This window comes from Ruegeria sp. MALMAid1280, from assembly GCF_049195285.1.
Taxonomy (GTDB): domain Bacteria; phylum Pseudomonadota; class Alphaproteobacteria; order Rhodobacterales; family Rhodobacteraceae; genus Ruegeria.
In genome coordinates this window covers 56,453-112,828 of sequence record NZ_JBMIRT010000036.1, presented here as the reverse complement: position 1 = coordinate 112,828, position 56,376 = coordinate 56,453, and the positions used below count along the sequence as shown (strand labels likewise).

Annotated in this window: 53 protein-coding genes and 2 tRNA genes (2 of these 55 only partly in view); 22 read left to right on the top strand and 33 right to left on the bottom strand. The window is 59.6% G+C overall.

Translation table 11 applies throughout. From position 1 onward, the window contains the following. Positions 1-397: the 3' portion of a hypothetical protein gene (locus tag ACOQFT_RS03435; RefSeq protein WP_421596661.1), read on the top strand. Its footprint begins 545 nt before the window's first position; only the last 397 of its 942 coding nucleotides appear in the window; its start codon lies off the left edge, out of view; it ends in the stop codon at positions 395-397. Between the two features lie 501 nt (positions 398-898). On the opposite strand, the gene ACOQFT_RS03430 is transcribed toward ACOQFT_RS03435, so the two are convergent. After that, positions 899-2,077: a hypothetical protein gene (locus ACOQFT_RS03430; protein WP_421596660.1), complete on the bottom strand. Its 1,179-nt coding sequence runs from the start codon at positions 2,075-2,077 to the stop codon at positions 899-901. 212 nt (positions 2,078-2,289) lie between these two features. Between ACOQFT_RS03430 and ACOQFT_RS03425 the strand changes: the two genes are divergently transcribed. Continuing rightward, entirely contained in the window at positions 2,290-2,469 is a 180-nt protein-coding gene (locus ACOQFT_RS03425; RefSeq protein ID WP_421596659.1) for a hypothetical protein, read from the top strand. Between the two features lie 350 nt (positions 2,470-2,819). Here the strand turns inward: ACOQFT_RS03425 and ACOQFT_RS03420 are convergent, their stop codons facing one another. The 4 genes from ACOQFT_RS03420 to ACOQFT_RS03405 all read right to left on the bottom strand — a co-directional run bounded on the left by ACOQFT_RS03420 (position 2,820) and on the right by ACOQFT_RS03405 (position 6,543). Then, complete coding sequence (locus ACOQFT_RS03420) at positions 2,820-3,881, bottom strand: polysaccharide pyruvyl transferase family protein (protein ID WP_421596658.1); 1,062 nt, start codon at positions 3,879-3,881, stop codon at positions 2,820-2,822. A 99-nt stretch (positions 3,882-3,980) separates the two neighbouring features. Next, on the bottom strand, positions 3,981-4,613 hold the full coding sequence (locus ACOQFT_RS03415; protein WP_421596657.1) for an SET domain-containing protein: 633 nt from the start codon (positions 4,611-4,613) through the stop codon (positions 3,981-3,983). Positions 4,614-4,684: 71 nt separating this feature from the next. After that, positions 4,685-5,872 carry a hypothetical protein gene (locus ACOQFT_RS03410; protein ID WP_421596656.1) on the bottom strand — a complete coding sequence of 396 codons (1,188 nt, stop codon included), beginning with the start codon at positions 5,870-5,872 and terminating at the stop codon, positions 4,685-4,687. 74 nt (positions 5,873-5,946) lie between these two features. After that, positions 5,947-6,543, bottom strand: a complete 597-nt coding sequence (locus ACOQFT_RS03405) for an SET domain-containing protein (RefSeq protein ID WP_421596655.1) — start codon at positions 6,541-6,543, stop codon at positions 5,947-5,949. 336 nt (positions 6,544-6,879) lie between these two features. Between ACOQFT_RS03405 and ACOQFT_RS03400 the strand changes: the two genes are divergently transcribed. After that, positions 6,880-8,223, top strand: coding sequence for a type IV secretory system conjugative DNA transfer family protein (locus ACOQFT_RS03400; RefSeq protein ID WP_421596654.1), 1,344 nt, complete (start codon positions 6,880-6,882; stop codon positions 8,221-8,223). A 238-nt stretch (positions 8,224-8,461) separates the two neighbouring features. Further along, positions 8,462-8,920 (top strand): phage regulatory CII family protein, encoded by a 459-nt coding sequence (locus ACOQFT_RS03395; RefSeq protein ID WP_421596653.1) that lies wholly within the window; start codon positions 8,462-8,464, stop codon positions 8,918-8,920. Between the two features lie 281 nt (positions 8,921-9,201). On the opposite strand, the gene ACOQFT_RS03390 is transcribed toward ACOQFT_RS03395, so the two are convergent. Continuing rightward, positions 9,202-10,638: a PLP-dependent aminotransferase family protein gene (locus tag ACOQFT_RS03390; protein ID WP_421596652.1), complete on the bottom strand. Its 1,437-nt coding sequence runs from the start codon at positions 10,636-10,638 to the stop codon at positions 9,202-9,204. Between the two features lie 60 nt (positions 10,639-10,698). Here ACOQFT_RS03390 and ACOQFT_RS03385 point away from each other — a divergent pair, with 60 nt between their 5' ends. After that, complete coding sequence (locus ACOQFT_RS03385) at positions 10,699-11,349, top strand: pyridoxamine 5'-phosphate oxidase family protein (protein ID WP_421596651.1); 651 nt, start codon at positions 10,699-10,701, stop codon at positions 11,347-11,349. A 9-nt stretch (positions 11,350-11,358) separates the two neighbouring features. Further along, on the top strand, positions 11,359-12,105 hold the full coding sequence (locus tag ACOQFT_RS03380; RefSeq protein ID WP_421596650.1) for a pyridoxine 5'-phosphate synthase: 747 nt from the start codon (positions 11,359-11,361) through the stop codon (positions 12,103-12,105). A 119-nt stretch (positions 12,106-12,224) separates the two neighbouring features. Here ACOQFT_RS03380 and ACOQFT_RS03375 read toward each other — a convergent pair whose 3' ends face one another. The 5 genes from ACOQFT_RS03375 to ACOQFT_RS03355 form a co-directional block, all read right to left on the bottom strand. Further along, on the bottom strand, positions 12,225-14,459 hold the full coding sequence (locus ACOQFT_RS03375; protein ID WP_421596649.1) for a CHASE2 domain-containing protein: 2,235 nt from the start codon (positions 14,457-14,459) through the stop codon (positions 12,225-12,227). Between the two features lie 92 nt (positions 14,460-14,551). Then, on the bottom strand, positions 14,552-15,436 hold the full coding sequence (locus ACOQFT_RS03370) for a FecR family protein (protein WP_421596648.1): 885 nt from the start codon (positions 15,434-15,436) through the stop codon (positions 14,552-14,554). Between the two features lie 428 nt (positions 15,437-15,864). Next, positions 15,865-17,526 carry a GMC family oxidoreductase gene (locus ACOQFT_RS03365; protein ID WP_421596647.1) on the bottom strand — a complete coding sequence of 554 codons (1,662 nt, stop codon included), beginning with the start codon at positions 17,524-17,526 and terminating at the stop codon, positions 15,865-15,867. Between the two features lie 146 nt (positions 17,527-17,672). Then, positions 17,673-19,295, bottom strand: coding sequence for an AMP-binding protein (locus ACOQFT_RS03360; RefSeq protein WP_421596646.1), 1,623 nt, complete (start codon positions 19,293-19,295; stop codon positions 17,673-17,675). 35 nt (positions 19,296-19,330) lie between these two features. Continuing rightward, positions 19,331-20,506: an acyl-CoA dehydrogenase family protein gene (locus ACOQFT_RS03355; RefSeq protein ID WP_421596645.1), complete on the bottom strand. Its 1,176-nt coding sequence runs from the start codon at positions 20,504-20,506 to the stop codon at positions 19,331-19,333. Positions 20,507-20,609: 103 nt separating this feature from the next. Here ACOQFT_RS03355 and ACOQFT_RS03350 point away from each other — a divergent pair, with 103 nt between their 5' ends. Both ACOQFT_RS03350 and ACOQFT_RS03345 read left to right on the top strand, forming a co-directional pair. Continuing rightward, complete coding sequence (locus ACOQFT_RS03350) at positions 20,610-21,491, top strand: LysR family transcriptional regulator (protein WP_421596644.1); 882 nt, start codon at positions 20,610-20,612, stop codon at positions 21,489-21,491. A 259-nt stretch (positions 21,492-21,750) separates the two neighbouring features. After that, positions 21,751-21,840 (top strand) — tRNA-Ser (locus ACOQFT_RS03345). A gap of 127 nt (positions 21,841-21,967) precedes the next feature. Here the strand turns inward: ACOQFT_RS03345 and ACOQFT_RS03340 are convergent. The 20 genes from ACOQFT_RS03340 to ACOQFT_RS03245 form a co-directional block, all read right to left on the bottom strand. After that, on the bottom strand, positions 21,968-22,870 hold the full coding sequence (locus ACOQFT_RS03340; RefSeq protein ID WP_421596643.1) for an FAD:protein FMN transferase: 903 nt from the start codon (positions 22,868-22,870) through the stop codon (positions 21,968-21,970). Beyond that, a complete protein-coding gene (locus tag ACOQFT_RS03335; RefSeq protein ID WP_421596642.1) occupies positions 22,867-23,382 on the bottom strand; it encodes a nitrous oxide reductase accessory protein NosL in 516 nt (171 codons plus the stop codon). The genes ACOQFT_RS03340 and ACOQFT_RS03335 overlap by 4 nt, the downstream gene beginning before the upstream one ends. Beyond that, complete coding sequence (locus ACOQFT_RS03330; RefSeq protein WP_170381871.1) at positions 23,379-24,200, bottom strand: ABC transporter permease; 822 nt, start codon at positions 24,198-24,200, stop codon at positions 23,379-23,381. The genes ACOQFT_RS03335 and ACOQFT_RS03330 overlap by 4 nt, the downstream gene beginning before the upstream one ends. Next, positions 24,197-25,090, bottom strand: a complete 894-nt coding sequence (locus tag ACOQFT_RS03325; RefSeq protein ID WP_421596641.1) for an ABC transporter ATP-binding protein — start codon at positions 25,088-25,090, stop codon at positions 24,197-24,199. The genes ACOQFT_RS03330 and ACOQFT_RS03325 overlap by 4 nt, the downstream gene beginning before the upstream one ends. Next, the gene (locus ACOQFT_RS03320; RefSeq protein ID WP_421596640.1) at positions 25,080-26,336 is read right to left on the bottom strand and encodes a nitrous oxide reductase family maturation protein NosD; all 1,257 of its coding nucleotides are present in this window, start codon (positions 26,334-26,336) and stop codon (positions 25,080-25,082) included. Before ACOQFT_RS03320 ends, ACOQFT_RS03325 begins: the two co-directional genes overlap by 11 nt. A gap of 1 nt (position 26,337) precedes the next feature. Next, positions 26,338-28,245 (bottom strand): TAT-dependent nitrous-oxide reductase, encoded by a 1,908-nt coding sequence (gene nosZ / locus ACOQFT_RS03315; RefSeq protein WP_421596639.1) that lies wholly within the window; start codon positions 28,243-28,245, stop codon positions 26,338-26,340. A gap of 15 nt (positions 28,246-28,260) precedes the next feature. After that, on the bottom strand, positions 28,261-30,384 hold the full coding sequence (locus tag ACOQFT_RS03310) for a 4Fe-4S binding protein (RefSeq protein WP_421596714.1): 2,124 nt from the start codon (positions 30,382-30,384) through the stop codon (positions 28,261-28,263). Positions 30,385-30,428: 44 nt separating this feature from the next. Continuing rightward, positions 30,429-30,893, bottom strand: a complete 465-nt coding sequence (locus ACOQFT_RS03305) for a DUF2946 family protein (protein ID WP_421596638.1) — start codon at positions 30,891-30,893, stop codon at positions 30,429-30,431. 142 nt (positions 30,894-31,035) lie between these two features. After that, complete coding sequence (locus ACOQFT_RS03300; RefSeq protein ID WP_421596637.1) at positions 31,036-31,299, bottom strand: hypothetical protein; 264 nt, start codon at positions 31,297-31,299, stop codon at positions 31,036-31,038. Then, a complete protein-coding gene (locus ACOQFT_RS03295; RefSeq protein ID WP_421596636.1) occupies positions 31,256-32,809 on the bottom strand; it encodes a cytochrome D1 domain-containing protein in 1,554 nt (517 codons plus the stop codon). Before ACOQFT_RS03295 ends, ACOQFT_RS03300 begins: the two co-directional genes overlap by 44 nt. After that, positions 32,784-33,998: a heme d1 biosynthesis radical SAM protein NirJ gene (gene nirJ, locus ACOQFT_RS03290; protein ID WP_421596635.1), complete on the bottom strand. Its 1,215-nt coding sequence runs from the start codon at positions 33,996-33,998 to the stop codon at positions 32,784-32,786. Before nirJ ends, ACOQFT_RS03295 begins: the two co-directional genes overlap by 26 nt. Before the next feature lie 3 nt (positions 33,999-34,001). Continuing rightward, on the bottom strand, positions 34,002-34,484 hold the full coding sequence (locus tag ACOQFT_RS03285) for an Lrp/AsnC family transcriptional regulator (RefSeq protein ID WP_421596634.1): 483 nt from the start codon (positions 34,482-34,484) through the stop codon (positions 34,002-34,004). Then, positions 34,481-34,930: an Lrp/AsnC family transcriptional regulator gene (locus tag ACOQFT_RS03280; protein WP_421596633.1), complete on the bottom strand. Its 450-nt coding sequence runs from the start codon at positions 34,928-34,930 to the stop codon at positions 34,481-34,483. Before ACOQFT_RS03280 ends, ACOQFT_RS03285 begins: the two co-directional genes overlap by 4 nt. After that, positions 34,927-35,916: an AsnC family transcriptional regulator gene (locus ACOQFT_RS03275; RefSeq protein ID WP_421596632.1), complete on the bottom strand. Its 990-nt coding sequence runs from the start codon at positions 35,914-35,916 to the stop codon at positions 34,927-34,929. The genes ACOQFT_RS03280 and ACOQFT_RS03275 overlap by 4 nt, the downstream gene beginning before the upstream one ends. A 3-nt stretch (positions 35,917-35,919) precedes the next feature. Next, positions 35,920-37,065: a cytochrome D1 domain-containing protein gene (locus tag ACOQFT_RS03270; protein WP_421596631.1), complete on the bottom strand. Its 1,146-nt coding sequence runs from the start codon at positions 37,063-37,065 to the stop codon at positions 35,920-35,922. Further along, a complete protein-coding gene (locus ACOQFT_RS03265) occupies positions 37,062-37,427 on the bottom strand; it encodes a c-type cytochrome (protein ID WP_421596630.1) in 366 nt (121 codons plus the stop codon). Before ACOQFT_RS03265 ends, ACOQFT_RS03270 begins: the two co-directional genes overlap by 4 nt. Further along, positions 37,420-38,181: a uroporphyrinogen-III C-methyltransferase gene (cobA, locus tag ACOQFT_RS03260; RefSeq protein ID WP_421596629.1), complete on the bottom strand. Its 762-nt coding sequence runs from the start codon at positions 38,179-38,181 to the stop codon at positions 37,420-37,422. The genes ACOQFT_RS03265 and cobA overlap by 8 nt, the downstream gene beginning before the upstream one ends. 202 nt (positions 38,182-38,383) lie before the next feature. Continuing rightward, entirely contained in the window at positions 38,384-38,785 is a 402-nt protein-coding gene (locus ACOQFT_RS03255; RefSeq protein ID WP_421596628.1) for a cupredoxin domain-containing protein, read from the bottom strand. 53 nt (positions 38,786-38,838) lie between these two features. Further along, positions 38,839-40,626: a NapC/NirT family cytochrome c gene (locus ACOQFT_RS03250; protein ID WP_421596627.1), complete on the bottom strand. Its 1,788-nt coding sequence runs from the start codon at positions 40,624-40,626 to the stop codon at positions 38,839-38,841. A gap of 124 nt (positions 40,627-40,750) precedes the next feature. Beyond that, positions 40,751-42,427, bottom strand: a complete 1,677-nt coding sequence (locus tag ACOQFT_RS03245; protein ID WP_421596626.1) for a cytochrome D1 domain-containing protein — start codon at positions 42,425-42,427, stop codon at positions 40,751-40,753. 233 nt (positions 42,428-42,660) lie between these two features. Between ACOQFT_RS03245 and ACOQFT_RS03240 the strand changes: the two genes are divergently transcribed. The 7 genes from ACOQFT_RS03240 (at position 42,661) to ACOQFT_RS03210 (ending at position 49,390) form a co-directional block, all read left to right on the top strand. Continuing rightward, entirely contained in the window at positions 42,661-43,842 is a 1,182-nt protein-coding gene (locus ACOQFT_RS03240) for an NnrS family protein (RefSeq protein ID WP_421596625.1), read from the top strand. A 99-nt stretch (positions 43,843-43,941) separates the two neighbouring features. Next, positions 43,942-44,391: a c-type cytochrome gene (locus ACOQFT_RS03235; RefSeq protein ID WP_421596624.1), complete on the top strand. Its 450-nt coding sequence runs from the start codon at positions 43,942-43,944 to the stop codon at positions 44,389-44,391. Between the two features lie 16 nt (positions 44,392-44,407). After that, positions 44,408-45,808 carry a cbb3-type cytochrome c oxidase subunit I gene (locus ACOQFT_RS03230; protein WP_421596623.1) on the top strand — a complete coding sequence of 467 codons (1,401 nt, stop codon included), beginning with the start codon at positions 44,408-44,410 and terminating at the stop codon, positions 45,806-45,808. Between the two features lie 2 nt (positions 45,809-45,810). Then, a complete protein-coding gene (locus ACOQFT_RS03225; protein WP_421596622.1) occupies positions 45,811-46,620 on the top strand; it encodes a CbbQ/NirQ/NorQ/GpvN family protein in 810 nt (269 codons plus the stop codon). Positions 46,621-46,629: 9 nt separating this feature from the next. Continuing rightward, a complete protein-coding gene (locus tag ACOQFT_RS03220) occupies positions 46,630-48,552 on the top strand; it encodes a nitric oxide reductase activation protein NorD (RefSeq protein ID WP_421596621.1) in 1,923 nt (640 codons plus the stop codon). After that, on the top strand, positions 48,549-49,097 hold the full coding sequence (locus ACOQFT_RS03215; protein ID WP_421596620.1) for a cytochrome c oxidase subunit 3: 549 nt from the start codon (positions 48,549-48,551) through the stop codon (positions 49,095-49,097). Before ACOQFT_RS03220 ends, ACOQFT_RS03215 begins: the two co-directional genes overlap by 4 nt. Positions 49,098-49,102: 5 nt before the next feature. Continuing rightward, positions 49,103-49,390: a cytochrome C oxidase subunit IV family protein gene (locus ACOQFT_RS03210; RefSeq protein WP_421596619.1), complete on the top strand. Its 288-nt coding sequence runs from the start codon at positions 49,103-49,105 to the stop codon at positions 49,388-49,390. Between the two features lie 56 nt (positions 49,391-49,446). Here ACOQFT_RS03210 and hemA read toward each other — a convergent pair whose 3' ends face one another. Beyond that, positions 49,447-50,670: a 5-aminolevulinate synthase gene (gene hemA, locus ACOQFT_RS03205; RefSeq protein ID WP_421596618.1), complete on the bottom strand. Its 1,224-nt coding sequence runs from the start codon at positions 50,668-50,670 to the stop codon at positions 49,447-49,449. Between the two features lie 178 nt (positions 50,671-50,848). Between hemA and ACOQFT_RS03200 the strand changes: the two genes are divergently transcribed. Then, on the top strand, positions 50,849-51,541 hold the full coding sequence (locus tag ACOQFT_RS03200) for a Crp/Fnr family transcriptional regulator (RefSeq protein ID WP_421596617.1): 693 nt from the start codon (positions 50,849-50,851) through the stop codon (positions 51,539-51,541). A 369-nt stretch (positions 51,542-51,910) separates the two neighbouring features. Continuing rightward, entirely contained in the window at positions 51,911-52,456 is a 546-nt protein-coding gene (locus tag ACOQFT_RS03195; RefSeq protein ID WP_421596616.1) for a hypothetical protein, read from the top strand. A gap of 138 nt (positions 52,457-52,594) precedes the next feature. Here the strand turns inward: ACOQFT_RS03195 and ACOQFT_RS03190 are convergent. After that, a tRNA-Thr gene (locus ACOQFT_RS03190) sits at positions 52,595-52,669 on the bottom strand. Between the two features lie 83 nt (positions 52,670-52,752). Between ACOQFT_RS03190 and ACOQFT_RS03185 the strand changes: the two genes are divergently transcribed. The 5 genes in view from ACOQFT_RS03185 to hisD are tightly spaced (at most 53 nt apart) and all read left to right on the top strand, a layout consistent with a single transcriptional unit that may run on beyond the window. After that, on the top strand, positions 52,753-52,908 hold the full coding sequence (locus ACOQFT_RS03185) for a hypothetical protein (RefSeq protein ID WP_170327942.1): 156 nt from the start codon (positions 52,753-52,755) through the stop codon (positions 52,906-52,908). A gap of 6 nt (positions 52,909-52,914) precedes the next feature. After that, complete coding sequence (gene murA / locus ACOQFT_RS03180; protein ID WP_421596615.1) at positions 52,915-54,183, top strand: UDP-N-acetylglucosamine 1-carboxyvinyltransferase; 1,269 nt, start codon at positions 52,915-52,917, stop codon at positions 54,181-54,183. Continuing rightward, complete coding sequence (locus ACOQFT_RS03175; protein WP_170674182.1) at positions 54,180-54,656, top strand: DUF2948 family protein; 477 nt, start codon at positions 54,180-54,182, stop codon at positions 54,654-54,656. The genes murA and ACOQFT_RS03175 overlap by 4 nt, the downstream gene beginning before the upstream one ends. Positions 54,657-54,702: 46 nt before the next feature. Then, complete coding sequence (locus tag ACOQFT_RS03170) at positions 54,703-55,170, top strand: GNAT family N-acetyltransferase (RefSeq protein WP_421596614.1); 468 nt, start codon at positions 54,703-54,705, stop codon at positions 55,168-55,170. A gap of 53 nt (positions 55,171-55,223) precedes the next feature. Beyond that, positions 55,224-56,376, top strand: partial view of a histidinol dehydrogenase gene (hisD, locus tag ACOQFT_RS03165; RefSeq protein WP_421596613.1) — the 5' portion only. It continues 149 nt past the right edge of the window; only the first 1,153 of its 1,302 coding nucleotides appear in the window; it begins with the start codon at positions 55,224-55,226; its stop codon lies beyond the right edge, outside the window.

Below are 56,376 nucleotides of genomic sequence, written 5' to 3'. Positions count from 1 at the left end.
TTTGGTGGGGGTAGCCCTGAGCCTATGGCGGCTTGGGGAAGTCAACAAAGCTCAGTCGAACGTCTACAGCCTGCTGGAAGTTGGTTTGCTCGGCCTAATTTCGATGGGTCTGATAATCGCCATTGCAAAATTCTCATTCACCTTGGGCAAGTCGTACATGGTGGAGTCGTTACGGAATGCCGACCGGAGCCATGCAATATCCTTCGGTGAGTTCTACCTCAAATCGTTTGGCGCAAACAGCGATTGGTCAGAACTCAAAGAAGCATTCCAGCACTGGAACATCGACAGTGGTTCAGTATTCTCGGAACAGCAATCCGCCGATTTTGACCCCAAGTTGATCGAAACGGCATCGGCGCTGGCAAAGGTAATGGTCGATAGTTCCAAGAAGGTGAAGTGACGATGGTTGTTGTCTGGCGGGAAAGGGTTCCGTACTAACTCCAATGAATGGCCGTCACTCAACCAGAGATCGCTTCACATAAAACCGCTTCAACGACGTTAGTGGTTGGGTATGGCGCGGCAAGTCACCCAATGGTTGCGAAAACTTGCCGTTAGAGACACCTGTCTTCAATGACCGCAACGCGGACCAAACGGCCATTTGGGTTTTGTAACCAAATGGCCGCTCTGATTGGCCCAGGGGGCCCGAAGCTGCAAAAGTGGCCAAAATCTAGAACATTTGTGAACGCATGAAGCAGCCGCCATTCACTGCGGTTGTGCCAATGGCGGCAAAATTCTGTTCCTCGCAGCGAATGAAACACATATGGGACCGCGCGAACGAGGTACTTGGGCAATGTATCCTGTCGTCTTGTAATATGAGAAACGGCGCATCAGCGACGCAACTTGTATTGATCAAGAACTCTACCCAGCAACCGACAAACACGTCACACATCGCAGCTTCGAACTACAAGGACAAGTTGAAAGTCAAAGTACTCAGCCTTGGATCGAATTGACTGAGGCCAAAACCAATAGCTTCATCATAAATCATCTTCGCTGCTTCCTTGTCGGCACCTAGACCTAGAAGATGTAGAGGATCACCGTAGTTGCGCCCTGGTGGATTTGCGATTGTTGCCTCTATATGTCTGAACTCATCCCAAGCTTGAACTTGTTTTACGGTCAATCGGCCGAAACCATGTAACTCTAGTACGTTGTGCGAATAAACGGATTCGAAAGACTGTTTGCAAGCCCGTTCCCAAAGCTCCTCAGACACATCACGATAGAGGTGATAGAGTTGTGAGCCGACAGGGCGGTCGGCCTCTATCATGCGAACAGCCATACGAGACCGTGCTTCCACGTCGCCTGTTTTTGCAACCATTGAAGCGAATTGAGCATGAAAATACTCCATGTCCCAGGCGTTGATTAGCTCTAGCGAGGACATTCCAAGTTTTTTGGAAAAATGATCCAGCCGTGTTTTCGTGAAAATGGGCATCGTGGAGTTCGGATCAACAGAAGAAATCGGAACAACGCGCTTCTCACGGATTTCAAATAGCTCGGCGGCTTTTTCTGCGACTTGTTCATCAGTGCGCTCGCCAGCCATACCTTCAAGAACAAGGAGAGCCTTTTCCCGAATTTTTTCAGATCCTTCTGCTGCGAATCGTTCAAGGATCGGCGTGTCAGTTGGATGGCCTCCAAGCTCGCCTATAACCTCAGACCTCCAGGACTCCCATTTTAGGGTGTCTAGAGAATCTAAAAGCCGATGTGCAGCGGGGCGATCTTTGGCCAAAAAGTTTGAAAATGATGCAACAGGAGCTGCATGACGATGCCAGTTCTCACTCGTAGGGGTCACTTGGGAATGAAAGGTGGGGCCTTTACCACAACGAATACCTAATTCCGCCGCTTGATCGACCCAAGGTTGATATAGTGGAAGAGGTTGCCAGCTATAATCCGGGGTCGGAAACCAATCGCAAGGATGGGCTACATAGCCACGTGCCGCTGCGAGCGACAAAAGGTCAACCATCCCTGTGTTGCTTGCTTGTGCATGCTCAACAACCAAGCGGAAAGCATCGCGCGCGCTTGCCTCCATACAGGGCAGTTCCAAGGGCGACAGCTTGGCCGCCGAGTCTTCATCAAGCTGAAATACCACGTTGATGCTCCACTGAAACCCGAAAAACCGTTCTCTAGAATTCAGAACATGTCTTATGGAATTCTGTCATTTCTAAGGAAAAAACTCAGAAACGGACGTTCGCTGCGGTCTACGCAATGCACAGGTTGGGCTCATTTCGGGCTTTCTCTGTGTCTTAGACCAATGGCAGCCATCAGGCTGCTTTGATGCGATGGAAGACCTTTGAGTCGCAAATGGCAAAACTGGTGCGCCGAGGAAATTCCAGTTGGTTGAAAATCAATGCTTTAGCCGCGCCGCAATGGCAAAACTATGTGTCGCCCAACATAAATCAACACATTGAAAATACTAATAAAAGTATTTTGACAGTTTGCTACCTGCCAAAACGCCTGCCATTCCGATTCTTCGGCAATTAGCCCTTTGCCACAACTAATGGCGGCTCATTCGGGAATGACCGAATATCGAACCACTTGAAGCAAGTCCCATCAGCATTGCACTTGTCGCCCATGTGTATCCGTGCGCCAATCGTTCGTTGTCGGATCAATGCATCTCTGAAAGCTCAAAGATCCAGCAGCCGCCAACGCATGATTCTCTGTCCATCAGGGCCAGCGTGGCCGTAGAACATCCAATCTCCGTGCCCATTAACAATCTTAGATAACTCGGTCTCTGCGCCCGTTGGTAGTTTGGCCCGAATGGTGAACTGGTGCGGGTACCTATCTGCATATCCGTGGCGTCTCACCCTTGCTGCAATACGCATATCCTTCCTTTACTCTTGCAGTAGAGCTTCTGCTATCGACAATGCTTCGCAAGACGTCGAGGCCCGTAAAGCAAGCTTTTTCCCCTGCCAGGTATCCAAGTACCCAAATAGCTTGCCATAGGAATTGTCCATCACTACGTGGCGCTTGCCCATCATGCTGCATAAAATATGGCCATGCAGGCGGTCCGTCACGACTATCTCGCCCGACCCAAGCAGTTCAATTCCCCGTTGCAAATTGCATCGGCTCCAATTCCAAAAAGCGTTGTCAACGAGGCGCATAAGCAAAGCAGATGAGTAAGGTGTTGATTCTGCGATCTTAGGTGCCAATTCGATTTGTAATTGCGACCGTTCTTCATGTGCCCAGTCATTGACCTGTAGAATGCTTCCTTGTTTTTGCTGGCCAAACAAGTCCACTTTTCTTTCACGATCATCACGGGTCAAAGCCAGAATCGGGACTGAAGGCTTTCTTTTTGCAGCGAGAGGGCCCAATGCATAAGCCAGATCAGGACAAAGCACTGAAGTGCAATCAAAATTCCTCCGGGCAAATTCCAGACTGGCTGTGTCACGCACCATCAAGGTGAAATCAGGATGTTCTGCAATAGCCGCCTGTGTTTCCCTGACGGCCTCTCCGCTTTCATCCGAGAAGTGTATAGACTGCGGCAACTGCACGATTTTGTAGTCGCGAAATAACCTGAGCGTATTTGCACGGTGGCTACTATACCACTCCCACACGTCACCAAAATTGCCTCCGCCCAACAGAAAAATTGTCCCGTCTGGCATGAATTCCCGCAACCTGGTCGGATAAATCAATGTCCGTGAGACAAAACGCGGCCTTCGCCCAAAGTGGCTCCTGAGTAGCTTGTTCGTACCAAGCCAAATTGCATTGTCACCTACGTTAGCATGCGCAGGGAAATCGAGCAGTGCCCAATTGGACGACGGTTCACCGCCCAGGACATCATCCAATGCAATTTCGATGCGATTCAGGGTGGACCCGAGGTAAAACTCTGTACTTTCTACCATAAACTTTTCTTGTTCTTTATCACGTCCATGGCAGACGCACGCTTTCTGCATTCCAAATCCCAGTCCTCCACCGGATCACAAACCATCTGCGTGAATGGCCGCATTGTGAAAACGATACGATCCGAAAACCTTAGTACCTCAGCGCAATGGCTACTTGCGTTCAGTGAAAGCATCCCACCGCGCGCGTAGTCGACTTGCAAAAGAAGGCGGGCGATTGTGGTTGGGACATTGCCTTTGCGTTGCACCCTTTAGCGCCTGTTCAGGCGTCGGGAAGTTCAGCGCAACAGACGACAAGGGCTGTTGGACGTTGTTCATAAGTTCCAGAGCATCGGACACTTTTGGCTGAAGGTCGAGCCATCTTTGTTCCTTATCCCCAGGGTCGATGATATTTCGGCATTTTGGTGATCCGCAGCCACACTGAAACTTTGCACCGACATTGTATGTGGCATAATCTGACGTGATCTGCTCGCCCGCATGGATATCCCTTATGGCGATTTCGCAGTCGTAGCCACGGACCAGGCACGAGGTTGGGTCACAGCTGTGGTTTTGATACCGGCCGTTGTCCCAATTCAATATGTAGAGGCCCTGATCGCTGCGGTAAGCGTATTTCAAAAAGTCGCGATAAAGGACATCTGGAAGGCGCTCGGTACGTTCGGGCGTCAAGACGATATCCAGCGTGTCTCGGCACCAGGTTATTGTGCCTTTTGGGATGTCGGCAGTTGCCACAATGCCCGAACCTGTGGCGTCGTTGATTGCGACGAGCTGTGTATCAGGATGTATCACGTGGCTGCTCTTTTATGTTGGCTTGTAGCGTGTTCGGATGACCGGGCTAGCACATTGGATTCGTGTCGTGGTCAGGAGATGAGTTCTCGGACGGCAGACCGAAAATACCTTAACGATCGCGCGAGAGAACCATCTGATTTGTACATTGCTGGCATGAAGGGACTGACTTGTTCCTTGATATCCCGAACCCATGGTTCAGAGCAATTTCGCTCGTCTGCAAAATCGATCAAGGGCAGCAGGTCACCCATAGTTCCGTCGCTGAGTTTTAGCTGCTTGATCATGCGGCGCTCAAACTTGGTTTTGAAACAAATGAGTTCGTCCTGACCAGCGGCCCTGAGAGCCAAACGGGTTTGAATGCACTTGTCACATTCTCCACAGTTCTCCGAGCGATCATCGCCTTCCCAACAAAACTGCGCCAATTCCAGCATTTGACGCCATTCTTCGGCCAAGTAGGCAATTTTCTGGGGACGCGAATATCCCGCACCGTCGTGGATAATCTCGATTTCATCGCCCGATAGCAGATAGTCAGTAGCCGGACTGGACCCCCAGGCATGCGGAACGAAACTGACGTAGTTATAGGGGTCCGAGCTGGCGATTGCCCCCGCATAGTTGTCGTGTGCATAAAGGTGCAATATCCCGGCAAGCGCGGCACCATGGCTATGCTCCCAATTGGACGGCAAACTGTCACGGAGCGATGTTTTCACGACATGCAACTCGACGCCGGCAGCATCGGTTATTTTCTCGATGCGTTTACGAAGAGCGTCGAAGTCTTTTTGATTGGAACGGGGAATGTCGAAACCGTGAACCAGAACGGCCGATCTGGATGTTCCATCGCTTGCAGTATTGATAGGACTCAGAGGTCTTTGCAGCGTAAAAATCGAATCCACACCGCCCGAAAATGTCTGGATCACACCACGGTTTTTTGTCTCTCGTGCGGTATCATCGGATCTGGCGATGCCCTGTGGTTCGATCTCCACCATCTGATACCACCCCGGGTAGTGACAATGCCAGGCTTCCTGAAAAGCGATGATATTGCGATAGAGCTTTTCGCTAATGACACCGTCTATCTTCAGCCGTTTGCAGTGCTGCATAGCGTGGAAAATGACCAGGCACAGCGGGCTATCCAACGTCAGTGGATCTGATCCCGGCGCGCTTAGTTCGGTATGCACGCGAACGGTGTCGCCATTGTCACCATGAAGAATGATGTTTTGTCGGCCTAAGGACGGCGCGTCTTCGACCTCCAATGTTAAAGTCGTCATTCCTATTCCAGATCAGGTTTGGCAAAGCTCGGAGGCGAACATGTGACCACTTAGCATGATCGTTGCGGGCATTTCTATCTATGGGACGATTTGGACAGCTCGGCCTGAATATACTGTGGCAACATATTCAGGCGCATGTACCTTTCCAGCAACTCTTCCGGGACCGTCAGCACATTGCCAATCGTCTGCCTGCAATTCTCGGACTGACACTGACAGGCCATGCTCCAGTCCTCGGCGGCTACGTCGGAACTGACCGTGGTGGAATAGTCGAAGGTCACCTCTTCCCCAGCGCGAATATCACGAATGGCAATCAGTTCATTCTGCCCTCTTATCCCGGTGTTTGGGGAGCAGCTGTGATTAATTGCCAAGGATTGAGCATCCAAATCAATGTACAGATCATTGTCAATTTGCAGGGGGTCGTCCGGAGACAGTTGATCGCTCAGAATCCGGCGATTGACCTCTTCAAAATTCAGCACCTCACCACTCATGCGCCTGATGAACTGGCCTTCCGGGATGTCAGACGTCGCGAACGAACCCCGCCGATCGATATCGGAATTGCCCACGGATAAGGATTGCGCATTTTCGGGTGGAAAGGTGCGAGTTTCGCTTGCGCTTTGTCGACGTCCGAAAGTTCTTAGAATTGCATGTTTGAGGGAGGCCAACAATTCCATGCGGGTCCTCTTCATGGTTTAGGATGCCACCGGGGGAGTACCTTATAAGTACACTGGTAGCAACCGTGCCGTTCTTGATCCGAAAGTTCGAGCGTGATGTTGAAAATGTGCTTTCTACCCGTCGTTCATCCCTGGTTCGTACGCCTATTTGGGTGGCTTGTCGAAATCCCCTGTGCCGCGTGAGCCTCATTTGGGTCGATGGTGCCGCTATTCATTGAAGGTGGGACGCGGCCTTCGGTGAATGGGCAAAAGGAAAGCCAGGCCCGGCGATATTATTCGCCCCACAAAATCCGATTGCCTATTTTGAAAGCAATTCCCGCCTTAGATGAATAACTCATGGTCTCTCTCGACAAAACAGGAGCGTCCTTGATGCGTGCATTCAAACAGAAGCATGGTTCGAATTCATTGGAAAAACTTCCTGAATTGCCGTTGGGGCGCAGGGTGCCCAAGAACCTTGAGCGACCTGCCGGATTTCTCCGTCCGGGCGAGCCGCAGTCGTTTCCTCCGCCGGACTGGGCGACGCCTCATCATCAGGGTCACATCATTTCCGTCGCGCCAACCGGTTCCGGGAAGGGGGCAAGCCATCTCATTCCTGCGCTTCTCACGTGGCAAGGCCCCGCCGTTGTGCTGGACGTAAAAGGAGAGGCCTGGGCAACGACTGCAGCTGCCCGCAAGCAGATGGGGCATGAGGTCGTGCTGCTGGACCCTTTTTCCCTGTTCCCCGAGGATGACGCCGGGGCCTTCAATGTGCTGGATTTAATTGACCCCAATCGCCCCGACTTTCAGGAGGAATGCTTCGCACTGGCAAAGCGCGTGGCCCCCGATCAATCGGTCAGTGACCCGTTCTGGGATCAAAGTGCGGTCCAGATGATCGCCGATCTGGTGGCCTATGTTTGCGGAGAGATGCCTCGGGGCCTGCGCAACCTGCCGGAAGTTGCATATCAGGCAATGCAGTCGAACAAAGACCTTGAACTGACGGTCAAGGATTGCCGGCGGTCTGGCAATACTGTCATCCGGCGGGCGCTGTCTCAGCTTTCCGGTGCGGAAGCGAAGGTAAAAGCTTCGATTGTGTCCACGGCGCAGCGATGGATGCCTTCCTTTTCAAGCTCGCTTATCCAGTCTTCGATCACAAAAACAACGTTTGACCCCGCCGCTTTGGTTCGCGGTGAAAAGATCACAATCTATATCGTCGTGCCGCCGCATCGGCTGACAAATGCAGGACCAATTCTGCGCCTTTGGCTCGGCGCGCTGATGGCGCTGTTTCAAACCCGAATGACGTTGCCGCCGCGGGAAACGCTGTTCCTGATCGACGAAGCGTGGCACCTTGGCTTTCTGCCGGAATTGGAAACGGCCACGACCTTGATGCGCGGATACGGGGTGCGTTTGTGGAGCTTTTGGCAGGACCTGGAGCAGATCTCCTCGCGCTATCCCAAGTCCTGCGCAACCATTTTGAACAATACCTCGACGATCTGCGGGTTCGGGTTTCACAATTCCGCCGCGCAAAGAGAGTTTGCCGACCGGCTGGGTTTCCCGGATTGGGCGCACAAGCCCTTGAAGCCCCGCCTTGCACTGCTGCACCGGGCTGGCCAGCGAGGGCAGTTGATTAACCTGGAACGATACTTTGAGATGGAGCCGTTTCAGGGGCTGTGGCGGGCCGCACCGCTTAGCCCCACGCGATAAACTGCGGATCCTTGGCCCAGCAGAAACAGAAATCGAAGGACCCAAAGTCCATTCGGACCGGTTTGGAGCCCGGCAACCCGTTAGAGTTGAAACAGGCCAAGAAGCGTGATTTCCTGTTCTCGTGAAGGCCAGAACTCCTGATTGGTTTTAGGTGCAAATGGTTGAATCCGTGGGGCGCGACATATCAAGCCGTGCCGTTTGGGTTTAGGGATTTCGGTTGGTTAAAAAGGGGTCGGGGATGGATCGTGGGAAAGAATTTGCAGATCTTGTGCATGGCGTTTTGACGAACACCGCAAGAGGACAGTTGACTGAAATCGCTGAGTCCGTGGGTCTGTCTTATGATGCGTTCTACGCCCGGCTGCGCAACCGTGTCGTGTTTTCACCCGAGGAAGTGCGGGCATTGATCGCAGCTGTGCCAGATGCGCGAATTGTAAGCTGGGTTTTGCTGAACACGGGCTATATTGCTGCCGAGCGCGGTGCCTTGGACGAGCCCAACCTGACGGAACAAGAAAGCTTGCGCCATTCGGTTATCCGAATGCTTATTGAAGCATCGGAAGCCGCATCGCAGGTCGAGACCGCGTTGCGCGATGGGCATGTGGATCATCGTGAGGCTATCCAAATTCAGCGGGACATTGAAAATGCGGAACGCGCGATTGCGACGTTGCGAGCCCATGTCGCTCGCTACCGCTGTGCGTAGTTCTGCAGTGTTGCCAAGCGCTTGACCTCACTCACGCGAACCTGATCCAACGGTCTCGGTTAGATCAGAAAAAGGGGCGTCGGCAATCAGAGCTTTGTTGCCGAGAACGGCGTCAGCAAATGCACTTGCTGGCGGTGATGCCAAAGTGAACATACAGAAGGGCATTTGCGGCATGTGCCCCACTCACAGGCACCGCGATTCCATTCCATGATGAAAAACATGTCCTTTTTGGGGATGCCTTGGTGCCCACCACAGGTGTGGAAAACGTTCCCAAGCGCGGTTCAGGCTTTTGCGCGAAGGATGGCAATCAACCGTTCCGTCGCGTCCGAGAGCGTTTCCTCGTCAAAGGCAGCGTATCCGAGCAACAACCCCTGCAGTTTTTCAGGTAATACGCAGTGCGCTGACAAGGCGCTGACGCGCAGGCCGATTTGCTCGGCCCGCTTGCTGATCTCAAGATCGGACATCCGATCAACCAGCGATGCCGTTGGCGACACGCATAGGTGCATTCCGGACGCGTCTGGCTGAAGGTCCAGAAGGTCTGCAACCGGGGCCAGCGCGTTTAGCAGATGGCTCTGACGCCGGGCATAGACCCGCCGCATCCGCCGCAGGTGCATGGCAAACTCGCCGCTGTTCATGAACGCAGCCAAAGCCGGCTGCGGGATCAATGAGGCGCGCGGGCCGACATGGCGAAGATAGGCCACCGTGCTGCGCAGAAAGCGTTTGGGAACCACCAGATACCCGATCCTCAGCGCCGGACTTACCAGTTTTGAAAAGCTGCCGAGGTAAATCGTGTTGTTCAGACCGTCGAGTCCCGAGAGCGAGGGCAGGGGGTGCCCGCGATATCGGAATTCACTGTCATAATCGTCTTCAATTACGACGGCACCGGTCTGCTGTGCCCAATCCAACAGGGCGACCCGGCGGGACAGGGGCAGGCTTACACCTGTAGGATAATGCCGTGATGGGGTGATGATCGTGGCGCGTATACCGCTTGGAATGCGTTCGATATCCATCCCGTCCGCGTCGATGCGGACGGGATGGGCGCTGTTGCCCGTGTCGGCAAGGATTGTGTGCAGTTTGGGCCAGCAGGGGTCTTCAACCGCGACCTGTATGCCCGCGCCAAGCAGGCCGTGGAAAATCACCTCAAATGCTTCGCGTGCACCCGAAGTGATCACCACCTGACCGGGATCGCAGGACAGGTGACGCCACGCAGCAAGGTGGTCCGAGATCGCCTGACGTAACGGATGCCAGCCCAGCGGGTCCGGGCGGGTCAGAAGCGCCGGCGACGGGCTGCGCCAGGCGCGCTCAAGGTAGCGAGCCCACTGCCGGTGTGGCAGCAGGGTTTGATCGGGCAACCCGGTTTGAAAGGGGCGCCATTCCTCGGCCACCGGACCGGCCGGTCGGGGGATCGGCTGAGGCTGCGACAGGTGGGTGATTTCGCTGGCGACAAAAGTGCCACTGCCCTGCCGGGTGACCAGATACCCTTCGCTGATCATCTGATCATAGACCGCCTGCACCGTCGTGCGCGAGATCGAAAGCTCGGACGCCAGCGTTCGACTGGCGGGTAGGCGCGCACCGACCAGATTCGGAGATTTTGAGACGATGGACCGTAACGCATCCAGCAACTGGGCCTGCAATGACGTCTTCAGCGACGTATCCAGTGAGATCGCAAACAGGTCTCGATCCAAATTGGCCTTAGAAAAAGTTTCAAAATTGGACATTTGCTGACATCCAATATCCGGGCATTACGGTCATGGCAAGAACAAACCCGAGCTATGACTATGAACGAGACACTGGATATCACCGACAGAACGCGCCTGCGCAGATCGCACGAGCGGGGGCATTTCGACCGCGCCACGATCAACCAAATTCTGGACGCGCAACCGATGTGCAGCGTGGGATACGTGATCGATGGCAGGCCATTTGTCACGCCAACCCTGCAATGGCGCGAGGGCAATCACGTCTATTGGCACGGCTCCTCGGCCAGTCGCGCCCTGCGCAATGCGCGCGATGCACAGGTGTGCCTGTCGGTGGCGATCCTTGATGGTTTCGTTTTGGCCCGGTCGGGTATGCACCATTCGGTCAATTCGCGCTCGGTCACGCTGTTCGGATCGGCATTCAAGGTCGAAGAGCCTGAGGAAAAACTGCAAAAACTTGCCCGGTTCGTGAACGGCCTGTTTCCGAGGCGCTATGAAGGTCTGCGGCCGGATTACGCGCAGGATTTGAAGGCGACCATGGTGCTGGGCATGGAGATTTCCGAAGGCAGCGCCAAGATCCGCACCGGCGGACCCAAGGATGAGGAAGAGGATTACGGCCTGCCGATCTGGGCCGGGGTCATTCCCGTCCACACCACGGTCGGCGACCCGATCCCCGATCCCCGCAACATCGACGGTATCCCGGTGCCCGCGCATGTGCAGTCTTTTCAGTTGTAGGGCAGTGACATGACAGACCTTTCGGTGAATCTGAACGTTGCAGCCCTGCTTCGAAACCGGCGCGAACACCCGTGGCCGGATGTGGTGGATCTGGCCCGGATCGCCCTTGCAGCGGGTGCTGCCGGTGTGACGGTGCATCCCCGGCCAGACGAACGCCATACCCGGCCCAGCGATGTGCGGGCGCTGCGGGTGCTGCTTGATGCAGAGTTTCCGGACCGTGAGCTGAATGTCGAAGGCTATCCCGATCCCGGGCTTTTGTCGCTTGTTCACGAGGTTCGCGCGGATCAGGTGACGCTTGTGCCGGATGATCCCGCGCAGGCGACAAGCGACCATGGCTGGGATTTCGAAACGCAGGGCGCGATGCTGGCAGGGGTGGTTGCCGGGCTTAAGAGAAACGGCCATCGTGTGTCACTGTTCAGCGACCCGGACGCGACACATATGGGCCATGCAGCCCAGACGGGGTCTGATCGGGTCGAGCTTTATACTGGCCCGTTTGGTGGTGCCCACAGCGATCCCGTTGCTGAAGATCGGGAGCTTGAGCGCCTGGCCGAAGCAGCAGCTGCAGCCAAGGGGCAGGGCCTGCAGGTCAATGCGGGTCACGATCTGACGGTTAGCGGGACGCGAAAGCTGATTACCCGCATCCCGTCGATTGCAGAGGTCTCTATCGGCCATGCGCTGTTCTGCGATGCGTTGACATTCGGGATGGCCGAAACTGTCCGCCGCTATCTGGGTTCCTGCGCATCTGCCGAAGGATGAAAGCTGCCAGGGAACAGAGCGGTCGAAAAGGGCAACGTTGAAAGCAGGAATGCACCCGGCCCTGGGTGCGCGCACGCGCCTCGCCTGACGGATAAGCTTGGCCGCCCGTTCGAAGCTCGTCAGGCTGAGGGCGTGCTTTCGCGTTCGTGGTGGCTGAAAATCAACTGGCTGGACTGGAACTCGGACCTGAAGTCGGCCGCTCGGCCGGACAGCGCGCCGTAAAATTTCAGCAGGCCGGGTTCGATAGGACGTGCCTGCGCGATGCAATCTTCGCAGATCGCCTCGACCTGATCCGGTGGCTGACGACCCCGAATGGCCTCAATCAGTTTCTTGTGGGTTGCGTCCAGCTTTTGGAACGCGGGCGTGTCCAGCATGGCGTTGTCGCCCACCAGAATAAAGACGGGCTCCAAATCGGTGCGGCCCTTGAGATCGACATACCCGGCCTCGAGCATGGCCATGTCTTGCCTGGTTTTTTCGTATACCGAACAGGAAACCAGGATGTCATAGTCGACATGGCGGCAACTTTGTTCGATCCGCGCGGCGACGTTCACCACATCCCCAATCACGGTGTAGTTGAACCGGCGTTTGGACCCGATATTGCCGACGCAGGCCCGACCGGTCGCACAGCCCGTGGCCAGGGCAATCGGTGGCCGCCCCGTCATGACGTCCGAGGCATTGAAGTCGGTCAACGCCTGCCGCATCAACAGCGCCGCCTGCGCCGCGCGGCAAGGGTGATCCTCGACCGGAAGCGGCGCGTTCCAGAAGGCCATCACCGCGTCGCCGATGAATTTGTCGATGGTGCCGCGCTCCAACAGGATCTGATCTCCGATCTGTGAAAACAACTGGTTCAGCAGGGTGACAAGATCTGTAGCCGACACCGACTCGGACAGTGGGGTAAACCCCCGGATATCGGAAAACATCACCGTGATTTCCTGTGTTTCGCCGCCCAATTGCAGCTGATGGCCCGTCCCCTCCATCTCATCCAGGATTTCGGGGGCGACATAGTGCGAAAAGATCTGCCGGATCACCCGCTTTTCCCGCTCGGTCGAAATGAAAAGATAACCTGCGAGAAGGCCGAAATTGGCCATGCCTCCCGCCAGCGGAAAGGTGACATCGAACAGAACCAGCTGGTTCTGAAACGCCAGCCAGCTGATGGCAAGAACAACCGCCGCCGAGGCGCCGCCCGCCACGAACGAGGCCACCGCGCCGAACCGGGCCATGACAGCCGTGACCACGATGCCCAGAGTGACGAAAGACAGCAGCTCAAGGGCGGCGGTTACATCCGACCGGCTCAGCATCTCCCCGGTAAGGATCTGTTCCAGGATTTGCGCGTGGATCGTCACGCCCGGAACCGATTCACCCAGCGCCGTCTGGTGCATGTCGAACAGCCCTGCGGCCGAGGTGCCGACCAGAATGATCCGGCCCTCGATTTCGGCGCGTATGGCGGGATCGTCCTGCATCTGCATGATGTCGTCGGCCGATAGGTACAGGTCCGGATTGTCGCGCCTGTACCGAACCCAGACTTCGCCGTTTTCCGTGGTCGGCAGCCGAAATTCTCCGATCTCGACCGCCAGCATGATGCCGGCTTCGTCCGGCGTGCCCTCGGCAATGACGATGGATTCGTCCAGCGCGACCCTGAGCGCTTCGATGCCCAGCCCCGGCAGCGCCCCGTCCGGGCCGCCCCAAAGGACGGGAACACGGCGTATGATACCCATACCGCCCAGAGGCGAGACATTGACCCCGCCGATGCCCGCCGCGCTGCGATCCAGCGGTGGGGCGGGGGGCGTCCAATGAGGGACCGAAACCAGCCCCGCGGTAGGCATTTCTCCGATTTCGATGATACCGGCGTGGGGCGTGACGGCCCGTCCGTCACCGGATTGTCGGGCGGCTGCCCCCAGGACAACCGGCCAATTGGCGATCTCCCGACCGAACAGCACGTCATTGTCCATTTTCGAGGCATGGTGGTCCACCGAAACCACACCAGCAAGCGCCGGATCATTCAGCAGCCGCACGGGTGAGAATCTGTCAGGTTCGATAAACAGCATGTCAAACGCGATCGAGGCGGCGCCGTATTCGCCCAGATTTCTGACCATCTGCGCCAGCAAGGTTCTGGGCCAGGGCCATTGCCCCCAGTTGGCCAGCGACTGTTCGTCGATATCCACCACGCGCACAGGAAGGTCCGGGTTGTATTCGCGTGGTGAAATGCGTTGCAGCAGATCAAAATAGATCAGCCGTGTCATCCGCACCGGGTAAGGGTCGAGAACCCTGATAAAACACCCGAACAGGATCAGTCCAAGCCCCACAAGCTGAAAGGCTCGTCGTCGCCCTGTTCTTTCCCTGGGCTTTCCGGTCACGTTAGCCTCCGAATGCCGTGGTCATCCCTGCACGTGCGGGCGTTGCCACGACATCGTCTGAAGTGGTGTCATCTAGCGGGGCCTGCGTATCTTTAGCCGCCGCTGTTACCGCCATTCCCGTCAGCTCCGCCGCCGCCGGGAGTGCCCCCGAACCCTCCGGTGTCGCCACCGATTGTGCCGCCGCTTCCCGGACCGCCACTGCCCGAGCCGCCACCGATCGAGCCGCCGCGCCCATCCCCGCTGCCGCTGCTGGCTCCGATATTGCCGCCAGTGCCGTTATCACTGCCGGTGCCGCTGCCGATGTTGCCGCCATTGCCCTGACCGACGCTTTGCCCCGAAGCGGGGTCACCGCGCGGCTCTGGTGCTGCGGCGCTCTGGACGCTGCCTTGTTCACGATCGGGACGGGTCTCACGCGCCTCGGACCGTTGTGTCAGGGGCAGGGCATCCGTCCCGCAGCCTCTGAAATCGACTTGCAGAGGCACCAGCAACTGTTCCTGCGACTGAACAAACGGGAACCCGTTTTTCAGCGCATCGTCATAGCTTTCCTGATCGACAGGGCGCCCGACATTGCCGGCGTGCGTCGTTGCCAGCAGGCTGCACTGGCGCGCGGCTTCGCGGCAATTGCCGCTTTGGCCGCACATTTCTACCCGACCTTGCAGAACCAGCATGGCGCTTTGCGTGCCGGGTACGACCCAAAGGTCAAAAGTTGTGCCCCGCACGGCCATGGTTGCGGTCGGCGTGTTGATGGAATAGGCGCGCTTTTTGCTTTTGCCGGAAATAAACCGGAAGCTGCCGCCCAATGCCTGAACCGCGAAACTCTTGGCCTTTCGATTACCGCGCAGCATCGTGACGTCCAGCATCATCCGCGCGTTCGGGCCGATGGCGATTTTGGTTTCGTCAACGAAGACAAGTTGAACCACACCGCTGCGGTCGGTTGAAATGGAGTCGCCCGAGGCAACCTCCATACCGGTCCGCAACGGCTGGGTTTTCCCTGCGCGCGTGATTTGCGCGCCTTGTTTGACGCCGATGACTTTCCCGATTTCAGCTAAAACCTGCGAAGGCAGCAGCAAAACACAGCAAAAAACAAGTAACGATCTCAACCAGAACAAAACCAGCTTCCTTCCCCCACAGGTGGTCTCGGGCGTATTGCACCCGTGCTCGGTTTTGCCTCAAAAAAATTCTACTACATGAATTTGAAATTATTAAATCCATACAAATATGCCTTAAAACCTGCGTATCTGGCAAGTTTTCTGTGCGGGATGGGTCGATACCCGATTGCACGGGTGTCGGCATGTCCAGATACAGGATCAGCTTGGCGGGTCTTCTCGGGCATTATCCCGGCAATTCCACGGGCGCTGGCCGCCCGACCGGAGGAAAAAGGCCCAAGTTCAGTGCGCTGGTTGGCTTAACGACCTTCCCGAATCCAGCGCGCGGCTTTTTCAGCGATCATCAGGGTCGGAGCGTTGGTGTTGCCGCTGGTGATCTCGGGCATGATGCTGGCATCGACCACACGCAGACCCTTGATGCCCTTGACCCTCAGATAGGGATCGACCACAGCGGTCGGATCATCCTCGCGACCCATCTTTGCAGTGCCGACAGGGTGGAAGATGGTGCTGGCGATGTCGCCCGCCAGCTTGGCCAGTTCCTCATCTGTCTGGAACTGAACACCCGGCTTCCATTCTTGTGGGTTGTATTTCTGCATCGCCGGTTTGGACATGATTTCGCGCACTTGGCGCAGACTGTCGGCGGCGACCTGGCGGTCGTCGTCCGTGTCCAGATAGTTCGGCGCGATCATCGGCGCGTCGGTGTACTGGTTCGACCGGATGCGTACATGGCCACGGCTGGTCGGGTTCAGGTTGCAGACGCTGACGGTGATGGCAGGGAACTCGTGCAGGTCTTCACCGAATGCCTCAAGGCTCAGCGGCTGGACGTGGTATTCCAGGTTTGCATGGGCACGGCTTGGATCGGATCGGGTAAAGGCCCCCAATTGGCTGGGCGACATGCTCATCGGGCCAGAGCGTCGCAGCGCGTATTGCAGGCCGATCCTGGCCTTGCCCAAAAGGCTGTTGGCCAGCGTGTTCAGGGTCCTGGTCCTGTCCACCTTGAATACCGCGCGGATTTGCAGGTGGTCTTGCAGGTTTTCCCCAACGGCGGGTGCGTCCAGCACCACGTCGATACCGTGGGATTTCAAAAACGCGCCGTTGCCGATGCCCGACAATTGCAGGATCTGCGGTGAGTTGATGGCACCCGCGGACAAAATGACCTCGGCCGAGGCGTTCACGGTCACCGGTTGCCCCGCGCGACGCACGACTGCGCCGGAACATCGGGTTGCGCCATCAGGGGTGGTGTCGAAGGTCAGACGCTCGACTTGTGCTTCGGTCCAGATAGTCAGGTTCTGACGCTCTTTCGCCGGGCGCAGGAAGCCCTTCGAGGTGCTCCAGCGCCAGCCCGACTTCTGGTTCACGTCGAAATAGCCAACCCCGGCATTGTCGCCCGAATTGAAGTCTTCGGTGGATTCGATTCCGGCCTCTCTGGCAGCCTCGGCAAAGGACTCCAGCACGTCCCAGCGCAGGCGCTGTTTTTCCACGCGCCATTCGCCGCCATGCCCATGCAGGTCCGAGAACCGGCCGTTGTCGCCGGTTCTCGGATCGGCGCCATTGTCCAGCTTGTAATGGTTTTCATGTGCCTTGAAGTCCGGGACCGAGTTTGCCCAGCTCCAGCCCTGTTCGCCACTCAGCCTGGCCCAGTTGTCATAATCCCGCGCCTGACCGCGCATGTAGATCATGCCGTTGATCGAGGAACAGCCGCCCAGTGTCTTGCCGCGCGGATAGCGCAGGGTACGGCCGTTCAGACCCTTGTCGGGCTCGGTCTGATACAGCCAATCGGTGCGCGGGTTGCCGATGCAGTACAGATATCCAACAGGGATGTGAATCCAAAAGTAGGTGTCCTTTTTACCGGCTTCCAGCAGCAGCACCCGTTTCGACGGGTCCTTGCTGAGGCGATTGGCAAGCAGGCAGCCTGCGGTGCCGGCCCCTATGACGATGTAATCAAACGTTTCGGCAGGCATGGTCAGGCTCCGGAGTCACTAAGTTGCGGGCAAAGGGGGCGCAATCAAGGAGCCCTCCGACCGGCGCTGCAGGATACCGAGCCATGTATCTTTGGCAACGCTCTTGCTGCGTGCGTCGCAGGTTTTCTGCTTGATGATCGGGCTTTTCAGATCTCTGCCGTTTTCATTTTTTCCCTGAGCTGGAATTTCTGGATTTTCCCTGTCGATGTCTTGGGCAGGTCCGCGAAAACCACGGCCTTGGGCACCTTGAAACCGGCCAGATGTTCCCGGCAGAACGCCACGATTTCATCGCCTTCTGCGTGGTGGTCCGGTCGCAATTCGACAAAGGCACAGGGCACCTCGCCCCATTTGGGGTCGGGCTTGGCCACGACGGCAGCGGCCAGAACGGCGGGGTGACGGTAAAGAACCGCCTCGACCTCAACTGACGAAATGTTTTCGCCGCCCGAGATGATGACGTCCTTCAACCGGTCGCGGATCTGCATGTAGCCGTCCGGGTTGACCACAGCGGCGTCCCCGGACCAGAAACGCCCGTTGTCGAAAGCCTCGGCTGTGGCGTCGGGGTCCTTGTAATAGCCCTTCATGACCGTATTGCCGCGAATGGCGATCTCGCCCTGAGTTTCACCATCCCGGGGGACGGCATCCCCGCTGTCGCGGTCTATGACGGCAACGGAGTCGACCATTGGAAAGGCGATGCCCTGCTGCGCTTGCAGACGCGCCTGCTCGGCTGGGCTTTCGGCGTCCCACGCCTCTTGCCACAGGCACTGAGAGATGTGGCCGTAGGTTTCCGTCAGGCCATAGACCTGCATGACATCCAGCCCCATCGCCTTTGTTTTCTCAAGCACCGAAGGCGGCGGCGGTGCGCCGGCGGTCATCACTTTGATCGCCGGGTCGAAAGGGGCGCTTTCGCGGCTGTCCAGTTCGGCCAGCATCTGCAGCACAATTGGTGCCGCACCCAAATGGGTCACGCCGTGGTCGTGGATCGCAGCCATGATCTTTTCCGCAGCTGGCACACGGGTGAACACCATGGTGCCGCCCTGCAGCGCCATCACCCACGGGTGTCCCCAGCCGTTGCAATGGAACATCGGTACGACGGACAGGTAAACCGGATAGCTGGGCATCTGCCATGCGGCAACGGTGCCAAGCGCCATCAGGTAGGCGCCGCGGTGGTGATACACCACCCCTTTCGGGCGCCCGGACGTGCCCGAAGTATAGTTCAGCGCGATTGCATCCCATTCGTCGTCGGGCAGGGCAGGGCCGGTGTGTTCACCTTTGCTCAAAAGCTCGGAATAGTCCTGCCTGCCAAGGCTGTCCCCGTCCGCCACATTTGGGTCGGTGATTTCCACAACCGGGATATCGCGGCCAAGCAGATCAAAGGCTTTCGACAGAAGCGGCACCAGCTCACGGTCGACAATCACCAATTTGGTATCGGCATGATCCAGAATATAGGCAATCGTCTCAGGCTCCAGCCGTGTGTTCAGCGTGTTCAGAACAGCACCGGACAAGGGCACGGCAAAATGAAGTTCGAACAGTTCGGGGATGTTGGGGCAGAGCACGGACACCGTGTCGCCCTTGGTGATGCCCAATTCGGCCAACCCCCGCGCAACGGCGTGCGCGCGCCGGACGACCTCGGCCCAATCGCGCCGAACGTCCCCGTAGATAACGGCCGTGCGGTGGCCGTGCAGGGTGCCTGCGCGGTTCAGGAATGACAGTGGGGACAGCGGCACATGGTTGGCCGCTGTCTTTTGCATCGCTTCAAAGTGTTTTTGCATGGTCAACCCTCCCAAACAGACCAGCGTGACTTGGCTCAGGTTTCTCCGAAACCCTTCGGAACCGGCAGATCCGGCAAGGTTTTCGCCCGTTTCGCCAGACTGCGCCCGATCACGACCCGGCTGATCTCGGTTGTGCCGTCCACGATACGCAGCATCTGGCTGAGCCGTGACAGACGGTCCAAACCATAAGGTTTGAGCAACCCCATCCCCCCAAGCACCTGCGTGCAGGTGTGGGCCGCCTTGACCGCCGCGTCCGGGACAAACCGCTTGGCGTGCGCCGCCATCACCGGACCTTCGGGCGTTCCAAGCGCATTGGCTGCGGCCCGATACAGCAGGCGCGAGGCCTCCAGCTCAGTTGCCACATCGCCCAGCATCCATTGAATGCCGTCCAGATCCAGGTTCTTGCCGCCAAACATCTTGCGGTTCTTGGAATAGCTCAGCGCCGTGTCCAGCGCGGCCTGCATCAATCCGCAGCAACCCGATGCAATCGATACACGGGCGATGTCGATGGCCATCAGCGATCCTTGCAGGCCCTGACCGACCGGCAGGATGATGTTGTCTTCCGAAACCACAACGTCTTTCATGTACATCTCGGACAAGGGCAGGAAGGTGTAGCTGGGCGTCTCATAGCGGGGCCCAAAGCTCAGGCCCGGAGTATCGGCTGGTATGGCAATCATCGCCATATCCTGATGCCCGGGTTGGTCGGTCGTTTTCACGACGGTGAAATAGATATCGGCCTCACCCGCAAGGCTGACCCAGGCTTTGGCGCCATTGATAGTCCAGGTTCCGTCCGAATTGATCACCGCGCGGCTGTACATGTTGGTCGCGTCAGAGCCCGATTGCGGTTCCGTCAACGCGAAATTCGCCAGCTTCCGACCGGATGTCAGATCACGCGCCCACTGTTCCTTGAATGCTTCGGTGCCATAGCCGCATCCGGCAAAGGTGCAGATATTGTGCATCGACAGCGCAAAGGCATAGGCCCCGTCGGCGGTTCCCAGTTCCTCGTAAACGCGGATGCCGTCGCCAAGCGAAAGCCCCTGACCGCCAAACTCCTCAGGGGCATAAAGACCCATAAGACCTGCAGCCCCTGCCTTGTCTGACGCAGCGCGGGGCCAAACCCCTGACTGGTTCCAGGCATCAACGTTCGGGGCAACCTCAGTGGCCGCGTGTTCGCGTGCCACATTCAAAATTTTTTCGATATCGGTAGACAAGCGGGACCTCCAAAATTCCGGCATCCAAGTTATTTTGCCTGTCTAGTCGAGTTTTTCCTTCTAGAATACGTGGAAAATTCTGAGCGGGGGATTGAATTTTTCAATGACTGACAACCTGCCGACACTCAAGGGCCTCAGGGCATTCGAAGAGGCTTACTGGCATGGCAGCTTTACGCTGGCAGCCAAGGCACTGAATGTGCAGCAGCCTGCAATAAGCTATCAGATCAAACAGCTTGAGCAGGATCTGGGTGTCGTTCTTTTCGAAAAAACGCATGGTCGTCTGGTGCCTACCCCGGACGCAAGCGAGCTGTATGAGACCGTGTCTCGGGCTTTTCGAAACATAAGAACGACGGCGGCCCGGATTCGGGCGAAAGACGGCGATGGCGTCTTCACTGTCGCGACCTACCCGGGAATCGGAACCTACTGGTTGTCACCGCGCCTGCCGGACCTGTCGGAACAGCTGGGCGCGCAGGTGAAGGTGATCACTCTGGTCAAAGACGCGGACTTGTTTCGGGAAGCGGCGGATTGCTGGATTCTCTTTGGGCAGGGTCACTGGCCGGGATTTGAGGCCCGAAAGCTGATTGATGAGGCCGTTTGCCCCGTCGCGTCCCCCAGCCTGATCGAGCGATACCGCAAGCTGGATGGCAGCATTGATGTCTCTAACATTCCGCTGATCGAGCAGGACGATCCGGAACGGCGTTGGCTGAGTTGGGAGGCATGGCTGGACCGCTCTCAGGACGATTGGCGTTTGTCCGACAACCGCGTCGTGGTCAACGATCACGGAATGGCGCTGCATCTGGCCCTTTCCGGGGCCGGGGTCGCGCTTGGGTGGACCGGGATCATTCAGGACCTGATCAACGGAAAGAGCCTGGTTCCCATGTCACCCCATCACGCGCGGTCGGATTTCGGATATTGGGTTCTTGGTCGGGAAGGCTTTTGGGAAACGACTCAAGGGCGGTTGGTCATGGGCCTTCTGAAAAACTGACGGTGCAGGGCGAGGGTTCAGAACACGCCCCGTCATAGGATGCTGAACCTGGGTCGGTGGCACGACGGTGCGTTTCGCGAATCTGAAGCCCGATCCGGGGCTATGCCGTTGAAATTGGTGGCCTGGATACTGCCTGAAAACGGTACAAAACAGCTCTATTTGGAGCGATTTCAAGAAGTTCCGGGATTTCGAAGAAAACTGTCAATCCGTTCAGAATTGGCCTTGTATTTCCAGCGTTTGCAAGGATATACCCGTCGGCGGAGACGTGGCCGAGTGGTCGAAGGCGCTCCCCTGCTAAGGGAGTAGGCGGGAAACCGTCTCGAGGGTTCGAATCCCTTCGTCTCCGCCATCTACCACTGCTGTAGATAATGCGAGAACAAAGGCTTGCCTTGTAAGCCGTTGGCAGGCCCATGTTCCGGCTTTGGACTATTGGGGTGCGCTCATTGTGCGATTTGCGGGCAGAGCTGGTCCTGTGGTCAGATATGCATTTCCAGCCGCACCTCGGGAAAAGCCTGAATCACGGTTTCAAAGCCTGTCTTCGGCAGAGCGCACAAAGCCGTCGACAACCCGTCGGCAATGGCTGCGCTGGGGGCTGAGACCGAGACGACATGCGCAGGGCGCATATCGCTCGCAGGGTTCAGGATATGTCCCTGATCACTATTCAGCATGAAGCTGCGCGCGTCCGACGTGGCGACGGCGCGGTCCCGCAGTTCGATGGATTTGTGAACCTGACCTCCGGGTCCGGCCAGCCCGACCTGCCAGGGTTGCCCGTCTGCGCGTTGGCCCAGGGCCGAGATTTCTCCCATGTTCACCAGCACGTCCCGCAAACCATGCGCAGTCAGCAGCGCGCTGATACGGTCGGTGATGGCGCCCTGTGCGATACCGTTCAGGGTCAGTGCCGAAACACCGGGCTGGGGCAGGCGGATCATGTCCGGCTGAATGGTCACGCGGGACCATCCGACCGATTGTCGCGCCGCGTCGATCTTCTCGGGGCTTGCACCGGTTGCCAACGCGGACCAGAGCGGTTGCACGGTGGGGTCGAACGCGCCGTCCGTGGCCTCGTGAAGCGCCGTGCACAGGCTGAGAACGTTCAGCAGTTCCGGCGCGGGGCCCGACAGATGGCCGTCGCGGTTCAGACGGCCGAGTTCGGATTGGGGGCGGTACAGGCTGAAGATGTTTTCCAGACGGCCCATCTCGGCCTCGACAGCAGCGATGATCGGCGCGGCCTGGGCATTGCTCAGCCCCTCCAGCCGCAAACTGGCCTCAGCCCCCAGCGCAACGCCGCGCCAATGGGCCGCCGGGGCGGGTTTCGCGCCGACCGGAAAGGCCGCACAGGCGGCGGACATGGTCAGAAACCGGCGGCGGGAGAGGGGGATCATGAGGGGGTCTCCAGTTTCAGGTCCAGATCGACGGGGCCAAGAACCTCGGCTGCGGGAATGTCCGACAATGGCATCTGCGCGCCGCCATATTGGGTGATAAAGACATCGGCGGCGGTGGGATCGGCAAAGGGCACTACCTCGGGCGCGCCCATGCCGCCCGCGACGTTGGAGCCGACCACAAAGGTTGCACCATCCGCCGCGATCCAGTTGGAGACGCCCGGCTGCCGCCAGTTCGGGGCAACCCCCATGTCACTGACGTAAACGGCGGTGATTTCGGCATCGCGTTCGGGGCTTTTTAGATAGGCCACCATGTCGCGCACTTGCGCGAAGAACAGCGGCACCGGATATCCTTCCAGATGAATCTGCCCTTTGGGTCCGCCATGTTCGGCGATGTTCATCTGGCAGAAGAAACTCAGCGCATCGGGGGTCAGGTCCACCGGATCCGGGGCCTCGGCCACCTCCTCTTTGCAGGCGGCCAACGCGATCAGCGCAATCAGGACGATACGCTTCATGGCTCGACCCTCCGGAATGCGAGGCGGGCGAGGGCAAAACCCAGCACCGGCCAGATCAGCAGCGAGGCGGGCGCGGCCCAGACGGGCAGCGCCTGCGCGGCACCGGTCATGCCGGATGCCATGGCGACGCCTTCGGTTGCTGCGATGTTCCACAAACGAAATGCGTCGGCCGGGTTGGCTACCATCACCCACGGAAAGACGGATTGGGTGAAGGTGCCGCCCTTGTCCATGACGACGGCTCCCAACAAGCCCAGATCATAAAGGACGACAAAAACCAGCCAGAGCCCGGCCGACAGACCTGCTGCTGCCGTGGCTCCCCTTGCCAGGGCGGACAGCAGGTAACCCAGCGCCAGAAAAACGGCGCCCAACAGGATGGATGTGAGGATGAGGCGGACCAGCGCCATCAGGCTTTCCGGCCCCGCGCCGCCAAAGAACGCTGCCACCGCACCTGCGGTGCCGAAGCCGACGGTCATCGCGAAAGCGAGGGCGGCCAGATGGGCGGTGAATTTGCCCAACAGGATTTCGCCGCGCCCTGCCGGGTAGGACAGCAGCAGCGACAGGCTGCCCCGATCCACGTCACCGGCGATGGCGTCGAAGGAAATCATCAGCGCCAGCAAGGGGGCAAGATAGACCGACAGCGTGGTCATCGACGCGACCGAAACGGTCAGCATGTCGACGCCCAGCGTACCGGTTGGTGCGCTGCCCGCAAAGGTCAGCGCCAGCGCGAACAGCACCATGATCAGCGTCGCGACCAGCAGCCAGCGATTGCGACGCAGGATCAGCATTTCGGTGCGGGTGATGGCGAGGAAGCGGGTCATTGCAAATCCTCCTGAGCGTAGTGGCGATACAGGTCTTCCAGCTTGGGCGGGGTCATTTCCACATCCGCCACGGCCTCGCCCAGTCCGGCGATGCGGCGCAGGGCCTCCATCTTGTCTTCGGGGCTGCAGAGCAGTTCGACGGACGCGCCATTGATCCGGTTGCCGCCCAGTTCTGCGGCCAAAGCATCGGCATTGGCACTGGCTCGCACGCGCAGGCGGATCGGCAGGCCGGCCAGTGCCGACAGGTTGTTCAGCGTGTCGTCGGCGACCATCCGGCCCTTGCGCATAATGGCGATGCGGTCGGTGCGGGCCTCGACCTCGGTCAGGGCGTGCGAGGCGATCAGGACAGCGGTGCCCTGAGCGGCCAGTTCGTCGATGATGGCATAGAGATCCTGCCGGGAAATCGGGTCCAAGCCAGAGGTGGGTTCATCCAGCAGGGCAACTTTCGGCTGGCCCAGCAGCACCTGCGCCAGACCCAGACGTTGCCGCATCCCTTTGGAATAGGCTCCGATCCGGCGGTCGAGCGCATCGCTCAGGCCAACACGGTCCAACAGGCCGGGCACGTCGGTCTTGGTGCCGGACAGCTTTGCGAACAGGGTCAGTTGCTCGCGGCCGGTCAGCGCCGGATGAAACGACACCGCTTCGGGCAGATAGGCCGTGTCCCGCCGCGCCTGCGCGCTGCCGGGGGTTGCGTCTCCGATCCGAATGGCTCCGCCATGGATCGGCGTCAGGCCGAGGATGGATTTGATCAGGGTCGATTTGCCCGCGCCGTTGTGACCCAGCAGCGCAACGCGCTGACCGGGGGCAAGGGACAGGGTGATATCGTCAAGAACGCGGGTTTTCCCTCGGTCCTTGAGAACATGGTCGATTGACAGGGCCTTATCCGTCATGAGGCACCTTTTTCATAGCTGGGGGTTCAGGGGCTTGCATCAGTGGGTTGCTGTCCATCACACCCCCCGGCAACAGCGCCGGGAAGGCCGATTGCGACCAGCGCACCAGTTGCACGGCAGGCGAGCCGAGCAGCAATTTGGCTGCGGGTTGGGTCCACAGCACATGGTCCATACTGTCATTGGGGCGATAGGGGGCATCGGCGATGCCGTTGCCATCCACATCATAGGCGGCAAAATCGGACCAGTAATTGCCGCGCCCGTCTTCTGACCACTCGACCCACTTGGTCGAGACGTATTTCACCTGCGTCCGGTTGCCGATGAAAGAGTTGCCGACAATGCGGTTGCGTTCGCTGCCTGCGGTAAAGTGGATGCCGATACCGCAACCCTGGAACCAGTTGTCGGTGAATTCGTTCTTGTTGGAGTTATAGAGGAAGGTGCATTTTTCCTTGGCGCCTTTCACTACGTTTCCGGTGATGGTGCTCTTGTTGGCGTAGTTCAGCATCACGCCGTGTTCCCGGTCGTCTATCGACACGTTGTCGGCCACCGTGACGCCGGTGGTGAACATCACCGCATAGCCCAGATCGTTGCCGATCGAGACATTGTCGCGGACCACCGAATTGTCTGCATACATGTAGTGCACGGCAAAGCGCAGGTCGCGGAACAGGTTGTTGGTGAAGGTGTTCTTCTTGGACGAGTTCACAAAGATCCCGTCGCGGCCATACTGGATGTCGTTGCCGTCGACCACCGCGCCGGGGGCGTTCCAGACATAGACGCCATTGCCGCGGTCATTCATCCGCTGGTCCTGTCGTCCTTCGATCCGGTTGCCGCGCACGATGCTGTCCCTGGCACCATGAATATCGACGCCGTAAAGGTTGCCGATCAGCACGTTGTCCTCCACGACCGGCGCGAGGGCCGTCTTGGTCAGTTGGATACCGCTGTCGATTTCCCCGTGATCCGAGCCCGAGCCGATCACCGTCAGACCGCGCACGGTCACGCCCGGCCCGGTCACAGTGATGACGCTGCCCTCACCTTGTCCGTCGATGGTGGCATGTCCCAGCCCGTCTATGGTGACGGGCCGGTCCAGAACCAGTGTTTCGGTGTAGACACCGGAGCTCAGGCGAAGGGTGTCTCCATCCGCCGCCTGCGCCAGTGTTTCAGTGATGGCCCCCACCCGGTTGGGCACGTCCCAATCCGCCGCCCAAAGGGGCGAGCCAAGCAGGAGCGGTATGAGCAGGGGCCAACGCATCTTATGCGCCCTGCGGCTCGACCAGCATCCGGCCGCGCATTTCCATGTGCAGCGCGTGGCAGAACCACTGGCAATAGAACCAGTGCACACCCGGACGGTCGGCGGTGAAGGTGACCGAGGCGGTTGCCATCGGTGCGACTTCCATCGCGATGCCGTAGTTGCCAAGGCAGAAGCCGTGGGTCACGTCGTCCACGTCATCCAGGTTGGTGATGTAGACCGTCACCTCGTCACCCTGTTTGACGGTGAACTTCTCAAGGCTGAAGGTCGGCGCCTGCGAGGTCATGTAGACCCGTACCTTGTTGCCGTCGCGGATCGGTTCCTCGGCGCCTTCCTCCAGATCGACGCCGTCGGCTTCGGCCTGTTTGCGGGCGTCTTCCCAGGTGACGTCGTTGCGGTCCCAGACGTTGACCGGGTTGACGATGTCGGCGCGCACGATGATCGAGTCATGCGGTTCGGCAAAGGTCGGACCGTCATGGACCACCTTCATGTCGTCAGTCGAGATGTCGATGATCTGCTCGTTCTCGGGTTTCAGCGGACCCACATTCAGGAACCGGTCTTTCGAGAACTTGTTCATCGAAATCAGCCACTTGCCGTCAGCATCTTTGGTTTCACCCATCGAGGTCGAGTTGTGGCCCGGCTGATAATGCACATCGACTTTCGAGATGATCGGATCGACATCGGCACCACCGAAAGCTTCGATCGCCTTGTCGATGTTCCACTTCACGATCTGGCTGTCGAGGAACAGCGTGGTGAACGCGTTGCCCTGGCCGTCATAGGCGGTGTGAAGCGGGCCAAGGCCCAGCTGCGGTTCGGCCACGATGCAGGACCGCGGGTCGGCACCGTCGTTGAATACAGCGTCCAGCTTGGTCACGTCCATGACCGATACGGTCGGTGACAGCTTGCCGTTGATGCAGACGTGCTTGCCGTCGGGCGCGGTGTTGATGCCGTGCGGCGAGTTCGGGATCGGGATGTAACGGGTGTAGTTCTTGTTCTGACCCTTACGTCCGTCCAGAACCTTGACGCCCTTCAGCTCCTGATAGTCGCCAGCTTCGATACCTGCCTCGATTTCCGCAAGGTTGAAGACGACCACATGGTCCATCTCGTTCTCGGTCATCTCGGCCAGGTTCATGCCCATTTCCGAGTTGTACGAGGTCGAGTAGGCGTATTTGCCCTGATAATCGCAATCGGTGTTGTCGAGGTTGCCCGACACCATCACCTGCCATGCCACTTCCATGGTGTCGCCGTCCAGCGCGGTGAAGATGTTCACGTATTGCGACGGATCGTCCAGTACAGTGCCGTCGTTGACCAGCGGTGTTTCATCTTCGCCGTTGGCAAAGACATAGCCGGTGCGCGGGAATTTCTGCGGACGCAGACCGTGGATCGCCTTGGCGTTGGGGATCTCGGTGATCTTGTCGCATTTCATCACGTCGCAGCGCACACGAGCGACGCGGGTGTTTGCCTTGTCGTTCATGAACAGGTAACGGCCGTCATAGGTGCCGTCGGTGAACGACATGTGCGGGTGGTGCAGGTCGCCGTTGTCATAGGTTTTCATGCCACGCTTGGCGAGGAATTCCTTGGTTTCCGGCAGCAGACCATCGGTCATGATCTTCAGTGACTCGTTGGTCTGGCCCCAGCCGGTGGCCGAGCAACGGTTGAACACCGGCACCCGCATCAGCTCGCGCATGGAGGGGAAGCCCAGGATGCGCAGCTCGCCGGTCTGGCCCGAGGACCAGAAGCCGTAATATTCGTCCAGCTCACCGGGCTCCAGATGCAGCTTGGCGGCGGCGCTGGCCTCTTTCGCGGTCATCAGGGTCGAGCCCAGACCGGTGCCGGCAATCACGGCGCCGGTGGCGGTTGCCCCCAGCATCCCGCGGCGCGTGATGTTCAGTTTGTTGTCATGTTCCGACATGATCGTTCCTCCTTTTTAGGAAGCGGTTTGCGGTTTGGCGTTCGGATGGTTCGCCGGTGGTTGTCCGAGGGGGGTCTTAGGGCTGACCGACCCTGTCTTGGCCCGCCGTTTCAGCTGGCGGATAACGACGGGACATTTGTCCTCGGACTGGTAGAGCACCTGACAATGCAGGCAGGTGACGCACTCGTTCGGGTTGATCTCACCGGTGGGGTGGATGGCCTGAACGGGGCATTCGTTGGCGCAGGTCTGACAGGGGGTGCCGCAATCCTTGTAGCGGCGCAGCCAGTCGAACATGCGGATACGGGCGGGGATCGCCAGCGCTCCGCCCAGCGGGCAGAGATAGCGGCAGTAGAACCGTTCGATGAACAGCCCGATCCCCAGCAAGAGCAACGCAAAGACCACAAACGGCCAGTCGCGCATGAATTTTAGGATGATCGCCGTCTTGAACGGCTCGATCTCGGCGTATTTCTCGGCCAGCGGGATCGAGACAAAGCTGATGCCGAACAACACGAGGAAGATCATGTATTTCGCAGGCCAAAGCCGTTCGTTCAGCCCCCATGGCAGGGTCCATTGCGGAATGCGGCAGGCCCGCGCGATCTTGTTGGTCAGTTCCTGCAACGCGCCGAACGGGCACAGCCAACCGCAATAGGCGCCCCGACCCCAGAACAGCAGTGCGGCAGCGACGGCGAACCACTGGATAAATACCAGCGGATCCAGCAGGAAAGCATCCCAGCTGAACCCGGTGCGCAGACTGCCTGCCAGCGCCATCAGGTTCACCACGCTCAGCTGTGCATTCGCATACCAGCCGATGAAGAACAGGGTCATGGTCAGGTAGCCGATGCGGAACCAGTAAAAGACCCGCGCATTCATCGTTGCGTGGAACTGGAAGAAGAAGGTGGCGGTCAGCACCAGCAGCATGACGCCCAGAACACCGATCTCGACCGTGCGGTCCTTCCAGATGCGCTGCCACAAGGCGGCCTTGGCGGCGGCTTCTCCGGTGGCATCGTCGACGACTGCAGGGGCCGCGGTCGGCACGAGGTACTGTTCCGGCAGCTTATAGCCCAGATCGAAAGTCAGAAAGGTCTTCTCGACTGCGCCCACGGCCCGTTGCACCAACAGCTGCAGGCGGAAGGATTCGGCCGGGTCGAACTCGGCATCAGCAGGGATCTTGAAGATGTCCAGTTCGGTAAAGCTGGGCGCATCGGGGGCCGCGACCTGACCCAGGCGGCGTTGTTGCTTATCGAAAAACCGGACCGAGCTGTCACCCTGAATCAGCTGGATACGGTCGAAAATACCGCCCCGGACATAGCCCGAGCCCTTAAAGCTGTAGGCCCCGCGGCCCAACACCAGAATGGCCTGTTCGCCTTCGTCCAGCCACTTGGTCATGTTGTTGTATTCGGCCTCACCCAGCAGGGATTTCCCGATCGAAGGCACCGAGACCAGCGCCACGTGCATGTCGATGAAAGTGTCATCCGGTTCACCCCGCTCGGGGCGTTTGATGGCACGCTGATCGCCGGTGGCCTCGAACGCGGCGTTGACCTGACCCACATCCAGCGTCAGACGCCGCACCGAGCCGTCGCCCGAAAGCGTCGTCCAGTCATAGGTCGCATCCTGCGCCATATCGACTTCGCGTTTCGGCCCGTCAGCCTGCAGCGGAGACAGCCCGCCCAGACCCAGCGCGCGGGCTACCTTGATACCACCGCGCACAAGGCTGTCGTCGATCACCATGATCGTCACCGTTGCGCCCGAGATGATGTCGAGGTCATGCCCCTCACCGCCGGTTGCGGCCTCGTGCTTGAGGTCGAGGCCGGTGTAACCCTCGGTCAGTTTGACCATGCGTGAGTTGGGGATGCCGATCAGAACGATGGGTTCCGAGTGCTTGACCAGTTTCACCCCGGTCAGCACGGCATCGGCATCGATGGCGGCGACGACGTGGATGGGTTTGCCGGAATAGCCGGTGGTGCCCACGAAATCGGATGTCAGAAAAGCCCAGGCAACGGTTTCCCCGCCCTTCAATACCGGGGCGACGGGCACGTCATCCCGCACCGGGCCAAAAGCATCGGCACCAGGGGCCAGGTCGGCGGGCTCGATTTCAGGCAGGAAGCTGGCGAGGCTGTCGGCATGGGCGCTGATCGCCATCAGACAGGACAGGGTAAGGGCCAGCAGGAAATGGATTGCGCGACTTACGACCACGGCGCACCTCCGATTATTTGGGTGGACGCCATGGACGCGCGCAGGGCGCGTTCAGTTATTTCTTGGGCCGCGCGCGGGGGGCCTCGGGTTTCGGGCCACAGGCGTTTTACGCTGGTGACATTGACCAGATCGCGATTTTCGCAATATGCGGCGTGAACAAGACCGTCCCGTTGCAGAACGGGCAGACCCGGTACCGGGGCTATCGAGGTGACGGCGCACAGGGCGCAGTCGGCGCATTTCGGACAGGGCGCGGTTGGGTCCGTGGTGTCCTCTTCGAGGTCCACCTGAACCCAGACCGCCCCTGCCTCCGAGCAGATCTCCACCCACATGCTTTCCCCGGGACTCGCCAGCGCCGGGCCAAGCAGCTGAAACAGCAGAAGGAAGATGCCCGCCAAAGCACAAGCCGCGCGGGACGCGCAAACAGCTGACATGTGCAGAGGGTTGAGGGCGGGCATAGAGAATCCAACTCGGCAATCTTTCCTGAGTCCTAGAACCGTGGCCCGATTCGAAACTTGACTTATGTCATTTGTTTTCAATCTGCCCAAAAAATTAATTTGGGAGGTTTTCAGTTAAATCACAAAGCACTAAGCCTTTGCTTCAACCGTCAGCTTCATCCATCAGGCCGCGTACCCAGCGCCCGGCCAACCAGGATGCCGGCACGCCAAGGGGGATCGACCACAGGATCGCGGTGACCGGCTCGATAATGCCAAAACCGGCGCTGTTGGCGATCAGACCGGCCAGAAACAGGTTGATGGCCACGGTCAGCGCCGTGGCCGGATAAAGCAGAATGGCCAGTTTCCAGACCGGCCATTTGCCCTCAGTGGCTGGTGCCTTCCGAGAAGGTGATCTTGTTCCAGACATTGTATTTCCCCGAAGGTTTGCGCATCGGCAGGCGGCGGATCTCTTCCAGCGTCTGCGCATCATAGACGATTACTGCGCCGTCATCTTCCCAGATCGACACCAGCGCGTGGCTGCCGTCTTTGGTGAATTCGACATGGGCCACGGTCTTGCCTGGGGCAGGGCGCAGGGTCTTCACGATCTCAAGGCTTTGCTTGTCGATCACATGCATGGCGTCCTTGTTGGGGCCAAAGAACACATCGGCCCACACATACGGCGAGTTCTCATGGCTGCGCATGAAGAACCCCGGCCCTTCGGTCTTGATCCGCTTGACGGTCTCCCAGCTTTCCATGTCGATCACCGATACTGTGCCATCGGTCAGATGCGGTGTCGCCATCACGGTGGTATCGCCGTGTTTCCAGGTGATGCCGGACCCCAGATGCGGCATACCCGGCAGGTCCAGATCGGCCACTTTCTGACCGATCACCAGATCGATCACCTGCCCTCCATTCCCATCGCGCGAGGCGCCCATGACGTATTCATAGCTCTGGTCGAAAAAGAAATCGTCCAGATAATCCGGCGTGGTTATCTTGCGCACCGGGAACGGGTCAGGGTTCTTGAATTGTCCCTCGATCCGGAAATCATGACCCAGCCCGGATTGCGGTGGGTTGGCACCGTAAAAGACCTCCCAGATCTCGGGCACGTCTTTCAGCGCCAAAACGAAGCTTTCGCGCGGCGGGGCTTGATAGACAGCCGAGACGCGGCTGGGAACGCCCTTCTTGCTCCTGACCTCGACGACCTTGGCCACCGAGAGGTCTTCGGTCGACAGCAGGGTCAGGCTGTTGGGCAGGTAGTTCGCCACGGCCACCCATTTGCCATCGCCCGACATGGCGATGTTGCGGCTGTTCAGGCCCGCGCGTACACGGCCAACCTGTTTCAGCGCCCAGATGTCGTATTTCTGCACCCAGCCATCGCGGGACATTATGAACACATAGCGGCCATCAGGGCTGAATTTCGGGCCTCCGTGCACGGCAAAGGGGGTCTCGAACCGGTCCAGAACCTCGAACGTGTCGCCATCCAGAACGCTGATATGGTGATCGCCGGTCTCAACCGCCAGTGTGATGTTCATCGGGTCGCTGTCCCACACAGGCGCGTCAACCGGGCTGTAATCCTCATCCAGAGTGCGGCTGGCCATGATTTCGGCCTCACCCCATTCAGGGTCGGTTTCCAGCGGGGATTTCAGCCAACCGGCCAGTTCCTCGATCTGCAAGGCGTCGAGTTCGTGGGAAAAGGCGGGCATCTGGGTGGCTGTGCGCCCCTCGGCGATCACGGCAGCCACGCGCGGGCCGCGCATCCGTTTCAATGTCTCGGGGATCAGCGCAGGACCAACGCCGCCCAGACGGTTTTCGCCGTGGCAGGAGGCGCAGTGTTCGGCATAGTCGGCCGGGGCGTCGGCCCATGCGGTGCCCGCCAGCAGCAGCGAACAGAAGGTGCCGATTTTCAGAGTGTCAAAAGAACTGATGCGCCGGGTCATGGCTTTTTCCTCGGAACGGAGTCACCTGCAGGCGCTCGCCCGCATCTTCGACGCCGATTTCTTGATTTGTCAGATAGCACGCCGGATCTTCGGCCCAGGGGTCGCCGGTCAGTTGCAACGCCCGAATCCGGGTGTTGCCGCCGCAGACGTCCTTGAGCTGACAAGCCCCGCAGCGCCCTTTCAGCGGACGCGGGAGGGTGCGCAGCATGGCGAGCATCGGATCATCACTGGTCCAAAGCTCGGAAAACGGTTTGGTCTTCACATTGCCGACCGTGTAGTCGGACCAGTAGGTGTCGGGATGGACCCGGCCCAGATTGTCGATATTGGCCACACCCAAACCGCTGGAATTGCCACCCCAGGCGGCCAGATGTTCACGCACATGAGCGGCTTTGTCGGCATCGAAACGTGCGCGGACCCAGTTCAGGAAATACCCGGCATCAGCGTCGTTGTTGCCGGTCACGATGTCCAGCGGGCGTCCACCCGAGGCGGCCTCCCACGCGCGCTCCAGCAACAGGTCGAGGCCCTTGCGCGTGCGCAGGTGTTCGGCATCCTCGCCCCGGTTCTTGTCGCCGCGACCAGCATAGACCAGGTGAGACAGGTAGAACTTGTCGACGCCCTCGTCGTCACACAGTTGCAGCAGGTCGGGCAGGTGGTGCTGAGTGCCTTCGGTCAGACAGAACCGAAGACCCACCTTGATGCCGCGCTTCTTGCATTCGCGTACACCGCGCAGGGCATCGGCAAAAGCGCCTTCAACACCGCGGAACCAGTCATTTGTGGCCCCGATCCCGTCCAGCGAGATGCCGACATAGTTGAACCCGACATCGGCGATCATGTCGGCGGTTTCGTCGTGAATCCGTGTGCCGTTGGTCGACAGCGCCAGCATGGGCACCAAATCGCGGGCGCGTTTGGCGATGTCGAAGAAATCGAACCGGTCCAGCGGTTCCCCACCCGAGAGGATCAGGGCCGGGACGCGAAACTGGCCCAGATCCTCAAGGGTTACCATGGCTTGCTCGTGGTTGAGCTCGCCCGGGAACGCAACATCCGCCGAGACGGTGTAGCAATGACGGCATTTCAGGTTGCAGCGTCGCGTCAGGTTCCAGATCACCACCGGTTTCACCGGTCCGGGGCGGCGTTTGCGCACTGGTGTCGGAGTGACGAGTTGATGCATGTATTCGGTCAGGCGGAACATGTCTCAGCCTTTCGTTTTCAGGCGCAGCCCGGTCTTTTTCAGGATGCGCGTGGAATAGAGGATATCTTTGGCCCGGCAGGCATCGCCCAGAATGGCGGTGATCTCGGCGCGCTTTTCTTCGACCTCGTCGCTGTCCGTGCCGTGAACCATGGCAAACAGGTTATAGGGCCAGTCGGGCAGGGCGCGGGGGCGTTCGTAGCAGTGGGTGACAAAGGGCAGAGCGCCAATCTGGGTGCCCAGTTCGGTCACGCGGTCGTCTTGCACATCCCATACGGTCATACCGTTCGAGGTCATGCCCAGTTTGTAGTGATTGGGAGCGGCAGCGATGCGGCGGATCACGCCGCTCGATTTCAGGTCGGCCAGACGAAGCAGCAACTCGTCTTCGTCCATGCCCATGTCCGAAGCCACCTGCGCGTAGGGTGCAGGCACGAGGGGCAGGCCGCCTTGCAGCGCCTCGATAATCTCTCTGTCTTTCGCGTCGATCATGCCGCCACCCGGAAGCCGATGAAAAATTCCTGCAATTTGGGAAAACAAAGAACTTCGATCCCCGTTTCCCGTTCGATGGCATCGGCGGTGGCCTCGATCCCCTCGGGGGTTTCGGTTGCCAGAACGAACCACATGTTCAGCCGATGCGTGCGTTCATAATTATGGGCAACCTCTGGATGCGCATTGACTTTGGTCAGGACGGCTTCGAAATTCTCGGGCGGAACGGCCATTGCGCACAGGCAGAACGCGCCGCCCATGGCAGCAGCATCGAAAAACGGGCCAAAGCGGGTGATCACACGGTCGTCTTTCATGCGTGTCAGGCGGCTCAGCAGCTCGTTTTCCGATATGCCCAGTTCGGTGGCAATCGTCGCATAGGGATGCGTGGTCAGTGGCAGATCGTCCTGCATCCGGTTCAGGATTGCGCGGTCGGTTTCATCCAGCGTCATGCGGCGGCCTCTCTGGCTTGGATAAGTGCGCCGGTCTGTTTGAAGCAGCGGGTCGAAAACAGGACTTTGTGGCGCGCGCCTGCCAGTTCCGGCAGCGCGGTGGCACCTGCTAGGGTTTCCAGCGCTTCGTTGCGCGACTTGGCGTGAATCATGGAATAGAGGCGATAGGGCCAGACATCCTCGACCGGGTTGCGTTCATAACATAAGGTCACGCCGGGATGCGCGGCAAGGGCCGGGCCAGCAGTAGCGACCTGATCGGCGGGCATGTCCCAGACCACCATGGCATTGGCCGACCAGCCAAGCGCCCGGTGCCGAACGATCACGCCCAGGCGCGAGATGATGCCCGCATCATGCAGCGCCTTGATACGCGCCATTACTTCGGGCGTGGATCGACCCAGTGACAGTGCCAGTTCGGCAAAAGGTTCGGTGACCAGCTGCAGGCCTGAGCTGAGCGCCTGCAGCAACGGCCGATCGCTGTCTCGCATGGCCGAGCGGTCAACTTTGCGGGGGCCCGGCACGTTGCGGGTTTTGCCCGACATGCGGAACCCGAGATCGACGTTGAACGGACGGACCAGCCGCAAATCCAGAACTCGCAGTCCGGTGCGATGGCTGATCCGCGCCAACGTGTCGTTGACATGTGCGCGGTCCGGACCGGTGGCGACGAACCACAGGTTCCAGTCATCCTCGCGCTGGTAATTGTGGTTCACGCCGGGTTCCGCATCGATCATTGCGGCGACCTCTTCCAGGCGCTCATCGGGTGCGGCGACGGCGGCCAGAGTGCTGGCCGAAACCGCGCCGGGGGCAATCGTTGCGCCCACGCGCGTTATCCGCCCGGTTGCACGCATTCGGGTCAGGCGGTCGATCACTTCGGCCTCGTCCAGGCCCAGCGCAGTGCCCAGAATCTGAAACGGGCGGTCGGTGACGGGAAAATCGCGCTGAAACTCATCCAGCAGGCGGCGGTCGATGGGGTCGGTGATATGATCCATCGGTCACAGTCCCGTTCTGTGCGCACGCGCGGTAAAGAAAATGCCCGAGGGGCTGTCCGCATCGATCTCGCGCAGTTTCTCAAAAGTCTGCGTGTCGTAGACCATGACCTTGTTGGCATCGCGCACGCTGAGCCAGACCTCATGCCCGCGCGGAGTGAACTCCATATGCAACACGGCGGGGCCGGGTTTGAATTGGTGGATGATCTCTTTGCTGACGCTGTCGATGACCTGAATCGTGTCATTCAGCGGATGGGCGAAATTCACCCAGACCTGCCGCCCGTCTGGACGGGCCATGGCAAAGACCGGCTGGCCATGCGTCTTGGTGCGCCCGGTTTCGGTCAGGGTGTCAGAGTCGATCCACAGAACCTCGTGATGGCCGACAGCGGGCAGAACAAACTCGCGCCCGGTCAGAGCCCAGCCTTCCAGATGGGGCATCTTGTAGACCGGCATTTCCTCTTGCCCGCGCCCATAGTCGGGCAGCACGCGGATGGGTTCGGGATTATCGGCCCAGAGGTCCAGCGCGGTCAGGCCATCCTCACCGAACAAGCCAGTGATATAGGTGCGGCCGTTGGCTGTGATCAACGCGTCATAGGGGTTTTTGCCCATGTCGGTGATCTTGGTGATCGCGGGGTCGCCCTTGGCGAAATCGGCAATCCATGTCTCGCCCGTGTCCCACATGGTGAACACAAAGCGGCGGCCCGGCGCATCGACCAGACCGATGGTCTTGCTGTCGGTGGGAATGTCGGCAACCATCTCGAGCGTCTCGGCATCAAAGACACGCACGCCGCCGGGTTCATAGTTCGACACGGCGACCAGCTTGCCATCGTCCGAGATCGCGCCACCTATGGCGTTGCCTGCCTGCACGACGCGGTTCACGATCTGGCGGGTGACGATATCGACCTTGGTCAGGCCACCGTCACGCCCAAACACATAGGCAAAGCGTTCATCGGGCGAGTAGACCAGCGAGGCATGGGACAGATCGCCCAGCCCCTCGATCCGCGCCAGCGCGGCCCGGTCGGATTGGTCCAACAGCAGGACCGAGCCTTTGGCCCGTTCGATCACCAGGCCCAAATCGCCGGTTGCGGTCGGTTCGGCATATGCCGTTGTCATCATCAGTGCGGCTGCAAGGCCGAGGACGAGATGTTTCATTGTGCCTCCTGTTCCAGCAGATAACGGGCGATCCATTCGGCCTCTTCTTCGCTGATCAGAGGCCGCCATGGGGGCATTGCAGTGTCGGGAATGCCGTCAAGGATGACTCCGGTCAGAACGTCGGGGTCATAGTGTTCCAGCGTCTCGGACCGCAGATCGGGACCAAGGCCGCCTTTCAGCGACAGCCCGTGGCATGAACCGCAATCCTGATGAACAAGTCGTTTCAACGCATTGGGATCAAGTGCATCGGCGGCAAAGGCGGATGTGGCCAGAACCACGGCAGTTGTCAGCACGGCGTGCGCCGTCCACCCCGGACTTTGGGCCGGGCGACGCCCCGTATTCTTATGATCGAGCCTAGCCATGAGCCTGTTCCAGCAGGTCCGCCAGCGGCCGTTCTGCATAAAGCGACACCACCTTGCCGATGATGAACAAGGTCGGCGCTTTCAGCTCTGCCTTGCGCACATCCGCCGCCAGCTGATCAAGGCGGGAGACCAGTCGGCTCTCTTCCGGCGTGGTGGCTTTGCCTACGGCCAGAACAGGGGTCGAGCCGGGCAGGTTCTCGGTCATCAGGCCCACGGCGATCTGGCCGATATTGGCCACGCCCATATAGACAACCAGCGTCGAATCGGGATCGGCCAGCCGTTTCCAGTCCAGGTCCAGAACCTTGTCGGCCTGACGGTGGCCGGTGACATATTGCACCGAGGTTGCCAGCCCGCGATGGGTCAGCGGCACGCCGGTCGAGCACGAGGCCCCTTGTGCCGCCGTGATGCCCGGAGCGTATTCAACCGCGATTCCGTGGGCCATCAGATAGGCCGCCTCTTCCGAGCCGCGGCCAAAGATCATCGGATCGCCGCCCTTCAGGCGCGCGACGGTGTGACCGGCCAAGGCCTCTTCTTTCAGGATTTCGTTGATACGGTCCTGCGGTACGGTGTGGCACTTGGGGGCCTTGCCCACCGGGATCAGCCGCGCACCGTCGGCATGGAGCTCGAGGATGTCGTCCGAGACCAGCCGGTCATAGACGACCACGTCGGCCTCTTGCAGCATACGCAGGGCGCGCAGGGTCATCAGCTCGGGGTCGCCGGGGCCGGCGCCAATCAGAAAAACCTTACCGCTCATGTGCAAACTCGCTTGTTCTGAATGTCTTCGGAACCCGGACCTTCCGGCAGCTTCCACGCGCGAATAGGGGACGTTGCTGGGGAAACCGGGCGTGTCATGAACGCAAGTTGGCGCAATCGTAAACCAACCTCCTTGACATAAGTTAAGGAGCGCGGGATTAGCGCCCGCGCTCCTTTGGTTTTGCCTGTATTGTTGCCTCGGCTCAGGGTTCGACGGTGATCATGCCGATCATGTTCTGCGTTTCCCAATGCGGCCCGCACAGGTATTCTTGCGGGCCGGGTGTGAGAAAGGTCATGTCTACCGATTCCTCGGGGAACAACCGGTCGCTTTCGGGTTCGCTGCCGTCTTTCAGCAGGACCGAATGGCTGGTGCGTTTGTCCACGTTCACCCAGCGCACGGTGGTGCCCGCCTTTACGGTCAACTCACCGGGGCAGAAGTTGTATTTGTACATCAGCACCACCTCGGCGTCCTCTACAGCGGAAGAGGGCTGGCCGAACTGCTCGACATAGCGTTCTTCGGCCTCGGCACAGATATCGGCGGTTTCATCGGCCCAGGCGGGCGCAGCCAGAAGCAGCAGCGCGGGAAGAAGGCGGTGGGGTTTCATTGTCCATGTCTCCTTTCCAAAGGGGAAGGGGCCGGATCACCCGGCCCCCTCATTTATTGTTTTACAACGTTGATGAACGCCGTGTCGTCATCCAACGCAAGGCTGGTGTTCAGGGTCACGTGGTGGAACCGCGCGGCGGCAAAGTCGTCGTGGATGGCAAAACCGACCGTGTAGGTCTTGCCAGCCTCCAGCGGCACATCACCGGGCGCACCAGAGTTCAGCGGGCGGCTGAAGACCACCGTCCACGTGCCTCCGGACAGCTCGGCCGAGGCGGCGATCTCGCCGTCATTGACCACGCGCTGTTCCAGCAGATAGCCGTTGGTAGCGCTGCCGTCCGCATAGACACGCATCAGGTCAAGATAGGTGCCGTCGGCCAGATACTGTTCGATCTGTTCGGCGGTTTGCAGTTTGTCCCAACCACCCATCGGCTTGCCGCGGCGGCCCTTGGTATCAACCTCGGTGCGGCTTTCGCTGATGTACTTGGTCACCGTGTCCTGCGCGGCCAGACGGCCCGAGACATCGCCATTGGCGGCAATCGCGTCCGCCTCGGGGGCGAAGGGCATATAGGTGTTGTCGGCGTGGCACGAGGCCCAGCAGCCCACCTGATCGCCCATCTCGATACCGGTGCCGGTGATCATCATGGCGACCTTGATCTGGTTGTCGGGGTCCATCTTGCCACCGTCCGCAAACGGCGCCGGGTTATGGCCCGCATCCGGCCATTGCAGGCGGATATACAGGTTCTCGTCGTCATGTGCGGCCTGAACGGTTGCGTCGATCACGCCCCGTTTGCCGGGGATCGGCGTCGGTTCCAGATCGCCGCCGGCCACAATCTTGTTGCCGATCGTGTCCAGTTCCTTGGCGTGACAGGTCGAACACTGATCGCCACCTTTGGTCAGCGGACGGGCGCCACCGTGGAACTTGCCGTTCTGCACCCATTCAAACGAAGCCTGACCGGGGTAGAACAGTTTCAGATCCGCGCTTGCAACCGCGTTCCAGTCGACATTGCCACCAACATCGCTGCCACCGCCACCTGCTGGCGCTGCGGCCTCTTCTCCGTTTGCCTTGGCGCGCTCTTCAGCAACGGCTGCGTCAACGGCTGCCGCGATCTGGGCCTGAACGGCCTCTTGCTGCGCTGCCTTGGCGGCTTTTTCAGCCTCTGCGTCGGCCGCTTCCTTGGCTTCGATCTTGGCAAGGCTGGCCAGGTATTCCGGCGGGATCGGGCGAATGAAGGCCGGGTTCGGGGCTTCAAGCTCTTCCAGATACTCTTCGTCGGCCCGGTCGCGGGCGTCCGAGTGCGCAATACCCTTGTGACAGTCGATACAGGTCTGACCGATCTCCATCGCGTTCAGGTGCTGCTGACGTGCGCGGGGTTTCTGGAATTCCGGCATCATCGATTCGAAATCGTGACAGTTTCGGCACTCGCGCGAGTCCGAGGACTTCATCCGCTCCCACTCGTTCATGGCCAGATGCACGCGCTTGGCCTCGAACTTTTCGCGGGTGTTGATGGTGCCGACCATCTTGCCATACAGCTCTTTGGACGCCTTGATCTTGCGGATGATCTTGTGGGTCCAGTCCTTGGGCACGTGGCAGTCGGAACAGACCGCGCCCACGCCGGAACGGTTCACGTCGTGGATCGTGCCGGTGTATTCCTCATAGACGAAATCGCGCATCTCGTGGCACGAGATACAGAAATCCTTGGTGTTGGTGGCTTCCATGGCGGTGTTGAATCCGCCCCAGAAGACGATGCCGGCGACAAAGGCTGCGGCAATGCCGGCCACGGGCATTCCCCATAGGAAATACCGGCGCCAGATCGGTTTTTTCTTTTCCGGTTCGGAAGTCATATCCGGGCTCCGTTTTGGCTGTCTTGTCTGGCCTTGGGTGGCAGGCCGGTGAGTTTGGCTGATAGGTCAAACGAGGAAAGGGCGGGCGAGGGGCCCGCCCTTTCCGATGGTTCCTGCGAACCCGTCAGGTGACGTGGTTCGAGCGGTTGTAGACGTTGAACTTGCCGGTCGGGGCAAACAGCCCTTCGATGCGGCCGATCTCTTCCAGCGTCTTGGCGTCGAAAATCACGATCTGACCGTTGGGCTCCAGCGAGTCCGACAGGTTCCACTTGGAGACCCAGACCTCGGTACCATCCGCGTTGAATTCGAAGTGAACGGCAGCGCTGCCTTCGTCTTCGGTGATCTGGATGGTTTTCACGATCTCACCGGTCTCTTTCGAGATGACCTGCACCGATTGCTGAATTTCAGGCTCGGGGTGCTTGGTCTGGTCAGCCCAGATGTAGTCCGAATTCGGGTGCGTACGGACAAACAGGCCGGGGCCATCGGTTTCCACTTCGTAGCAGGTTTTCCAAGCCTGATCCGGATGGCCTTCCGGGTCGTTGCCCCAGACCGTCACGGTGCCCACGCCGAGGTGGGTTGTACCGGCCACAGGACCACAGTTCGGGTCGATCCAGTTGGCGCCCGGTCCGGGGTGCGGCAGGGCAGCAGTGTCGATCATGGCTTCCAGCTTGTGGGTCTCGGTATCGACGACGACCATCTTGTTCGACGCGTTTGCGGCGATCTGGAAGTACCGGCCTGTCGGGTCAAAGAACCCGTCATGCAGGAACTTAGCGCTGTCGATCTTGTCGATCCGCAGGTTGTCCAGGTCGGTATAGTCGACCTGCCACAGCTGACCCAGCTCTTTGACCGCGACGATCCAGGTCGGTTCGTTCGGGGTGGTATAGATGGCGGCCACGCGGGCTTCTTCCACATAGTCCCCGTCGACGTTCACACCGCGTGTGGACACGACCTTGACCGGTTCCATGGTCTGCGAGTCGACGATCGCAAAGTGCGGCGGCCAGTAACCACCACCGATGACGTATTTACCATCACCGGATACGGCAACGTCACGTGCGTCATAGGCGATCTTGACTTCGGCCACGAGCATGTTCTCGGGCTTCTGCCACAGGTCGATCTTGGTCATCTTGCCGTCGCGGCCCATAGTGTACCAGAAGCGGCCCGGGTTTTCCGGCTCTTCCAGTTTGTGGTGCTCGGACGCTTTCAGAACGTGCACCGCATAACCCGTCGGGATGTGTGCCAGCACTTCTTTGGTGTCGCCGTCGATCACGGCCACCTTGCCTACGTCACGTTCGATGACGACGAAGAAGTTTTCCCAGTTGCGGCCGTGCAGCGGCTCGGTCGGATAGTCGGCTTCTTCGACATAGACCTTGCGGGTGGCCATCATCTGTTCCAGAGACATTTCTGGCGGTTTCGGCGGCTCCATCATAATGTAAGTCGCCATGTCCTTGATTTCCTGCTCGGTCATAATGTCCGAGAAGTTGTTCATACCGCCTTCGGTCCCCCAGGCGATGATCTTTTCGAGACGTTCCTGCCCAAGCGCAAGGGTGCCGCCTTCGGTCACGGTGCCGTCGTCTGCGGTTTTCTTCCAGTGCGGTTCAAGGTTCTTACCGGTGGCGCCTTTGCGCAGAACGCCGTGACAGCCTGCGCATTGTTCGAAATAAAGCTGTTTGGATGATTCAAACGCTTCCTCGCTGAGGGTTGGCTCTTCGGCGAAGGCTGGTGCAGCGACGCTGCCCAGCAGCATCGCCAAACCGGCCCCAAAGGCGCGGCCAGTTTTGTTGTAGCTGATTCCAAGTGACATGATCACTCTCCATTTGCGTGGTGAGGCACCTCTAAGGGTGGGATATCGCGCGCTAGCGCTCCTTGACGAAAGTCAACACAAAGGAAGCAATTCGGGCGGCAACCGGAAAAAACGCCAAAAAAACCTTGGGAAAATCTGATTCTTAGAGGCATGTTTCCCGACGTTTTGATTTTGGTTAAGTCGCCGGTTCGGTTGCGCTGCTAGGAATTGGAAAACCGTCGAGGAGAGCAGCCATGCCCGCAATTGTCACCCGTATTCTTGGCGAGGGTTTCCGTGTTTTCTTTCTGTCCGCCGGTCTCTACGGCCTGTTTGTCGGGCTGGTCTGGGGGCTGTGGCTGGCGGTGCCGTATATGGCGCCGGACTATGGCATGACGCCACCGATGTGGCACGCGCATGAAATGATCTTTGGCTATGCCACTGCCGCGCTGGGTGGGTTCTTTCTGACAGCTGTGCCCAACTGGACCGGCGCGCCCGAGGCGCGGGCACGCTTTATTACTCTGGCCGCTGCGCTGTGGCTCGCGGGGCGGATGGCCATGTGGTTTTCCGGGATGCTGCCGCCGGTGTTTGTTGCGGTGGTCGATCTGGCCTTTGTGCCTGTTCTGGCAGCCAAAATCCTGACACAGCTGATCCGTCGCCCGAAGCCGCAGAACCTGATTTTCCTGCTGTTGCTCAGCCTGATCTGGGCCGCGGACCTGCTGACACATCTGGAATGGATGGGAATCACCGCTGACACGCTGCAAACCGGGCTGCGCGCCGGGTTGCTGAGCTTGTGTGCGATGATCGCCATTCTGGGCGGGCGGATTACGCCGGCCTTCACCCGCAACGCCATGAAGCGCGACGGCGTGCCCGAGGCGGATTGGCCGGTCTCGGTCGCCGCTCTGGATAAGGCGGGCATGATTCTGGCCCTGATTCTGCCGCTAGGCGCCCTGCTGTTCGGCGCCGGGCCGGTGGCCGGGGCAGGGGCGCTGGCATTGGGCGCGGTGCAGATTCTGCGCATGTCTCGCTGGCGCACACGCTGGGCTGCACGGCAGCCGATTCTGCTGGCGCTGCATCTGGGACTTGGAATGCTGGCGTTGGGCCTGATTCTCTGGGGATTTTCGGTGCTGGGCATCGGCAATGAAGTCGCCGCCCTGCACGTTCTGGGCATCGGCTGCGTCGGTGGCACGACCCTGGCGGTCATGAGCCGCGCTGCGCTGGGCCACAGTGGCCGGGCGTTGATCGCACCCGCCCCAATGGTTGTCGCCTATGGGCTGATGGCCGTGGCTGCTCTGTCGCGCTGGATCGGGGCCGAGTTGAACGCGGGCTATATGGTGGCAATGCTGCTGTCCGACGGCCTTTGGGTCTGTGCGTTTGCGCTGTACCTGATTGCCATGTGGCCGGCACTGACAGGCCCTCGTGCGGGCAGGGCGGGATGATTTTTAATTACTTCGGCCAGTCTTGACTTTCGTTAAGGAGACACAATGGCCCAACCGTCATGTTGTCCAGACTAGCTAATCTGCGCAAAGGAGAGCGCAATGCGAGAAGTCATGACCAAGAGCATGGCCCGCAACATATTTTATGGCGGGTCACTGTTCTTTATCCTCATCTTCCTGGCCCTGTCGGCCCATTCCCACTGGTATATCGTGAATTCCGAGAACTCGGAAAAGCTCGATGAAAGTGTGGTCCGGGGCAAGCATGTCTGGGAAAAACACGCCTGTATCAACTGTCATACGATCCTGGGTGAGGGTGCCTACTTTGCGCCCGAAGTCGCGAATGTAATGACCCGCTGGGGTGTCCTCGACGACCCGGAATCGGCCTTTGAATCCCTTAAAGGCTGGATGGAGGCGCAGCCGACCGGCATTCCCGGTCGTCGGCAGATGCCGCAATTCAATCTCAGCGACGAAGAACTCCGCGACCTGACCAACTTCCTGATCTGGACGGACAATATCGACGCTCAGGGCTGGCCGCCCAACGAGGCCGGCTGAGAAAGGGAACGGAGCAATGAAATACGAATCCCAAAAAATCGCCTACGCCTACTTCGCAGTGGCAATGGCCCTGTTTGCGATCCAGGTGATCGGCGGCCTGCTGGCCGGTCTGATCTATGTGTTCCCAAACTTCCTGAGTGAGCTTCTGCCGTTCAACATCGTACGGATGCTGCACACTAACTCGCTGATCGTCTGGCTGATCCTGGGCTTCTTCGGCGCCGCCTATTTCCTGATCCCGGAAGAGTCCGAACGCGAGATCCATTCACCCAAGCTGGCCTACCTGCAGCTGATCATCCTTGTGGTCGGCACATTGGGCGTGGTTGTGACCTATGTGTTCAACCTGTTCGAAGGCAACTGGCTGCTGGGCAAAGAGGGCCGAGAGTTCCTTGAACAGCCCAAATGGGTCAAGGCGGGCATCGTCGTGGCCGCGCTGATCTTCCTTTACAACGTGTCGATGACCGTTCTGAAGGGCAAAAAGACCGCCATCACCAACATCCTGCTGTTGGGTCTGTGGGGGCTGGCGCTGCTGTTCCTGTTTGCCTTCTACAACCCGGGCAACCTGGCTCTGGACAAACAATACTGGTGGTATGTCGTCCACCTGTGGGTTGAAGGCGTGTGGGAACTGATCATGGCCTCGATTCTGGCCTACCTGATGCTGAAGCTGACCGGTGTTGACCGTGAGGTGGTCGAGAAATGGCTCTATGTCATCGTCGCCGCCGCGCTGTTCTCGGGCATCCTTGGTACGGGTCACCACTACTACTGGATCGGTACGCCTGCGTACTGGCAATGGATCGGTTCGATCTTCTCGAGCCTCGAGGTGATCCCATTCTTCGCGATGATGGCCTTTGCCTTCGTCATGGTCTGGAAAGGCCGTCGTGACCACCCCAACAAGGCCGCGCTGCTTTGGTCGCTGGGCTGTGCCACGCTCGCCTTCTTCGGTGCCGGTGTCTGGGGCTTCCTGCACACGCTGCACGGGGTGAACTACTATACCCACGGCACGCAGATTACCGCGGCGCACGGTCACCTGGCCTTCTACGGTGCGTATGTCTGCCTCAACCTGGCGATCTTCAGCTATGCGATGCCGATCCTGAAGAACCGTGATCCGTACAATCAGGTGCTGAACATGGGTTCGTTCTGGCTGATGACCAGCGGCATGGTCTTCATGACCTTCGTCCTGACCTTCGGCGGCACCGTGCAAACACATATGCAACGTGTGGTCGGTGACTATTTCATGGACGTGCAGGATCAGATCGCGATCTTCTACTGGATGCGTCTTGGTTCGGGTGTCGTCGTTGTCCTCGGTGCGCTGCTGTTCATCTACTCGATCTGGGTGCCCCGGAAAGAGGTGGTTGAACCCGGCCCGATCGAACGCGACCGGCTGGAAAGCGATCCTGACCACGTAGCAGCGGAGTCATGAAGATGGACGGATCCATGAATCTGAAAGAGGGGGCGGCAAACGCCCCCTTCTACCTGCCCCAGAGCGATGAATGCGATGTGTTCACCGCTGCCTACAACAACGATCTGCCGGTTCTGCTGAAAGGGCCGACAGGCTGCGGCAAGACCCGGTTCGTGGCCCATATGGCCGCCAAACTTGGACGCCCGCTTTACACCGTGGCCTGCCACGACGACCTGGCTGCTGCCGACCTGATCGGGCGTTACCTGCTGAAAGGTGGCGAGACCGTCTGGGTCGATGGCCCCCTGACCCGCGCGGTGCGCGAGGGCGCGATCTGCTACCTTGATGAGGTGGTCGAGGCCCGCAAGGACGTCACTGTTGTGCTGCACCCGCTGACCGACGACCGGCGCATCCTGCCGATCGACCGCACTGGCGAAGAACTTGAAGCCGCACCCGGCTTCATGCTGGTGGCTTCGTACAACCCCGGTTACCAGAATATCCTGAAAACCCTGAAACCCTCGACCCGTCAGCGCTTTATCTCGCTCGAGTTCGACTTTCCGTCGCCCGAGATGGAGGCCGAAGTTGTCGCGCAGGAAAGCGGTCTGCCGCTGGAACGCTGCAAGCCGCTGATCCGGTTGGCGAACAAGCTGCGCGGGCTCAAGGGTCAGGACCTTGAGGAAGGCGTTTCCACCCGTCTGGTTGTCTATGCCGCGACACTGATCGCACAGGGCATGTCGACCGACCGCGCCATCCTTGCCGCTATGATCGAACCTCTGACTGATGACGAGGACATCAAACGCGGGCTCCTCGATCTTGTCACGGCCGTCTTTGGGTGAGGCCGGCCGATGGTCAGGATCGAATTTGAGCCATGGGAACCCGAAGAAACGATCGGGAAACTGTGGCACACCCTTGCCAGCCGTCTCGATGCACCTGAGGTGCATGTTGGAGCCGCGGTCGACCTTTCTGAGGTCGCGGGGCGGCTGGCCGTCCTCTTCCGAGGGCTTGGGGGTAGCCCGGGCGTTGAATTGCGCCCGGTCTCGCCCGAGGTTTCACGTCACCGCCTGAGCTGGCGCCGCAAATTGGCGACCGAGGTCGAACTGATGCCGCGCGCCTCGTTCGATGGTGAGGTATTGCGCCTTCCGGACCGGCTGGCGGTTTATCCCCTGCGCGAGGCGAATGGCGCGCTTTACGTCTGGCTGGCGGCTGCGGCGGCTCATGCCGGAACCCGAATTGACGAAGAAGACCTGCTGCGTGCCGATCTGCATTCGCTGGCTGCGGCCCGGCAGATGGTCGAGGCCACGCTGGAAGACGCCCCGGGTCTGCGCCCGCTTTACAAGGAATTGTGCAAGGGGTTGCTGTACCAGCGCAGCGTTCCCGATTTGCCGCCTGTCGAGGCAGCGGTGGAAGGTATCGTGCGCCATATGTTGGGCGATCCCGAACCCTTGTCGGACCGCGCCCGGGCGTTTCTGGAGATGGACGACGAGGTTTCGGCCCCGCGCGGCTATCAGCCATTTCGTCCGGTGCCGCTGTGGCCCGAGCTGCGCGCTGTCGGCTTTTCCGAACATAACGAGGTCGAAAATCCGGAAACCGAGGGCGAGCCCGAGGAGTCCGGTGAAAAGACCCACCGCGCCCGCCGCCGCAAATCCGACCAGGCTGAGCGGAAAGACAGCCTGATCCTGCACAAGTTCGAAGCGATCCTCAGCTGGGCTGAGTTCCTGAACCTTAACCGCCGGGTCGATGATGACGACCCCGACAACGCCAAAAAGGCTGCGGACGATCAGGAAGAGATCGGGCTGGGTCAAATATCCAAAGCACCGCCGACCAAGCTGAAACTGCATCTGGACCTTGCGCCCGAGGATGTGAACCGCGAGCGTTTGTCTGGCCGTATCCTCTATCCCGAATGGGACGTGCGCACCGGGCAGTACCTGCCGGATCACGTGAACGTTCTGCTGTCGGATGCTGATATCCGTGAGGATGCCGCCGAGTTCGGCAAGGACCCCGCCACCGCCCGCCGTATCCGTGCCGTGAAACGCCAGTTCGAGGCGCTGCGCCCCGGTCGGGTGATGACGCGTGGCCATCTGGACGGCGATCAGTTGGACATCGAAGCCGCGGTACGCGCTGAGACCGACCGAATGGCCAGCGGCGAAGGCAACGAACGCGTCTGGATGCAGTCGCGCCCCGTGGCGCGTGATCTGGCGGTGTCGATTCTGCTGGATGTCAGCCGTTCTACCGAAAGCGCCGTCACGGGCCGCGCCGTGATCGACATCGAGCGCGAAGCACTGGCCGCGCTCGCCTGGGGCCTGAACGCCTGTGGCGATGATTTCGCCATCCATGCCTTCAGCTCTCTGAAGCGTCAGCGGGTCTATGTGCAGCGTTGCAAGCGGTTTGATGAGCCGATGGGCACAAGGGTCGAACAACGCATCGCCTCGCTCCGCCCCGGCCACTATACCCGCCTTGGGGCCGCGATCCGGCATTGTTCGTCTGATCTGGCAGAGCAGTCCCGCAAACGCCGGTTGTTGCTGGTGATCACCGACGGCAAGCCCAACGACCTGGACCATTACGAAGGTCGCCACGGCATCGAAGACACCTGCATGGCTGTACGCGAGGCCCGTCGGGCCGGGCAATCGGTCTTTGGCGTCACCATCGACAAAACCGGCAAAAGCTGGTTCCCGCGTATGTTCGGGCAGGGCGGCTTTGCCGTCATCCCCGACCCGCACCGCCTGACAATGGCTCTGCCGCAGATCTATCGCCAACTGGTCGGCGCATGAGCGAAACCTCTCTGATCGACGAGCTTCCGGGCGAGTTGCTGATGTGGGTCCTGATCATCTCGGAACTGCTGGTCTTCGGCGCCGGGATGATCGCCTTCATGGGGGTGCGGCTCACCGACCCGGCGGGCTTTGCCGAGGCACAGTCGCATCTGCACCGCACGGGGGCCGCATTCAACACCGCCGTTCTGGTCACGTCCGGCTATCTGGCCGCACAGGCCCTGCATTGGCGCCAGGCTGCCCGACGTGGGGCGGCGCGTCTGGCCTTGATCGGGGCGGCTCTGCTGGGCGTGGTGTTCCTGATCATCAAGGGCACGGAATATGCGGACAAAGCGGCGCAGGGGATCGGTTTCGAATCGCATCCGTTCTTTCTGTTCTACTACCTGCTGACGGGCTTTCACGCTGCACATGTGCTGGCCGGGGTCGGCATCCTTCTGCTGGTCTCCTGGAAGGATGATCCTCGCAATATCGAGGCCGGCGCCCAGTTCTGGCATATGGTCGATCTGGTCTGGATCATGTTGTTCCCCGTGATCTACCTGCTGGGATGAAAGCGATGCGCGGCTCTTCATCTTTTCCCAAATACTCCCGCCGGAGGCTCCCAAGCCCAATCACTTGCGCCTGGTTTGCCCTGCTGGCGCTCAGCGTCACATCCGCCCTGCTGACCATGATGCCCATACCATCAAAGCTTTTGGGCGCCGGGATTCTGATCCTTGCGTTGGCCAAATCCCGCATCATTCTGGCCCAATATCTGGACCTCGCCCACAGCCCGGGTTGGCTGCGGGGATTCACCATGGTTGTGACCGCGTTTGCGGTGCTGATTTTCGGCCTCTACCTGATCTGAGAAAGAAAAAAAGCCGCCCATGAGGGCGGCAGTTTTCCAAGCAAGGGGCGCTTTGGTTATTGGGCGGCCATCGGCATCCGCGCGATCTGGCACTGTTGCCACAGGGCCGACAGCGCATTGACCAGATGGTCGATATCGGCATCGGTGTGAACCGGAGACGGCGTGATCCGCAGACGCTCGGTTCCCTTGGGGACGGTGGGGTAGTTGATCGGCTGGATGTAGATACCGAACTCTTCCAGCAACGTGTCCGAGATGAATTTGCATTTCACCGGATCACCCACCATCACCGGGATGATATGGCTGGGGTTCGGCAGATGCGGAATGCCCTCGGCGTCCAGACGGGCGCGCACCTGCGCCACGCGTGCCTTTTGCAGGTCGCGCTCGGCGTTCGACTGTTTCAGGTGCCGGATCGAGGCCGCGGCACCTGCCGCGATCGACGGGGGCAGGGCGGTGGTAAAGATGAACCCGCTGGCAAAGCTGCGTACAAAATCGCACAGCGCGGCCGAAGCGGCGATGTAGCCGCCGACAACGCCAAAGGCCTTGCCCAGCGTACCCTCGATCACGGTCAGGCGATCCATCAGGCCTTCGCGTTCGGCAATGCCGCCGCCGCGCGGGCCATAGAGGCCAACGGCGTGGACCTCGTCCAGATAGGTCATGGCACCGTATTTGTCGGCCAGATCGCAAATCTCTTTGATCGGGGCGATGTCGCCGTCCATCGAATAGACCGATTCGAATGCGATCATTTTCGGCGCATCGGGGTCTGCGGCGGCCAGTTTCGCCTCAAGATCCTCAAGGTCATTGTGTTTCCAGATGACCTTTTGGGCGCGTGAGTGGCGGATGCCTTCGATCATCGAGGCGTGGTTCAAGGCATCTGAGAACACGATGAGACCGGGGATTTTTGACGCCAGCGTGCCAAGAGCGGCCCAGTTCGAAACATAACCCGACGTGAACAGCAGCGCGGCCTCTTTGCCGTGCAGATCGGCCAGTTCGGCCTCCAGCAGCACGTGATCATGCGTGGTGCCCGAGATGTTCCGGGTTCCACCGGCGCCTGCACCGCAACGGTCCAGCGCATCATGCATGGCCGAGATCACTGTGGGGTGCTGCCCCATGCCCAGATAATCGTTCGAGCACCAGATGCGCACGTCCCGCTGGACCTGCCCATCGGTTTGGCGCGCGTTCGGGAAAGACCCGCAGCGACGTTGCAAGTCGATGAAGACGCGATAGTTTCCTTCTTCCCGCAAACTATCGAGGCTCTGGCTGAAAAATCGCTCGTAGTCCATCTTTCTAGCTCCCCGGAATACTGGCTTTGGGGTGAGGGTATGCGCCTTGAAGCCGCCGCAACATGACAATAGTCAAGTTGACCTGGGAAAAGACTGGTGCGTTGGGCTGAGCTTTGGCATAGCCTGAGCCTGAAGGACGTACCGGTCAGAAGATCGACTAGGGAAAAGGGGAACCTTCTTGGCCCACGAAGCGCAAAAAGCAATCGCACGGCAATCGCTCCTGCTCAAGAGCTTGCCGGAACAGCATGTCGATACTCTGCTCAGCCACGCGATCTGGCGCAGCTATGATCGCGGTGAGACGATTTTTCTGCAGGAAGAAGAGGCCAAGGCCGTGCACGTGGTACTGGCCGGCTGGGTCAAGCTGTTCCGCATGTCTCCCACCGGGGCCGAGGCCGTGGTCAGCGTCTTTACGCGCGGCGAAAGCTTTGGCGAGGCGGTTGCGCTGCGGAATGTCCCATACCCGGTCTCTGCCGAGGCCGTGTCAGCCTGCGAGATCATGCATATCCCCAGCCCGGTTCTGCTTTCGCTGATGAAGGAAGACCCCGAGATCGGCGTGTCAATTCTGGCCTCGACCTTTACTCATCTGCACGCGCTGGTGGCGCAACTGGAACAGCTCAAGGCCCAGACGGGTGCACAGCGGGTGGCCGAGTTTCTGCTGGGCCTGTGCGATGCCGATGCCGACGCTTGCGATGTGGAACTGCCCTATGACAAGATGCTGATCGCCGGGCGTCTGGGGATGAAACCGGAAAGCCTGAGCCGCGCCTTTTCGCGACTCAAGACCGTTGGAGTGAAGATCAACCGCAACCACGCCGAGATTGCCGATATCGAACGCCTGCGGGACTACGCCGAAAGCGATCCGTCAGAGAAATGACCCCGGATCAGCGTTTCGGGGTCCATTCGGTCGCTGAAGAGACAGCATGGAGCCTTCCAGTGCCAATAACCTCCGGCGGTTGATCAGAGGCATGATGGCAATTAAGAACGGGCGCTCTTTTCTTTGCTTTCCACGTCTGCGATTTCGGCTGGACGCCTGCTTCCGCTCCGATTGGCTCGGATTTGAAAAGTGTCTTGCCAAATTGGTGGTTCGCGGAACATGTGCCTCATATGGGACATCCGTTCTGGGTGTGCCGTGGAACTCTTGCATCGGCTTTGAATAGCTGTGAAGCATCTCACTGAGATGAACACGCGGCTGCGCATATTTACTGCGCTCTGTGGTTCCAACGCGTTCAACGGATGTGTGCAAATGAGATTTCTGCTTGTGATGACGTGCGTCGCGTTTTTGACCGCGTGCAAGGAAGAAGCCGAGCATACGCTGAAGGCCGTTCAATCATGCATCGACGAAAATCAGACGTCGCTGGTCGATCCGATCACAATCCGAAACCGATGCGCCCATGAGTTATCTGCGACGGGGAAGTACATGCTGGGCGGCACGATGCAGTTTGACCCGTCAGTGGTTACTATTCGTGTGAAGAACTCGACGTCGGATCGAATTGTTACTTCGGTTTCCGTGAATATCGACTCCTCCGTAGATCAACCGGGCTTCCGTGAAATCGCGATACCAGGGACAAAGTACACACCGGGGCGCACAGTCACAATTCCCGAGAACCGCTTCTTGGTTGGTGATCTATGGATCGAACCCGGCCAGTGGGGGATTGCAACTATCCCTCGGTCTGACGTTGCGAAAGTTCTACCGATTCTCACTGCAGGATTTGCTAGTAGCACCCTGGATCATCAGGCGTATTCCTGGAACTACCAGTCCTACAGATACATTGAGATCAAAGTTAGATAACGTGGCAGAGCAGGTGCAAACAAAGCAGCTTGCGTCGCTTGGCCAATATCACGGCTAGTGTGCGGCCTGCACTACACTCGCACCAATGTGGCTGTTGCGGGGACAATGCGCGCTGGTTGTCAAGGAAAGTCAAAGTCCTGGTGCTGCTGGAGAGAATTGAACTCTCGACCTCTCCCTTACCAAGGGAGTGCTCTACCTCTGAGCTACAGCAGCACTGTGGGCGGGTGATTAGACTCAAACGAAACGGGGCGCAAGGGTGTCTGGACGGTTTTTTTCGCCTCCTGTAGAGAAAGATCATGGCAGATAGAAATACACCTAAAAAACACGGCAAATCCGGGGATGCGCGCGAAGAGCGGCTGAAGGCGGCGCTGAAGGCGAATATGGCGCGGCGCAAGGCGCAGGCCAAGGCGCGTGCAACCCAAACCGACAAAGCCGACAAGGACGAGGGATAAGAGCAGATGGATTCGATTCTGGTGACGGGCAACGGGCCGCTGAACGGTCAGATACCGATTGCGGGGGCCAAGAACGCGTGTCTGACGCTGATGCCCGCGACCTTGCTGAGCGAAGAACCGCTGACGCTGACCAATGCACCAAGGCTCAGCGACATCAAGACCATGACCGCCCTGCTGCAATCGCTGGGGGCCGAGGTGTCTTCGCTGCAGGATGGGCAGGTGCTTGCGATGTCCAGCCACGACCTGACCAGCCACACGGCCGATTATGAGATTGTGCGAAAGATGCGGGCCTCGAATCTGGTGCTCGGTCCGTTGCTGGCCCGGTTCGGAGAGGCCGTTGTGTCGTTGCCCGGTGGCTGTGCGATCGGCGCGCGGCCGATGGACCTGCATGTGGAAGGGCTTGAGGCGCTGGGCGCCGAGATTGAGCTTGAGGACGGTTACCTGCACGCCAAGGCGCCGGGTGGTCTGAAAGGCGCGGTGCATGAGATGCGCTTTGCCTCGGTCGGCGCGACCGAGAACATCGTCATGGCGGCGACGCTGGCCAAGGGCACCACGGTGCTGAAGAACGCCGCGCGCGAGCCCGAGATCGTCGATCTGGTCGAATGCTTACGCAAGATGGGCGCGCAGATCTCGGGTGACGGGACCTCGACCATTGAAATTCAGGGCGTTGATCGTCTGCACGGCGCGACCCATCAGGTTGTGACCGACCGGATTGAGCTGGGCACCTATATGCTGGCCCCGGCCATCTGCGGTGGTGAGGTCGAGCTGCTGGGCGGGCGGATGCGCCTTGTCGAATCCTTTGCTGAAAAACTGGATGCAGCAGGTATCAGCGTTGCGGAATCCGACAAGGGCCTGAAGGTGGCGCGCAAGAATGGGCGCGTACGCGCGGTGGACGTGATCACCGAACCGTTCCCCGGCTTTCCGACCGACCTGCAGGCGCAAATGATGGCGCTGATGTGTACCGCCGAGGGCACCTCGGTTCTGGAAGAGCGCATATTCGAGAACCGCTTTATGCATGCCCCCGAACTGGTGCGTATGGGCGCGAATATCGAAGTGCATGGCGGTACGGCTACGGTTACCGGTGTCGAGCAATTGAAAGGCGCGCCCGTGATGGCGACGGATCTGCGCGCCTCGGTATCGTTGATCCTGGCGGGGCTGGCGGCCGAAGGGGAAACCACGATCAGCCGGGTCTATCATCTGGATCGCGGATATGAACATGTAGTGCGCAAGCTGGAAGGCGTGGGCGCCAAAATCGAACGGATCAAGGGCGAATGACAGACGCAAGTTTCCACGACGGGCGCGAGGCCCCGCTGAACCTGGGCGCCGAGGATGGCGATGACCTGCAGGTCATCTCGACCCTGACGCAGGATGCCGTATTCCCGGTGACCGAGATGACATGGCAACCGTCGCAGCGCCGTTTCGGCCTGCTGCTGAACCGCTTTCGCTGGGAGGACAAGGACGCCGCCACCCGTCGGAGGCGTGCGTTCGAGCGGGTGCAGTCGGTTCTGGTGTTCGATTCAGTGCTTTCGGTGGCAAGCCAGGGCGTGGACCGCAGCGACAAGGACATGGTGATGTCCCTGCTGTCGGTCGATTTCGAGCCGGGTGAGGACGGCGCAGGTCAGATCATCTTGACGTTGGCCGGAGACGGCGCGATCCGTCTGTCGGTCGAGGCGATTGACGCCACGCTCAAGGATGTGACCCGCCCCTATCAAGCTCCATCAGGTCAGGCCCCACACCATCCGGAATAAGCGCGGCATATCGCAAGCGTTCTCGGGGTCTCCGGCTGGTCTGGAGGTGCGTCGCGCGACCGTGTTCGACGTGTTCGATCTGAGCCGGGTTCTGATCCGCTCAATCACCCAGCTGTGTCAGGCCGATCACCGGGGTGACCCGCAGGCCATCGCGAAATGGACGGCAAACAAGGACCCGGAGACGATCCGGGGCTGGATCAAGGACGGAGCGCAGATCTGGCTGGCCGAATGTGCAGGGCAGGTGGCCGCCGTGAGTGGCCTGCGCGACAATGAGATCACGCTGCTCTATATCGATCCGGATCACGCCGGGCATGGCATCGGGTCAGCCTTGCTGCACCGGCTGGAACAGGAATTGATCGCTTCGGGCCATACAGAAGCTCGGCTTGAGGCAACGCAAACAGCGCAGGTGTTTTATCGGCGACATGGCTGGCAGCCCACCGGACAATGCGGTGCGCGTGGCGACGTTTCCTGTTTCGCCATGCGCAAATCGCTGCACCCTGCCGAGAAGGGTTGAGGCCAGCCCATCCCGGCGATATGTCCCGGTCAAACGCCCCGGAGAGCCAGACCATGCCCGTTTTCCTCGATTCCTCGTCTACCGAGTTCGAAACCGCCTTTCAGGCGCTGTTGTCGGCCAAGCGAGAGGACAGCCCCGATGTGGACGCCACCGTGGCGCAGATCATTGAGGATGTTCGTTCGCGCGGTGATGCGGCAGTGATTGAACTGACCGCCAGATTCGACCGGCTGGAACTGACGTCTGAGACACTGGCCTTTTCCGCCGATGAGATTGCCGGGGCAGTCGCTCAGGTCTCGGACGCGGACCGTGCGGCGCTGGAACTGGCGGCCGAACGCATCCGGGCCTATCACGAAAAGCAGATGCCCGAGGATCATCAGTGGACCGATGCCGCCGGGGCGACCCTGGGATGGCGCTGGTCGGCGGTCTCAGCCGCAGGGCTTTATGTGCCGGGCGGTTTGGCCTCTTACCCGTCATCGGTCTTGATGAATGCGATCCCGGCCAAAGTGGCGGGGGTCGAGCGGCTGGCCATTGCGGTGCCGACGCCGGACGGGCAGGTGAACCCTCTGGTCCTGCTGGCGGCGCAGTTGTCGGGCGTGGATACGATCTATCGCATCGGTGGCGCGCAGGCGATTGCGGCGCTGGCCTATGGCACCGACACCATCGCGCCGGTGGACAAGATCACCGGCCCCGGCAACGCCTTTGTCGCCGCTGCCAAGCGCCGGGTTTTCGGCAAGGTGGGCATCGATATGATTGCCGGGCCGTCTGAAATCCTGGTGATCGCGGACAAGGACAACGATCCCGACTGGATCGCGCTGGATCTGCTGAGCCAGTCCGAGCATGACGAAAGCGCGCAATCGATCCTGATCACCGATGACGCCGGATTTGGGCAGGCGGTGGCAGAGGCCGTCAAATTACGTCTGGAAACGCTGCAACGCCGCGTGATCGCCGGGGCCAGCTGGCGTGACTTTGGCGCGGTGATCACCGTGCGCGATCTGGACGAGGCCGCGGCACTGTCCAACCGCATCGCCCCGGAACACCTTGAGCTGTGCGTCGCCGACCCGGTTGCGCTCAGCCAGCAAACCGTCCACGCGGGCGCGATCTTTTTGGGTCAGTACACACCCGAGGCTATTGGTGATTATGTCGGCGGCCCCAACCATGTGCTGCCCACAGCGCGATCTGCCCGTTTTTCCTCGGGCCTCAGCGTGA

Excerpts from the sequence above, each read along its gene's own strand:
- ACOQFT_RS03425 (WP_421596659.1), top strand. The coding sequence starts at position 2,290 with ATGGCAAAACTGGTGCGCCGAGGAAATTCCAGTTGGTTGAAAATCAAT.
- ACOQFT_RS03420 (WP_421596658.1), bottom strand. The coding sequence starts at position 3,881 with ATGCAGAAAGCGTGCGTCTGCCATGGACGTGATAAAGAACAAGAAAAG.
- ACOQFT_RS03410 (WP_421596656.1), bottom strand. The coding sequence starts at position 5,872 with ATGACGACTTTAACATTGGAGGTCGAAGACGCGCCGTCCTTAGGCCGA.
- ACOQFT_RS03405 (WP_421596655.1), bottom strand. The coding sequence starts at position 6,543 with ATGGAATTGTTGGCCTCCCTCAAACATGCAATTCTAAGAACTTTCGGA.
- ACOQFT_RS03400 (WP_421596654.1), top strand. The coding sequence starts at position 6,880 with ATGGTCTCTCTCGACAAAACAGGAGCGTCCTTGATGCGTGCATTCAAA.
- ACOQFT_RS03395 (WP_421596653.1), top strand. The coding sequence starts at position 8,462 with ATGGATCGTGGGAAAGAATTTGCAGATCTTGTGCATGGCGTTTTGACG.
- ACOQFT_RS03390 (WP_421596652.1), bottom strand. The coding sequence starts at position 10,638 with ATGTCCAATTTTGAAACTTTTTCTAAGGCCAATTTGGATCGAGACCTG.
- ACOQFT_RS03385 (WP_421596651.1), top strand. The coding sequence starts at position 10,699 with ATGAACGAGACACTGGATATCACCGACAGAACGCGCCTGCGCAGATCG.
- ACOQFT_RS03380 (WP_421596650.1), top strand. The coding sequence starts at position 11,359 with ATGACAGACCTTTCGGTGAATCTGAACGTTGCAGCCCTGCTTCGAAAC.
- ACOQFT_RS03365 (WP_421596647.1), bottom strand. The coding sequence starts at position 17,526 with ATGCCTGCCGAAACGTTTGATTACATCGTCATAGGGGCCGGCACCGCA.
- ACOQFT_RS03360 (WP_421596646.1), bottom strand. The coding sequence starts at position 19,295 with ATGCAAAAACACTTTGAAGCGATGCAAAAGACAGCGGCCAACCATGTG.
- ACOQFT_RS03350 (WP_421596644.1), top strand. The coding sequence starts at position 20,610 with ATGACTGACAACCTGCCGACACTCAAGGGCCTCAGGGCATTCGAAGAG.
- ACOQFT_RS03340 (WP_421596643.1), bottom strand. The coding sequence starts at position 22,870 with ATGATCCCCCTCTCCCGCCGCCGGTTTCTGACCATGTCCGCCGCCTGT.
- ACOQFT_RS03335 (WP_421596642.1), bottom strand. The coding sequence starts at position 23,382 with ATGAAGCGTATCGTCCTGATTGCGCTGATCGCGTTGGCCGCCTGCAAA.
- ACOQFT_RS03330 (WP_170381871.1), bottom strand. The coding sequence starts at position 24,200 with ATGACCCGCTTCCTCGCCATCACCCGCACCGAAATGCTGATCCTGCGT.
- ACOQFT_RS03325 (WP_421596641.1), bottom strand. The coding sequence starts at position 25,090 with ATGACGGATAAGGCCCTGTCAATCGACCATGTTCTCAAGGACCGAGGG.
- ACOQFT_RS03320 (WP_421596640.1), bottom strand. The coding sequence starts at position 26,336 with ATGCGTTGGCCCCTGCTCATACCGCTCCTGCTTGGCTCGCCCCTTTGG.
- nosZ (WP_421596639.1), bottom strand. The coding sequence starts at position 28,245 with ATGTCGGAACATGACAACAAACTGAACATCACGCGCCGCGGGATGCTG.
- ACOQFT_RS03310 (WP_421596714.1), bottom strand. The coding sequence starts at position 30,384 with ATGGCGATCAGCGCCCATGCCGACAGCCTCGCCAGCTTCCTGCCTGAA.
- ACOQFT_RS03305 (WP_421596638.1), bottom strand. The coding sequence starts at position 30,893 with ATGCCCGCCCTCAACCCTCTGCACATGTCAGCTGTTTGCGCGTCCCGC.
- ACOQFT_RS03300 (WP_421596637.1), bottom strand. The coding sequence starts at position 31,299 with ATGTCTGGAACAAGATCACCTTCTCGGAAGGCACCAGCCACTGAGGGC.
- ACOQFT_RS03295 (WP_421596636.1), bottom strand. The coding sequence starts at position 32,809 with ATGACCCGGCGCATCAGTTCTTTTGACACTCTGAAAATCGGCACCTTC.
- nirJ (WP_421596635.1), bottom strand. The coding sequence starts at position 33,998 with ATGTTCCGCCTGACCGAATACATGCATCAACTCGTCACTCCGACACCA.
- ACOQFT_RS03285 (WP_421596634.1), bottom strand. The coding sequence starts at position 34,484 with ATGATCGACGCGAAAGACAGAGAGATTATCGAGGCGCTGCAAGGCGGC.
- ACOQFT_RS03280 (WP_421596633.1), bottom strand. The coding sequence starts at position 34,930 with ATGACGCTGGATGAAACCGACCGCGCAATCCTGAACCGGATGCAGGAC.
- ACOQFT_RS03275 (WP_421596632.1), bottom strand. The coding sequence starts at position 35,916 with ATGGATCATATCACCGACCCCATCGACCGCCGCCTGCTGGATGAGTTT.
- ACOQFT_RS03270 (WP_421596631.1), bottom strand. The coding sequence starts at position 37,065 with ATGAAACATCTCGTCCTCGGCCTTGCAGCCGCACTGATGATGACAACG.
- ACOQFT_RS03265 (WP_421596630.1), bottom strand. The coding sequence starts at position 37,427 with ATGGCTAGGCTCGATCATAAGAATACGGGGCGTCGCCCGGCCCAAAGT.
- cobA (WP_421596629.1), bottom strand. The coding sequence starts at position 38,181 with ATGAGCGGTAAGGTTTTTCTGATTGGCGCCGGCCCCGGCGACCCCGAG.
- ACOQFT_RS03255 (WP_421596628.1), bottom strand. The coding sequence starts at position 38,785 with ATGAAACCCCACCGCCTTCTTCCCGCGCTGCTGCTTCTGGCTGCGCCC.
- ACOQFT_RS03250 (WP_421596627.1), bottom strand. The coding sequence starts at position 40,626 with ATGACTTCCGAACCGGAAAAGAAAAAACCGATCTGGCGCCGGTATTTC.
- ACOQFT_RS03245 (WP_421596626.1), bottom strand. The coding sequence starts at position 42,427 with ATGTCACTTGGAATCAGCTACAACAAAACTGGCCGCGCCTTTGGGGCC.
- ACOQFT_RS03240 (WP_421596625.1), top strand. The coding sequence starts at position 42,661 with ATGCCCGCAATTGTCACCCGTATTCTTGGCGAGGGTTTCCGTGTTTTC.
- ACOQFT_RS03235 (WP_421596624.1), top strand. The coding sequence starts at position 43,942 with ATGCGAGAAGTCATGACCAAGAGCATGGCCCGCAACATATTTTATGGC.
- ACOQFT_RS03230 (WP_421596623.1), top strand. The coding sequence starts at position 44,408 with ATGAAATACGAATCCCAAAAAATCGCCTACGCCTACTTCGCAGTGGCA.
- ACOQFT_RS03225 (WP_421596622.1), top strand. The coding sequence starts at position 45,811 with ATGGACGGATCCATGAATCTGAAAGAGGGGGCGGCAAACGCCCCCTTC.
- ACOQFT_RS03220 (WP_421596621.1), top strand. The coding sequence starts at position 46,630 with ATGGTCAGGATCGAATTTGAGCCATGGGAACCCGAAGAAACGATCGGG.
- ACOQFT_RS03215 (WP_421596620.1), top strand. The coding sequence starts at position 48,549 with ATGAGCGAAACCTCTCTGATCGACGAGCTTCCGGGCGAGTTGCTGATG.
- ACOQFT_RS03210 (WP_421596619.1), top strand. The coding sequence starts at position 49,103 with ATGCGCGGCTCTTCATCTTTTCCCAAATACTCCCGCCGGAGGCTCCCA.
- hemA (WP_421596618.1), bottom strand. The coding sequence starts at position 50,670 with ATGGACTACGAGCGATTTTTCAGCCAGAGCCTCGATAGTTTGCGGGAA.
- ACOQFT_RS03195 (WP_421596616.1), top strand. The coding sequence starts at position 51,911 with ATGAGATTTCTGCTTGTGATGACGTGCGTCGCGTTTTTGACCGCGTGC.
- ACOQFT_RS03185 (WP_170327942.1), top strand. The coding sequence starts at position 52,753 with ATGGCAGATAGAAATACACCTAAAAAACACGGCAAATCCGGGGATGCG.
- murA (WP_421596615.1), top strand. The coding sequence starts at position 52,915 with ATGGATTCGATTCTGGTGACGGGCAACGGGCCGCTGAACGGTCAGATA.
- ACOQFT_RS03175 (WP_170674182.1), top strand. The coding sequence starts at position 54,180 with ATGACAGACGCAAGTTTCCACGACGGGCGCGAGGCCCCGCTGAACCTG.